This window comes from Halopseudomonas formosensis, assembly GCF_900115905.1.
Lineage (GTDB): Bacteria > Pseudomonadota > Gammaproteobacteria > Pseudomonadales > Pseudomonadaceae > Halopseudomonas > Halopseudomonas formosensis.
Genome location: NZ_FOYD01000002.1, coordinates 399,674 through 456,885 on the forward strand (window position 1 = coordinate 399,674; position 57,212 = coordinate 456,885).

Annotated in this window: 53 protein-coding genes (2 of these 53 running past the window's edge); 19 read left to right on the plus strand and 34 right to left on the minus strand. The window is 63.6% G+C overall.

Going from position 1 to position 57,212, the window contains the following annotated elements; translation table 11 throughout:
- The 4 genes in view from BM046_RS04985 to BM046_RS05000 are tightly spaced (at most 43 nt apart) and all read right to left on the minus strand, a layout consistent with a single transcriptional unit that may run on beyond the window.
- Positions 1-360: the start of a DUF4401 domain-containing protein gene (locus BM046_RS04985; protein ID WP_090537587.1), read on the minus strand. Its footprint begins 690 nt before the window's first position; 360 of the gene's 1,050 nt are visible here — the first part of the coding sequence; it begins with the start codon at positions 358-360; its stop codon lies beyond the left edge, outside the window.
- A complete protein-coding gene (locus BM046_RS04990; RefSeq protein ID WP_090537591.1) occupies positions 357-1,334 on the minus strand; it encodes a DUF2157 domain-containing protein in 978 nt (325 codons plus the stop codon). The genes BM046_RS04985 and BM046_RS04990 overlap by 4 nt, the downstream gene beginning before the upstream one ends.
- Before the next feature lie 16 nt (positions 1,335-1,350).
- Entirely contained in the window at positions 1,351-2,682 is a 1,332-nt protein-coding gene (locus tag BM046_RS04995; RefSeq protein WP_235818570.1) for an MFS transporter, read from the minus strand.
- A gap of 43 nt (positions 2,683-2,725) precedes the next feature.
- Positions 2,726-4,180: an MFS transporter gene (locus tag BM046_RS05000; RefSeq protein ID WP_177197790.1), complete on the minus strand. Its 1,455-nt coding sequence runs from the start codon at positions 4,178-4,180 to the stop codon at positions 2,726-2,728.
- 365 nt (positions 4,181-4,545) lie between these two features.
- Between BM046_RS05000 and BM046_RS16480 the strand changes: the two genes are divergently transcribed.
- Complete coding sequence (locus BM046_RS16480) at positions 4,546-4,752, plus strand: bacterioferritin-associated ferredoxin (RefSeq protein ID WP_090537597.1); 207 nt, start codon at positions 4,546-4,548, stop codon at positions 4,750-4,752.
- 125 nt (positions 4,753-4,877) lie between these two features.
- Entirely contained in the window at positions 4,878-5,348 is a 471-nt protein-coding gene (bfr, locus tag BM046_RS05010) for a bacterioferritin (RefSeq protein ID WP_090537599.1), read from the plus strand.
- A 61-nt stretch (positions 5,349-5,409) separates the two neighbouring features.
- Here bfr and BM046_RS05015 read toward each other — a convergent pair whose 3' ends face one another.
- Both BM046_RS05015 and BM046_RS05020 read right to left on the minus strand, forming a co-directional pair.
- Positions 5,410-7,125 carry a nitrite reductase gene (locus BM046_RS05015; protein ID WP_235818571.1) on the minus strand — a complete coding sequence of 572 codons (1,716 nt, stop codon included), beginning with the start codon at positions 7,123-7,125 and terminating at the stop codon, positions 5,410-5,412.
- A gap of 51 nt (positions 7,126-7,176) precedes the next feature.
- The gene (locus BM046_RS05020) at positions 7,177-9,222 is read right to left on the minus strand and encodes a TonB-dependent receptor (protein ID WP_090537603.1); all 2,046 of its coding nucleotides are present in this window, start codon (positions 9,220-9,222) and stop codon (positions 7,177-7,179) included.
- A gap of 277 nt (positions 9,223-9,499) precedes the next feature.
- Between BM046_RS05020 and BM046_RS05025 the strand changes: the two genes are divergently transcribed.
- The 6 genes from BM046_RS05025 to BM046_RS05050 all read left to right on the plus strand — a co-directional run bounded on the left by BM046_RS05025 (position 9,500) and on the right by BM046_RS05050 (position 15,094).
- Positions 9,500-10,345, plus strand: a complete 846-nt coding sequence (locus tag BM046_RS05025; RefSeq protein WP_090537606.1) for a CbbQ/NirQ/NorQ/GpvN family protein — start codon at positions 9,500-9,502, stop codon at positions 10,343-10,345.
- A gap of 40 nt (positions 10,346-10,385) precedes the next feature.
- Positions 10,386-10,832 carry a c-type cytochrome gene (locus BM046_RS05030; RefSeq protein WP_090537608.1) on the plus strand — a complete coding sequence of 149 codons (447 nt, stop codon included), beginning with the start codon at positions 10,386-10,388 and terminating at the stop codon, positions 10,830-10,832.
- Between the two features lie 40 nt (positions 10,833-10,872).
- On the plus strand, positions 10,873-12,276 hold the full coding sequence (locus BM046_RS05035; RefSeq protein ID WP_090537610.1) for a cbb3-type cytochrome c oxidase subunit I: 1,404 nt from the start codon (positions 10,873-10,875) through the stop codon (positions 12,274-12,276).
- Positions 12,277-12,392: 116 nt separating this feature from the next.
- Positions 12,393-14,234, plus strand: coding sequence for a nitric oxide reductase activation protein NorD (locus BM046_RS05040; protein WP_090537612.1), 1,842 nt, complete (start codon positions 12,393-12,395; stop codon positions 14,232-14,234).
- Positions 14,234-14,839, plus strand: coding sequence for a cytochrome c oxidase subunit 3 (locus BM046_RS05045; RefSeq protein ID WP_090537616.1), 606 nt, complete (start codon positions 14,234-14,236; stop codon positions 14,837-14,839). Before BM046_RS05040 ends, BM046_RS05045 begins: the two co-directional genes overlap by 1 nt.
- Before the next feature lie 9 nt (positions 14,840-14,848).
- A complete protein-coding gene (locus BM046_RS05050) occupies positions 14,849-15,094 on the plus strand; it encodes a cytochrome C oxidase subunit IV family protein (RefSeq protein ID WP_090537618.1) in 246 nt (81 codons plus the stop codon).
- 116 nt (positions 15,095-15,210) lie between these two features.
- Here the strand turns inward: BM046_RS05050 and ubiT are convergent, their stop codons facing one another.
- The 4 genes from ubiT to BM046_RS05070 form a co-directional block, all read right to left on the minus strand.
- Positions 15,211-15,714: a ubiquinone anaerobic biosynthesis accessory factor UbiT gene (ubiT, locus tag BM046_RS05055; protein ID WP_218150002.1), complete on the minus strand. Its 504-nt coding sequence runs from the start codon at positions 15,712-15,714 to the stop codon at positions 15,211-15,213.
- Entirely contained in the window at positions 15,708-16,598 is an 891-nt protein-coding gene (locus BM046_RS05060) for a U32 family peptidase (protein ID WP_090537621.1), read from the minus strand. Before BM046_RS05060 ends, ubiT begins: the two co-directional genes overlap by 7 nt.
- A 9-nt stretch (positions 16,599-16,607) precedes the next feature.
- Positions 16,608-17,603 carry a ubiquinone anaerobic biosynthesis protein UbiU gene (gene ubiU / locus BM046_RS05065; RefSeq protein WP_090537622.1) on the minus strand — a complete coding sequence of 332 codons (996 nt, stop codon included), beginning with the start codon at positions 17,601-17,603 and terminating at the stop codon, positions 16,608-16,610.
- Positions 17,604-17,987: 384 nt separating this feature from the next.
- Positions 17,988-19,247, minus strand: a complete 1,260-nt coding sequence (locus BM046_RS05070) for an acyl-CoA dehydrogenase family protein (protein WP_090537626.1) — start codon at positions 19,245-19,247, stop codon at positions 17,988-17,990.
- A gap of 311 nt (positions 19,248-19,558) precedes the next feature.
- Here BM046_RS05070 and ahpC point away from each other — a divergent pair, with 311 nt between their 5' ends.
- Positions 19,559-20,122 (plus strand): alkyl hydroperoxide reductase subunit C, encoded by a 564-nt coding sequence (ahpC, locus tag BM046_RS05075; RefSeq protein WP_090537628.1) that lies wholly within the window; start codon positions 19,559-19,561, stop codon positions 20,120-20,122.
- Between the two features lie 135 nt (positions 20,123-20,257).
- Positions 20,258-21,829 carry an alkyl hydroperoxide reductase subunit F gene (gene ahpF / locus BM046_RS05080; RefSeq protein WP_090537631.1) on the plus strand — a complete coding sequence of 524 codons (1,572 nt, stop codon included), beginning with the start codon at positions 20,258-20,260 and terminating at the stop codon, positions 21,827-21,829.
- Between the two features lie 105 nt (positions 21,830-21,934).
- Here the strand turns inward: ahpF and BM046_RS05085 are convergent, their stop codons facing one another.
- From BM046_RS05085 to purU, 3 genes are read right to left on the minus strand one after another with little or no spacing between them, the layout of a single operon-like run.
- A complete protein-coding gene (locus BM046_RS05085; RefSeq protein ID WP_090537633.1) occupies positions 21,935-23,422 on the minus strand; it encodes a helicase HerA-like domain-containing protein in 1,488 nt (495 codons plus the stop codon).
- A 35-nt stretch (positions 23,423-23,457) separates the two neighbouring features.
- A complete protein-coding gene (locus BM046_RS05090; RefSeq protein WP_090537635.1) occupies positions 23,458-23,874 on the minus strand; it encodes a CBS domain-containing protein in 417 nt (138 codons plus the stop codon).
- Positions 23,875-23,929: 55 nt separating this feature from the next.
- Positions 23,930-24,781, minus strand: coding sequence for a formyltetrahydrofolate deformylase (gene purU / locus BM046_RS05095; RefSeq protein ID WP_090537637.1), 852 nt, complete (start codon positions 24,779-24,781; stop codon positions 23,930-23,932).
- A 247-nt stretch (positions 24,782-25,028) separates the two neighbouring features.
- Between purU and mvaT the strand changes: the two genes are divergently transcribed.
- Positions 25,029-25,400 carry a histone-like nucleoid-structuring protein MvaT gene (gene mvaT, locus BM046_RS05100; protein ID WP_090537639.1) on the plus strand — a complete coding sequence of 124 codons (372 nt, stop codon included), beginning with the start codon at positions 25,029-25,031 and terminating at the stop codon, positions 25,398-25,400.
- A gap of 101 nt (positions 25,401-25,501) precedes the next feature.
- Here mvaT and sbcB read toward each other — a convergent pair whose 3' ends face one another.
- Both sbcB and BM046_RS05110 read right to left on the minus strand, forming a co-directional pair.
- Entirely contained in the window at positions 25,502-26,953 is a 1,452-nt protein-coding gene (gene sbcB / locus BM046_RS05105) for an exodeoxyribonuclease I (RefSeq protein WP_090537641.1), read from the minus strand.
- Positions 26,954-27,031: 78 nt separating this feature from the next.
- The gene (locus BM046_RS05110) at positions 27,032-27,433 is read right to left on the minus strand and encodes a PilZ domain-containing protein (protein WP_090537642.1); all 402 of its coding nucleotides are present in this window, start codon (positions 27,431-27,433) and stop codon (positions 27,032-27,034) included.
- Between the two features lie 247 nt (positions 27,434-27,680).
- Between BM046_RS05110 and BM046_RS05115 the strand changes: the two genes are divergently transcribed.
- A complete protein-coding gene (locus BM046_RS05115) occupies positions 27,681-28,616 on the plus strand; it encodes a universal stress protein (RefSeq protein WP_090537644.1) in 936 nt (311 codons plus the stop codon).
- An 8-nt stretch (positions 28,617-28,624) separates the two neighbouring features.
- Here the strand turns inward: BM046_RS05115 and BM046_RS05120 are convergent, their stop codons facing one another.
- From BM046_RS05120 to edd, 3 genes are read right to left on the minus strand one after another with little or no spacing between them, the layout of a single operon-like run.
- The gene (locus BM046_RS05120) at positions 28,625-29,269 is read right to left on the minus strand and encodes a bifunctional 4-hydroxy-2-oxoglutarate aldolase/2-dehydro-3-deoxy-phosphogluconate aldolase (protein ID WP_407046223.1); all 645 of its coding nucleotides are present in this window, start codon (positions 29,267-29,269) and stop codon (positions 28,625-28,627) included.
- Positions 29,266-29,988: a 6-phosphogluconolactonase gene (gene pgl, locus BM046_RS05125; protein ID WP_090537648.1), complete on the minus strand. Its 723-nt coding sequence runs from the start codon at positions 29,986-29,988 to the stop codon at positions 29,266-29,268. Before pgl ends, BM046_RS05120 begins: the two co-directional genes overlap by 4 nt.
- Positions 29,985-31,817: a phosphogluconate dehydratase gene (gene edd / locus BM046_RS05130; RefSeq protein ID WP_090537650.1), complete on the minus strand. Its 1,833-nt coding sequence runs from the start codon at positions 31,815-31,817 to the stop codon at positions 29,985-29,987. Before edd ends, pgl begins: the two co-directional genes overlap by 4 nt.
- Before the next feature lie 108 nt (positions 31,818-31,925).
- Here edd and pyk point away from each other — a divergent pair, with 108 nt between their 5' ends.
- Positions 31,926-33,377: a pyruvate kinase gene (gene pyk / locus BM046_RS05135; RefSeq protein WP_090537652.1), complete on the plus strand. Its 1,452-nt coding sequence runs from the start codon at positions 31,926-31,928 to the stop codon at positions 33,375-33,377.
- A gap of 111 nt (positions 33,378-33,488) precedes the next feature.
- Here pyk and BM046_RS05140 read toward each other — a convergent pair whose 3' ends face one another.
- Positions 33,489-35,012, minus strand: a complete 1,524-nt coding sequence (locus tag BM046_RS05140; protein WP_090537656.1) for a fumarate hydratase — start codon at positions 35,010-35,012, stop codon at positions 33,489-33,491.
- 257 nt (positions 35,013-35,269) lie between these two features.
- On the opposite strand from BM046_RS05140, the gene BM046_RS05145 reads away from it, so the two are divergent.
- The gene (locus BM046_RS05145; RefSeq protein WP_090537658.1) at positions 35,270-36,397 is read left to right on the plus strand and encodes a GGDEF domain-containing protein; all 1,128 of its coding nucleotides are present in this window, start codon (positions 35,270-35,272) and stop codon (positions 36,395-36,397) included.
- Positions 36,398-36,400: 3 nt separating this feature from the next.
- Here BM046_RS05145 and BM046_RS05150 read toward each other — a convergent pair whose 3' ends face one another.
- From BM046_RS05150 to BM046_RS05165, 4 genes are all read right to left on the minus strand, one after another.
- Positions 36,401-37,558 (minus strand): phospholipase D-like domain-containing protein, encoded by a 1,158-nt coding sequence (locus BM046_RS05150; protein WP_090537660.1) that lies wholly within the window; start codon positions 37,556-37,558, stop codon positions 36,401-36,403.
- A 171-nt stretch (positions 37,559-37,729) separates the two neighbouring features.
- Positions 37,730-38,329: an acyl carrier protein phosphodiesterase gene (locus BM046_RS05155; RefSeq protein WP_090537662.1), complete on the minus strand. Its 600-nt coding sequence runs from the start codon at positions 38,327-38,329 to the stop codon at positions 37,730-37,732.
- Positions 38,329-39,276 carry a coiled-coil domain-containing protein gene (locus BM046_RS05160; RefSeq protein WP_090537664.1) on the minus strand — a complete coding sequence of 316 codons (948 nt, stop codon included), beginning with the start codon at positions 39,274-39,276 and terminating at the stop codon, positions 38,329-38,331. Before BM046_RS05160 ends, BM046_RS05155 begins: the two co-directional genes overlap by 1 nt.
- Positions 39,277-39,337: 61 nt before the next feature.
- On the minus strand, positions 39,338-40,234 hold the full coding sequence (locus BM046_RS05165; protein ID WP_090537666.1) for a LysR family transcriptional regulator ArgP: 897 nt from the start codon (positions 40,232-40,234) through the stop codon (positions 39,338-39,340).
- Positions 40,235-40,378: 144 nt separating this feature from the next.
- Between BM046_RS05165 and BM046_RS05170 the strand changes: the two genes are divergently transcribed.
- The 3 genes from BM046_RS05170 (at position 40,379) to BM046_RS05180 (ending at position 43,874) form a co-directional block, all read left to right on the plus strand.
- A complete protein-coding gene (locus BM046_RS05170) occupies positions 40,379-40,942 on the plus strand; it encodes a LysE/ArgO family amino acid transporter (RefSeq protein WP_090537749.1) in 564 nt (187 codons plus the stop codon).
- 162 nt (positions 40,943-41,104) lie between these two features.
- Entirely contained in the window at positions 41,105-41,686 is a 582-nt protein-coding gene (gene sodB, locus BM046_RS05175) for a superoxide dismutase [Fe] (protein ID WP_090537668.1), read from the plus strand.
- 136 nt (positions 41,687-41,822) lie between these two features.
- Positions 41,823-43,874, plus strand: a complete 2,052-nt coding sequence (locus tag BM046_RS05180) for a putative bifunctional diguanylate cyclase/phosphodiesterase (RefSeq protein WP_090537670.1) — start codon at positions 41,823-41,825, stop codon at positions 43,872-43,874.
- On the opposite strand, the gene BM046_RS05185 is transcribed toward BM046_RS05180, so the two are convergent.
- Positions 43,860-44,789, minus strand: a complete 930-nt coding sequence (locus BM046_RS05185) for a GIDE domain-containing protein (protein WP_090537672.1) — start codon at positions 44,787-44,789, stop codon at positions 43,860-43,862. The two genes, BM046_RS05180 and BM046_RS05185, sit on opposite strands and share 15 nt — an antisense overlap.
- Positions 44,786-45,367: a LemA family protein gene (locus BM046_RS05190; protein ID WP_090537673.1), complete on the minus strand. Its 582-nt coding sequence runs from the start codon at positions 45,365-45,367 to the stop codon at positions 44,786-44,788. The genes BM046_RS05185 and BM046_RS05190 overlap by 4 nt, the downstream gene beginning before the upstream one ends.
- Before the next feature lie 170 nt (positions 45,368-45,537).
- Here BM046_RS05190 and BM046_RS05195 point away from each other — a divergent pair, with 170 nt between their 5' ends.
- Both BM046_RS05195 and BM046_RS05200 read left to right on the plus strand, forming a co-directional pair.
- Positions 45,538-46,647, plus strand: a complete 1,110-nt coding sequence (locus BM046_RS05195; protein ID WP_090537675.1) for an efflux RND transporter periplasmic adaptor subunit — start codon at positions 45,538-45,540, stop codon at positions 46,645-46,647.
- Positions 46,648-46,657: 10 nt separating this feature from the next.
- A complete protein-coding gene (locus BM046_RS05200; protein ID WP_090537677.1) occupies positions 46,658-49,687 on the plus strand; it encodes a multidrug efflux RND transporter permease subunit in 3,030 nt (1,009 codons plus the stop codon).
- Positions 49,688-49,737: 50 nt separating this feature from the next.
- On the opposite strand, the gene rpoS is transcribed toward BM046_RS05200, so the two are convergent.
- The 9 genes from rpoS to BM046_RS05245 all read right to left on the minus strand — a co-directional run.
- The gene (rpoS, locus tag BM046_RS05205; protein ID WP_328586343.1) at positions 49,738-50,676 is read right to left on the minus strand and encodes an RNA polymerase sigma factor RpoS; all 939 of its coding nucleotides are present in this window, start codon (positions 50,674-50,676) and stop codon (positions 49,738-49,740) included.
- Between the two features lie 282 nt (positions 50,677-50,958).
- On the minus strand, positions 50,959-51,807 hold the full coding sequence (locus BM046_RS05210) for a peptidoglycan DD-metalloendopeptidase family protein (protein WP_090537680.1): 849 nt from the start codon (positions 51,805-51,807) through the stop codon (positions 50,959-50,961).
- 86 nt (positions 51,808-51,893) lie between these two features.
- On the minus strand, positions 51,894-52,787 hold the full coding sequence (locus BM046_RS05215; protein ID WP_090537751.1) for a DUF368 domain-containing protein: 894 nt from the start codon (positions 52,785-52,787) through the stop codon (positions 51,894-51,896).
- 41 nt (positions 52,788-52,828) lie between these two features.
- The gene (locus tag BM046_RS05220; RefSeq protein WP_090537753.1) at positions 52,829-53,464 is read right to left on the minus strand and encodes a protein-L-isoaspartate(D-aspartate) O-methyltransferase; all 636 of its coding nucleotides are present in this window, start codon (positions 53,462-53,464) and stop codon (positions 52,829-52,831) included.
- Between the two features lie 25 nt (positions 53,465-53,489).
- The gene (gene surE, locus BM046_RS05225; RefSeq protein ID WP_090537682.1) at positions 53,490-54,254 is read right to left on the minus strand and encodes a 5'/3'-nucleotidase SurE; all 765 of its coding nucleotides are present in this window, start codon (positions 54,252-54,254) and stop codon (positions 53,490-53,492) included.
- Entirely contained in the window at positions 54,254-55,318 is a 1,065-nt protein-coding gene (gene truD / locus BM046_RS05230) for a tRNA pseudouridine(13) synthase TruD (protein WP_090537684.1), read from the minus strand. The genes surE and truD overlap by 1 nt, the downstream gene beginning before the upstream one ends.
- On the minus strand, positions 55,315-55,788 hold the full coding sequence (gene ispF / locus BM046_RS05235) for a 2-C-methyl-D-erythritol 2,4-cyclodiphosphate synthase (RefSeq protein ID WP_090537685.1): 474 nt from the start codon (positions 55,786-55,788) through the stop codon (positions 55,315-55,317). The genes truD and ispF overlap by 4 nt, the downstream gene beginning before the upstream one ends.
- A 192-nt stretch (positions 55,789-55,980) precedes the next feature.
- A complete protein-coding gene (gene fghA / locus BM046_RS05240; RefSeq protein ID WP_090537687.1) occupies positions 55,981-56,835 on the minus strand; it encodes an S-formylglutathione hydrolase in 855 nt (284 codons plus the stop codon).
- 88 nt (positions 56,836-56,923) lie between these two features.
- Positions 56,924-57,212: the 3' end of an S-(hydroxymethyl)glutathione dehydrogenase/class III alcohol dehydrogenase gene (locus BM046_RS05245; RefSeq protein WP_090537689.1), read on the minus strand. The gene runs 824 nt beyond the window's last position; only the last 289 of its 1,113 coding nucleotides appear in the window; its start codon lies off the right edge, out of view — the gene reads right to left on this strand; it ends in the stop codon at positions 56,924-56,926.

Genomic DNA, 57,212 nt, shown 5'->3' on the forward strand with positions numbered 1-57,212 from the left:
ACTGCGCAGCTCATCAGATCCGGACAGTTCGCCGACCGCGTAGACCAGCATGCCCTGCCCCGCCAGCGACAGGGCCAGCCCCATCTGCGCCAGAAAGATGCCGGGCTGACGTAGCAGCCAGACTGCCAGTCCCAGCAGCATGGCGCCAATCAGGATGGCCCCGAAGAGGCTGTCGTGCGCCAGCGCCAGGGCACTGCTGAGAATCAGCATCAGCGCTGCCAACCAAGCGGCCAGACCGGCAAACAGATGAACGAACCAGGGTGCCGGGCTCTGCTGCATCACCGCCGCAGCGGCAGCCTCATCCACTATGCCGCGCTGACGCAGATTCTCCAGCAGCGCCTGCTTCCAACTCTCCCTCATGCGTTTGCCTCCCGGTACAGGCGGTGCAGCCACACCGACACTGCGGCACTGCTGGCCAGTAACTGGATGCCCACCAGCTGCAGCACTCCGAAACCGTCCAGCGGATCCAGCAGGCGGATCAGACCCGCAGCCGTCAGCACGACCAGCGAGTAGGCCAGGATGGCCACCATGAACAGGTCCGGGCGCCTGCGCAGGTAGACAGGCAAGCCGATCAGCGCTGCCAGCAGCAGTCCGACCAGCAGTTCCCGGTACTCATGCTGCCACCAGCCGATACAACCGCCGACGGTAAGCGCCGCTACCAGCGCCAGACCGCACAGGCGGTGCAGCAACCTGCCCGGCCGGAGCAGCAGCCAGCCTCCAGCCATCTCGAACACGAGCAACAACAGCAGATTGGTCAGCACCGCAGCCAGCAGACCCGACGCCGAGGTCAGGATGCTGCCCAGCCACCCGGCATGCACGGCGAAGTAGCGCAACACCGCCAGATTGACGACCAGCCACAGCAGCATCCAGCTGGCCGCGGAGCGCGACAACAGCACCCAGAGCAGCATCAGCGCACTCCAGCCGGCGAACAGCTGCCAGATATCGGCACCGGTCTGATATATCTGGCCGATCAGTGCCAGCAGGGCTCCCGTGGTCAGGGCCGCTCCGAACAGACAGGCATGCTGGAATGCCGAACCGGATTGCAGGATGAAAGCAGCCACGGCAAAGCCGCTGAGAGCGAGCGCCGCCGCCGCCAGCTTGTGCCCGCGATGCAGCTCGTCCCAGTTGAAGGCAAAGAAGAAGATCACGCCCAGCGCCAGCAGCAGGCAGCCGTAGAAGCCCAGCAACCGGTCCAGCGCCCAGCGCCATTGCGCAGCGGAAGCCGCTGATGTGGCTGGCGCCAGGGCGCGCTTCAGCTGCGTCGGCGTCAGCAGCCCCTGCTCGCCCCAGCTGAGCAGTTGGTCGCGCCGACGCAACTCGTCCATATGATCCATATCGACCCTCCCTGTGTCATCCGCCGGCGCCGCGCCACAGCCGCAGCCGCTGCAGGAATTCGGGGACAGTGAAAAACAGATAGCACGAAAAGGCAATATTGAGCAGCGACACCAGCAGGAACAGCTGGGGAATGCTGATGCCCACCACCCCCAGCATGAGCATGGCCAGTACCGCCGAGAGCACCATCAGCAGCGAATTGAGAATGTTGTTGGCGGCGATGACCCGGGATCGCTCATGGTCGTCGGTACGGGACTGGATCAGGGCATACAGGGGCACGATATAGAAACCGCCGAACATGCCCAGCCCGAGAATGCAGCTCATCACCCACCAGGCCGCCGGCTGATGCAGCAACGCGCGCCAGCTCAACTGTTCCACACCCACCGCCAACTGTCCGGCCCCAACCCACAACAACAGGCCGAACAGGGTCAGCCCTGCCGCACCGATCGGAACCAGCCCGAGGTTGACCGTACGCCCCGCCAGCCGCTCGCACAGCAGCGACCCCGCAGCAATGCCGATGGAGAACACCGCCAGGATCAGACTGACCACCGACTCGTCGCCGTGCAGGTAGTCATGGGTAAAACCCGGAATCTGCGCCAGATAGGTTGCGCCCAGAAACCAGAACCAGGAGTTGGCCAGCAGCGAGCGGGACACGGTGCGCGACTGCTTCACCAGCCCCAGGTGCAGAATGCGAGCTGACTGCCGGAAGATATTCCAGTCCAATGCCAGGCCCGGCAGCGCAGCCGTGGTCGCGGGTATGCCCAGACTGGCGAGAAAGCCGGCCAAGGCGAATCCCAGCACGGCCAGCGATACCCACCAGGCCCACTGCTCACTGCTCATCAGCAGGCCGGCGAACAGGGTGCCACCGAGGATCGCCAGAAAGGTGCCCATCTCCACCAGAGCATTGCCACCGACCAGCTCCCGCTCCGCCAGGTGCAGGGGCAGTATCGAGTACTTCACCGGGCCGAACAGCGCTGACTGCGAGCCCATGACGAAGAGCACGGCCAGCATCATCGGCAGATTGGCGAGCAGCACGCTTGCCGCGCCGAACAGCATGATCAGGATTTCGGCGAACTTGATCAGCCGGATCAGCCGGTGCTTGGGGTATTTCTCCCCGAGCTGCCCACCCAGCGCGGAGAACAGGAAGAACGGCAGGATGAACAGCAGCGCGCTGAAATTGATCAATACATTGGGGTCGGCGCTGGTGCCGACGCGAAACAGGATCGCCAGCACCAGAGCCTGCTTGAACACGTTGTCATTGAACGCGCCGAGAAACTGGGTAATGAAATAGGGCAGGAAGCGCCTGCTGCCCAGCAACTCGAACTGCGACCGTTCTGCCATTGCTGTCATCCTTCACTGATCTTGAAGGATGACAGCATAGCGGAAGCGCAGGTCAGATTCGCGCCTGGCAGTTCTCGGGCGCTGCGGCCGCCTGCAGGCGCAGATCCCGCCGTTCGATCCAGGACTGGATGCGCTCCTGGCGCGAGGAGGTCAGCGGGTAGCGCCGCGCCAGCACGAAGGCGGCCATGTACATCAGTACGGGGCCGACGATATAGAGCACCCGCAGGGACATCAGCGACTGGTCCGAATGCACCGCCTGGGTGGCATCGAAGCCGACCAGCGCCAGCAGCCCCAGCGACAGGCCCAGACCCAGCGCCATCGCCGATTTCTGCGCCATCCCCGACATGGCAAAGAACAGGCCGGTGCGGTGCTCCTTGCTGCGCGCGGTGTCCAGATCAACGATGTCCGCCAGCATGGACAGCGGCAGGAACTGGAAGGCAGCAAAGCAGAACCCCTTGATCGCGAACATCAGCGCGAAGGGCACCAGCTGGCCCGCCTGCAGGAAGAACATGCCCAGAATACTGGCGCTGGATACCGCCACGGCGACACAGAAGGCATTGTGCTTGCCGATGCGACGACCGAGGATCAACCAGAACGGAATGCCCAGTATTCCCACGCCGAAATACAGCAGATACATCATGCCGATATGGGCCTGGATCTGGATCACGTGCTGCATGAAGAACACCGACATGGCGTTACGGAAAGACTCGCCGGTGATGACGATCAGCAGAATCAGCATCAGACGCTTGAAGGGACCGTTGTTCTTCATCACCCGCAGGCCCTTCTTCCAGTCGGTCTTCTGTACCGAGCGCGGAGGCGCCTCGCGCACCATGGTCACCACCATCAGCACGGTGACCGGCAACAGTATCAGCAGCAGCCAGCCCATGCCGGCCAGGATGGGGCCGTAGCCCAGGCCCAGCTGACCGTCCTTGCCGACCAGCCAGATCATCGCCTGCATGAAGGCGCCGTCGGTATCACCGGCGGCGTAACGTTTGCCCATGGCCTGCACCACTGCAGGGGCCAGCGCCGCAACGAACAACCCGACCAGCACGAACCCCTCCCGCGAGGCGGTAACCCGACTGCGCTGGTGGTACAGGGTCGACAACTCGGCTCCCCAGGCCCCGTAGGGCAGGGTCACCATGGTCCAGCCCAGATACATGAGCACTGTCCAGAGCAGCAAATGCCAGAGGCCGGCTCCATCGGGCGGCATGAAAATCATCACTGTACTGAGCAACATGATGGGTGTACCCAGCACCAGCCAGGGCTTGCGCCGGCCGAAGCGGGTCTGCCAGCGATCACTGATCATGCCCATGATCGGGTCGGTAACCACATCGGTGAGGCGGGCAAAAACCAGTACCAGCGCCATCAGCGCCATGTTGAGTCCCATTTCCTGGGCGTAGAAGGGAGGCAGGTACACTGCCAGGGGATAACCGATGATGGCCAGGGGCATGCCCACGGAGCCATGGATAAGGATGGTGGAACGCTTGAGGATTCCGGACTGACTCATTGATGCCACTCCCATTGCGACCGGCACAGCTGCCACCGGCCCTGTTGTAATTGTTATTGTCCGCCCGCAGGCACCGGGCGCTTATGCCAGTCTACGTCAGGTTGAGGTTCGTTAACCTCCTCCCTTCGCTCTGTGGGGGCCCATCCCTTCGCCACCAGGATCGTGCCGGACCAGAACCCAGAATTGACGGGGCCTGGCGCGACCATAACGCAGCAGGATGGGAGATATTCAGCTCGATGATGGGCGTTGCGGCCGTGCTGTTGATGCCCGGCAATTGATGGAATGCGAATAGCATGGATAATTGTTTGACAATTATTCTCATTCGCCTTACCTTATCGCCATCTTGACCTGCCGGGGGAATGCCCATGTATGTATGTCTTTGCAAGGGAATCACTGACACACAGATTCGCGATGCTGTAACCGAGGGCGCCTGCAGCATGCGCGACCTGCGCGAACGCCTGGACGTAGCCACCCAATGCGGCAAGTGTGGCCGCGAGTGCAAGTCGATCATCAACGAGTACCGTCAGACCAGCGTGAGCTTCGTCAATGCCGCGCAATACGCGATGGCATGAATGCGTCTCGCACACATCCGTAATACATTCCTATCTGTTTGATTTCCAAGGCGGATTTGACAGCATCCAGTACCGGTAGCACACTCAGTTGTTGAGGCTCACCCAGCATACTGAGGATTACCGTCATGAAAGGCGATGCACAGGCTATCCGCCATCTCAACAAGCTGCTCGGCAATGAGCTTGTCGCCATCAACCAGTATTTTCTGCACGCTCGCATGCTGCAGGACTGGGGGCTGGACAAGCTCGGCGAGCATGAATACAAGGAATCCATCGACGAGATGAAGCATGCCGATGCGCTGATCAAGCGCATCCTGTTCCTCGAGGGCATTCCCAACCTGCAGGATCTGGGCAAGTTGCTGATCGGCGAGAACACCCGGGAGATCCTCGAGTGCGACCTGCGCCTGGAGATCTCCGGCATCCAGGATCTCAAGGACGCCATCGCCTACTTCGAGAGCATCGGTGATTACGGCAGCCGTGATCTGGCCGAAGAGATCCTCGAGTCCGAGGAAGAGCATATCGACTGGCTGGAAACCCAGCTGGGTCTGATCGACAAGGTAGGGCTGGAAAACTACCAGCAGTCGCAGATCAGCAACTGAGCAGCTGCATCAATGAAAACGGGAGCCGATCGGCTCCCGTTTTCGTTACTGCCAGACCGCTTCAGTACACATCGTGCTGGGTGTTGTGCACGTTGAACTTGCCGGTCGGTGTGATCAGCCGCGGGTCGCGGATGACACGCTTGAGCTCCAGGGTCCTGTCGTCCACCACCACGATGGCCGATTCCTCCTCCTGACCACTCCACACCGAGAACCACACCTCGTCCCCGGCCCGGTTGTATTCGGGCTGGACTATCCGGCGCGGGCCCTCGGCGATGCCGGACCACTCGGCAATCGGCAGTACCTTGTAACCCGCCTCCAGGTTGTTGATGTCGAATACCGCCACCGACTGGGCGATCTCCGCGGTCGGGTTGAAGGTGGTATCCACGTAGAGATGGCTGGATTTCGGGTGGGTCTTGATGAACAGCGAGCCACCGCCTTGCCCCTTCAGGGTGGCCACCACCTTCCAGGCATGCTCGGGATGGTTCACCGGATCGGTCCCGATCAGCGAGATGGTGTCGTCACCCAGGTGGCTGGTTCCCCACACCGGTCCGAACTGCGGGTGCACGAAGTTGGCGCCACGGCCCGGGTGCGGGATCTTGCCGACATCCACAATGGCCGCCAGCTTGCGGTCGCGGGAGTCGATCACCACCACCTTGTTGGAGTTGTTGGCCGCCGTCATGAAGTAGCGGTGCGAGCTGTCCCAGCCGCCGTCATGCAGGAACTGGGCGGTGCCGATACTGGTCACGCTGAGGTTCTCCAGATCCTCGTAGTTGACCAGCATGACCTGACCGGTTTCCTTGACGTTGATGATGAACTCCGGATGCTCGTGGGAGGCGATGATGGCCGCCACCCGCGGTTCGGGGTGATACTCCTGCTCGTCCACGGTCATGCCCCGTGTCGAGACGATCTTCAGCGGCTCCAGGGTCTCGCCGTCCATGATCACGAATTGCGGCGGCCAGTAGTCGCCGGCAATCACATACCTGTCCTCGAAGCCCTCGAACTTGGAGGTTTCCACCGAGCGCGCCTCGATACCCACCTTGATTTCCGCGACCTTGACCGGCTCCTTGCCCCACAGGTCGATCATGTCGATCTTGGCATCGCGACCGATGACCAGCAGGTAGCGGCCGGAGGCGGACATCCGCGAGATGTGCACCGCATAGCCGGTATCTATGGTCTTGACGATCTTCTTGCTGTTGCCGTCGATCAGGGCGATCTTGCCATCGTCACGCAGGGTCACCGAGAACAGGTTGGGCAGGTCCAGGTTGTTCATCTGCCGGGTCGGCCGGTCCTCTGGCTTGACCAGCACGTTCCAGGTTTCGCGCATGGTGGCCATGCCCCACTCCGGAGGAGTCGGCGGCTCATGCTGGATGTAGTTGGCCATCAGGGTGATCTCCTCGGGGCTCAGCTCCCCCGACGTGCCCCAGTTCGGCATGCCGGCGGGTGAGCCGTAGGTGATCAGGGCTTCCAGATAGGCCTGGCCGCGCTGCTGGGTGATGTCCGGGGTAAGCGGCTTGCCGGTTGCCCCCTTGCGCAGCACGCCGTGGCAGCCGGCGCAGCGCTGGAAGTAGATTTCCTTGGCCCGATCGAAATCGGCCTCGGTAAGATCCGGCGCACCTGGGGTATGCACGACCCTGGCCAGCGTCGGGTCTATCGCCGACGCCTCCCCCTGGTAGGCAGCCGCGGCCTGTTCCGGGTTGGAGGTCTGGGCAAAGGCCGCCGCAGTGACTGTCAGGGCCAGCACACTCAATGCTGTGGTAAGCGATGTGGTCATTCTCATGGCTGTTTTCCTTTCCGTGATTCAGATAGTGGCAAAGCGTTGACGCGCAGCTCAGAAGGTCAGTCGTATCTCCGTATCGATATGCCGTTGCAGGCCTGGCAGCTCATCAAAGGGTTGATATGAGCGGTTGAGCAGGTTGCCCAGCAGAACTCTGGCGCTGAGCCTGTCCTGGAAGTCGAAGGTCATCGCCAGATTGAGGGTGGCGTAACCGGATTGCCGTTCCTCCAGCTGGCGGTCAGCCCCCCGGCGCTCGGCGCCACTGGCGGTGCGGATGAACAGGTCAAACTCCCCATCCAGCTGCCCCAGCACCTGGTAGGAACGCAGCCCCAGGGTGCCGGTCGCCAGGGGCAAACCGCTGTCCCGGGTGGCATAGCCGTTGCCATAGTCGAATTTGCGACGGCTCAGGCTGATGGCCGCGTGGGGCTGCAGCAGCCAGTCCGGACGCCACTCCACAGCCAGCTCCAGTCCCGTGGTGCGGGCCTGACTGACGTTGACGTACTGCCATTGCTCCAGGGCCGGGTTGCTCGGCGGGACATAGCCGTCCGGGGTAGCAGTGACGCGCTGGCGATCGATGTAGTCCCGGGCGCGGGTGTGGAACAAGGCGATATCCGCGGTCACCCCGGGCACCTCGTAGCGCCAGCCGAGCTCCAGCACCCGGGCGCGCTCGGGGTCCAGGTCCGGGGTGCCATAGAAGATGCGGTCCCGCGCGGCCGACACCGAGTACAGCTGGTTCAGGGTCGGATAGGAGTACCCCTCGGCCAGGTTGGCCCGCAGCGCCCAATGAGGCCGGGGGCTGTAGACCAGCCCGAGGGAGCCGAGCAGGCGGCTGTCGCTGCCGTCCACCCCGGCCCGTTCGGTGCTGCGCTCCAGTTCCGACTCCACCCGGTAGTAGCGCCCGCCCAGGTAGGCGGTCCAGTCATCGGCGAACTGCCATTGCTGCTGGGCGAAGGCCGACAGCGTCTGCTGATTGGCTGTCTGACTCGCACTGCTGGGGATGACCACAGTGCCCATGGGGGTGACCCGGGTCGTAGTGCCGAGCTTGTCACTGTCCAGCTCATCAAGCATGAACTCCACGCCCAGCAGGCTGGTCTGGCCGGCCAGCAGTTCGAGTTCGGCCTGACCGGCCAGACCGCGGGTGCGCTGTTCATCCAGCGACTGGTTGGCGACAGTGACAGTGACCGGCATGGCACGGGTCACCACGGTGTTGCGAAAATCCCTGTCCACCCTGCGGGTATAGGCATTGGCGGACAGCTTGCGCAGCACCGGGCCGAGGTCCGTGGCCTCGTAGAACAACGCATAGCGCTGCTGATCCCGGGTGGGAAACTCCAGATTGAATTCGGAACCTGGCTGGGGTTCGACCCAGGTGCCGGCACTCAGATCGAAACGCTCGGCCTTCAGTGCCAGGTAGTGATTGCCCTGGCGGTAGCCCAGATGCAGCGCCGCGGAGTGGTTGTCATAAGCCGAGTTGTCCAGGGCGCCGTACTCCCGGGTGCGCCGGTCGCTGTGCTCGCTGCGGGAAAGACTCAGCCGATAGTCGAAGTGGTCACTGCTGCCCGCCAGTCCCGCGTTGCTGCGATAGCCCTGGGTAGCCGAGTAGTAGCCACCGCCGGCATAGGCTTCCAGAGGCCGATCGCTGCCGCGCCGGGTGATGATATTGACCACCCCGCCGATGGCGTTGGAGCCGTTGATCACCGAAGCCGGCCCCCGGACCACCTCCACCCGCTCGATCAGTGCGGGATCGATCAACAGCGGTGTGCCGTAATCGGTGTGATCGGTAACCGTCTGCCCATCGATGCGGATGGTTACCCGCCGCGAGCTCTCGCCGCGGATGGAGATGCGTTTCATGCCGGGGGTATCGGCGTCAGTCAGCACTACCCCGGGGATATCCCGGAACAGTTCCGCCACATCCGCCAGCGTGCGCCCCTGGACCTGCTCCCGGCTGATCCGGGTAATGGAACCGGGGCTCATCAGACTGGCGACCTCGAACCCGGTGCCGCTCACCACGGTATCCTCCAGCCGCAGGGTCGGCTCGACGGAGGCCGCTGCCACCGACAGGCTGAGAAGGGACAGGGTTGCGACAAGTGCTGGCTTTTTCATGGCAATCACTCCACTGATGTGCCTTCATCATCGGTGAAGTGCCCGCAGGAAAATTTGATGGCCGTCAAGCCGACATGCGACATGCTGCCGCATTTTATGGTGCGACATACCATCGCACTGTGGATTGGGTAAATTAAACCATTTAAAGTATAAAAAACCCTGTTCAGCCAGGGTTCATATCACCATCACTGGCTTTATCCTTTACATTTCAATCACTTAGAAGTTGGCACATTCCTTGTTACAGGTTGAGCAAACGTCGCTCAGCAAGGAATTTCCAATGCATGCAACCCGATCCGAACTCCTGTCTCCGCAGCCTGCCCTGTTCTATCAGCGCAGCGGGAATGAGGTCGAGCTCTTCGAGCAGGCCGACCGCTTCGGCATGCCGGTGCTGATCAAGGGCCCGACCGGTTGTGGCAAGACCCGCTTCATCCAGTACATGGCCGAGCGCCTGGGCCGCAAGCTGTATACCGTGGCCTGCCACGACGACCTGACCACCGCGGATCTGGTCGGCCGCCACCTGATCGGTGCCAACGGCACCTTCTGGCAGGACGGCCCCCTGACCCGTGCGGTACGCGAGGGCGCCATCTGCTATCTGGACGAGGTAATAGAGGCGCGCAAGGACATCACCGTGGTCCTGCATCCGCTGGCGGACGATCGTCGCATTCTGCCGCTGGAAGCCACCGGTGAGGAATTGCAGGCCGCACCCGGCTTCATGCTGGTGGTCTCCTACAACCCCGGCTACCGCAACCTGCTCAAGGGCCTCAAACCCAGTACCCGCCAGCGTTTCGTCGCCATGGCCTTCGACTATCCGCAGGCCGCGGCGGAGAGCCACATAGTGCAGCGCGAGTCGGGACTGGATGCGACCCGTGCCGAACAGCTGGTGGCCCTGGGCAATGCCCTGCGACACCTCGGCGAACACGATCTCGAGGAGGCGCCCTCCACCCGTCTGCTGATCCATACCGCACGGCTGATCGCCGCCGGCATGGACCCGCGCCAGGCCTGTCAGGCCTGCATGGCGCAGCCCCTGACCGACGAGCCGGTGGCCCAGGCGGCCATCATGGACATCGTCCGCGTGCACTTTGCCGACCAGGCACAGGCACCGGCCAACAGAAGAATCGCCTGAGCGGCGACCCCGCTATCCGCATACACCCGAGGAGACAACTATGTCGGAGCGCTTTACCAAGGGCATGGCCCGCAACATCTACTACGGTGGCGGCATGTTTTTCATGCTGCTGTTCATTGGCCTGACGGTGGATACGGTGACGGCGATACCCGAACGGGAGAACCGCGACCAGCTCACCGCCGAAGTCGCCCACGGCAAGCACCTGTGGGAGAAGAACAACTGCGTCGGTTGCCACTCGCTGATGGGTGAAGGGGCCTATTTCGCACCGGAGCTGGGCAACGTGTTCAAGCGCCGGGGCATGGAGAACGAAGCGGCCTTCAAGGCCTACTTCAGCGCCTGGATGAAAGCCATGCCCACCGGTGTGGAGGGTCGTCGGCAGATGCCCCAGTTCAACCTGAGCGACCAGGAACTCAACGACATGGCCGAGTTCCTGATCTGGTCGGCGCGTATTGATACCAACGACTGGCCGCCGAACAAGGAAGGCTGAGTTCACCTGACCCGACTCTGACTGCATAAGGAATCACATCATGAAATACGCTTCACAGGCGGTGGCAAAACCCTACTTTGCCTTTGCCATGCTCTTGTTCGTCGGTCAGATCGTCTTCGGTCTGATCCTCGGCACCCAGTACATCATCGGCGACTTCCTGTTTCCGGAGATTCCCTTCAACGTGGCTCGCATGGTCCACACCAACCTGCTGATCGTCTGGTTGCTGTTCGCCTTCATGGGCGCCACCTACTATCTGGTGCCCGAGGAGAGCCAGACCGAACTCTGGAGCCCGAAACTGGGTTACGCGCTGTTCTGGATCTTCGCCGTGGCCGGCGTGCTGACCATTCTCGGCTACCTGCTGGTGCCCTACGCCCGGCTCGCCGAGCTGACCGGCAATGACCTGCTGCCGACCATGGGCCGGGAGTTCCTCGAACAGCCGACCGTCACCAAGATCGGTATCGCCCTGGTTGTCGCCGGCTTCATCCTCAATATCCTGATGACCGTACTCAAGGGCCGCAAGACCGTGGTCAACATGGTGCTGGTCACCGGCCTGATCGGCCTGGCGGTATTCTGGATGTTCTCCTTCTACAACCCCAAGTCCCTGGTGTTGGACAAGTACTTCTGGTGGTGGGTAGTGCATCTGTGGGTGGAAGGCGTATGGGAACTGATTCTGGGCGCTATCCTGGCCTTCATCCTGATCAAGACCACCGGCGTTGACCGCGAGGTGGTGGAGAAGTGGCTGTATCTGATCATCGCCATGGCGCTGATCTCCGGCATTCTGGGTACCGGGCACCATTACTTCTTCATCGGTGCACCGTCCTACTGGCTGTGGATCGGTTCGATCTTCTCCGCCATTGAACCCCTGCCGTTCTTCCTCATGGTGCTGTTCGCCCTGAGCATGCTCAGGCAGCGTCGCCGCGAACACCCGAACAAGGCAGCGGTTACCTGGGCGGTAGGTTGCACCATCATGGCCTTCCTCGGCGCCGGCGTGTGGGGCTTCCTGCATACCCTGGCTCCGGTGAACTACTACACCCACGGCACCCAGCTGACCGCCGCCCACGGACACCTGGCCTTCTTCGGCGCCTACGCCATGATCGGCATGGCCATCATCTCCTACGCCTGGCCGAAGCTGCATGGCCGCGAGTGCAACAGCCCACAGGCCCAGCGCATGGAGATCTGGTCGTGCTGGGTGATGAGCCTCAGCATGCTGGCCATCACCCTGCTGCTGACCTGGGCTGGCTGGATCCAGATCGAGCTGCAACGCCTGCCTGGTGACGCCGGCGCCATCGGCTACATGCAAACCCAGGACGCCATCATGCATGTGTACTGGATGCGCCTCGCCGCCGGCGTAGCCTTCGCCGTCGGTCTGGGCATGTATCTGTACAGCTTCCTGGTAGCCCGCAACACCCGTGAAGAAGCACCGGCGCTGATGACCGCCGCCTGAGCCCGGCGGCGTGGCCTGTGGGCCCGCCACCCAGCTCACCACCGCGCTGCCGCCGTCCGGCAGCGCCCCTTTCCCGCCTGCAGCCGCTGGCTGCAGGCATCTTCGGGAGACCTGCAATGGAAGAAGCCGTTGGCATCCGCTGGCACCGACTGATCACCCGTCTGGCCGGTGACGACTTTCCCCGGGCCCGAGTGCGCCTGGCGGATGAAGCTCCCCGCCTGGCCATGGTCTTTCGTGCCCTCAGTGGCGACCCCGGGCTGACCATCAAGGCCAGCACCGAGCGCAATATCAACGCCTGGCGCCCGCTGGCCCACCGTCTGGCCGGCAGTGGCCGGCGGCATGCCGTGGCCTGGCGCGAGGTCGACGCCCTGCGCGTGCCCGAAGCGCTGGCGGTATTTCCGCAGCCCGAACTCAATCGCGATCTCTACCTGTGGCTGACCGCCATGGCCAGCCAATCGGCAGCCTGCCCGGAGGGCGACTGGCTGCACAGCAACCAGCAGCTGGTATTGCGCACCCTGGCGGCCTACCCCGGCCTCAACGACACCTACTACCGACTGGCGCAGCAGCTGGTGGAACTGCGCCGGACCCGCCGCCTGCCCCCCGCCCAGAGCGCGAGGGAAAGCGCCCTGCAGTGCGCCCTGCTGTCGCCCGGCAGTCAGCCCGCATTGCCCGCCGCACCGGGCGAGCCCTGGCCGGTGCCCCTGTGGCTGTATCCCCTGCCGGAGTCCGCTCCGCGCCTGGCGGGAGCAGCCAATGATGAGGACGACCAGCCCGCTCCTTCCGCCCCAGGGAGGGTGCGCCAGAGCCGCCAGCGCAAGCAGGCGCAATACGTGGACGACAACCAGAACCGTCACGGCATGATGATCTTCCGACTGGAGAGTCTGTTCTCCTGGTCCGAATTCGTGCCGGTCGACCGCTGCGAGGATGACAGCGACGACGAGGACAGCGACAGCATCGCCGAGGACCTGGATTATCTGAGTCTGTCGCGCAGTCCCAGCACCAGCGCCTCACGCATCAAACTGGATCTGGACCTGCCGTCGGCCGCCGAGGATGACATTCCCCTGACCGACGGCTGCCTGTTCCCCGAGTGGGACTGGAAGCAGCAGCGCCTGCGTGACAACCACTGCAGGGTCATCCCCATGCTGCCCCGGGACGCCGAACCGGCTCCCCTGCCCGAACGCCTGCAACCACTGGCCCGCAGCCTGCGCCAGCGGTTCGAGGGTCTGCGCCCCCAGCGCGTCTGGGAGAAGCGCCAGCCCGCCGGCCCGCTCCTTGACCTGCAGGCCTGCCTGCATTTTGCCGCCGACCGCCGTCGCGGCGCCGCCAGCGCCCAGCCGGCGTTGTGGAAAAGGGAGGCCGCCCGGCACCGGGACCTGGCCTGTCTGGTGCTGGCGGACCTGTCCCTGTCGACCGAGGCCTGGGCCGACAACGAGCATCAGGTGATCGACGTGATCCGCGACAGCCTGCACCTGCTCGGCGAGGCCCTGGACGCCGGCCATGACGACTTTGCCATGTACGGCTTTTCCTCCAGACGCCGGGAGCACGTGCGCTTCAATCTGATCAAGAACTTCGCCGAGCCCTGGGGCCAGGCCATCCATGGGCGCATCCGCGAACTCAAGCCCGGCTACTACACCCGCATGGGCGGCGCCATCCGCCAGGCCACCGAGATCCTCCGCGAGAAACCCGCCGAGCAGCGCCTGTTGCTGCTGCTGACCGACGGCAAGCCCAACGATCTGGATGTCTACGAGGGGCGCTACGGCATGGAGGATACCCGCCAGGCGCTGCTGGAGGCCCGCCGGGCCGGCATCCAGCCATTCTGCGTGACCATCGACCAGCAGGCGGCGGACTACCTGCCCTACCTCTTCGGCCAGCAGCGCTACCAGCTGATCCGCCAGGCCTCGGAGCTGCCGGGCCTGCTGCCGAAACTCTACCTGCTGCTGACCGGGAGAAGCATCTGATGAACAGCCCTGAGTACAGTCTCACCGACCTGAGCCCACCGCAGACCGCGCGCATTCCCGGTGACCTGGCCATGTGGTGCTTCATCCTCGCCGAACTGCTGGCCTTTCTTCTGCTGCTCGGCAGCATGGCCTTTGCCCGGGGCCACTGGGAGCAGATGTTCAGCGCCGGCATCGCCACCCTGCACCCGGAGGCAGGCTTGATCAACACCCTGATCCTGCTCAGCGGCAGCTACTTCGCCGCCCGCGGTGTCCGCCTCAGCGCCCAGGGCCAGCCCCGGGCACTGGGGCGCGGCTTCAGCCTGGCTGCGCTGTGCGGGCTGGGCTATGTCGCAATCAAGCTCAGTGAATACGCCCTGCTGTTCGGCGCCGGCTACAACCTGCGCACCGACACCTTCTATTTCTTCTACTTCTTCACCACCTTCTTCCATATGGCCCACGTGCTGATCGGCATGGTCATCCTCCTGGTGGTTGCAAGGCGCTACCGCACCGGCCAGTACCCGAACGCCGACAAGGCGCGCATGGCAGGCGAATCCGCCGCCAGCTACTGGCACATGGTGGACCTGGTCTGGCTGGTGCTCTTTCCCCTGCTCTATGTCCTGCCCTGAGGAGTCAAGATGAAAACCCACGCCCTTGAAATCGGCCTGGCCGGTCTGGTCCTGCTCACCCTCGCCGCCTGGCTGACCGGACAGAATGTGAACGCCAGCTGGGTAATCGGCTGCGTGCTGGCTGCGACCTTCATCAAGGGGCAATGGCTGATCGACGAGTTCATGGAGCTGCGCCACGCTCCGGCCTGGCTGCGCTGGGTGGTCAGTGGCTGGCTGGTACTGATCGTGGGAATGACTGCGCTGTTCAATATGTAGCTGCGTGGGCAATCGCTCGCCCGCAGAAGAGATACCCCCGGGAAGGACGCGCACCAGCTCGTCCAGCGAGCCAGCGCCCGACCACCTGATCGAGCTGCTGACTTTCCCTGGGCGGCCTAGCCCCGGGCCGGCTGTGCCGGCGCCACCTGTTCCTGCTCCCTGGCCGCCGCTCCCAGCCAGCTGATCAGCTGCCACAGGCGCGGCGGCATCAGTTCCGGGTCCAGGCTGTCCACCAGATTCTTGACCGCCAGACCCAGATCGGTATCCCCCTCGATCACCAGCCGACGGCGGAAGAACAGGGTATCCGGATCCTCCTGCCGGCTGGCCAGCAACAGAAATTCCTTCCAGTTGCCGCGGATGCACACATCCACCGGGGCACTGCGGGCAAGTCGCAGACCGACCGCATCCCGGGTCAGGCACCAGGCCATGCCCAGATCACTGACCTCGATACGCAACCAGCGCCCCTCCAGCACATCGAACTCGCCGTCATTCAGCGGCTCGGCAAACAGCCGCTTCATCGCCTGCTCGATCGCCAGCTTCTGTACGGCAAAGGGGATGTGCCTGCCCAGCGGCAGCACTGGCCCTCCGGCCTTCAACAGCAGATCAGCGAGGTTCAACACAGTCCCACCTCCTCCACGGTCAGCATGCCCGGCTGGCCATGCCAGTAACCATTGCATCCATCCAGCGCCAGCGGCGGTGTACCACCGCGGCGCACCTGGTCAAACTGCTGCACTATGTCCGCCATATCGGTCGAGCGTGGACTCAGGCGTAGCGCATCAATACCCATCGCCTGCATCCGCGGGTACTCGGCCAGCAGATTGCTCACACCACCGGACATGGTCTGGATGCCGTTCAGGGTGAACAGCACCTGCCCTTCCTGGGTGGTCATGGGAATACCATCGGGGTAGTTCTGACAGATAAAGCCGCAGTCGTCCTTGGCCAGGTTCTCCGCCCGGGCGGTAAAACACCGCGCCGAGTAGGCCAGCGGCAGGTGCCCCCAGGCAAACACTTCGATCTCCGGCAACCTGATGTCATGCTCCCGGGCCTGCTGCATCAGTGCGCTGAGCAGGTCGGCAGAACACTCCACCGGCGGCACCCAGCGGCTCATGCCGCGGCGGACCAGCTCCTCAAGGGTGAAGGCGTTGTAGATGTTCAGTGCCGGTCCGCCGACAAACTCCACCCCCTGCGCCGTGAGGAACTGCACGGCCGCCATGTCGTTGGCCTCGACCTTGATCTCACCGTTCTCGCACAGTCGCCGCAGAACGCCCAGCTCGGAGGCCGCCTCGATCAGGGTCAGACCGGACAGCACCACCTCGGCGCCGCTGGCCTCACGCACCTCGCGGGCCAGCCCTGTCCAGTCATCCAGCGACAGCGCCCGGCGCTTGGAGCACACCGTCTCGCCCATGTAGATCACGTCCAGCGGCTGCTGGGCCATGTCGGCATAGAAGTCCATGATGCTCTGACGCTGCCAGTAGAACAGGACAGGTCCCAGGGTCAGTTTCATATGGCTCTCCTATTGCCAGGCACGATGATAGGCGCCCAGGGTGGTCTGGCTGCCTTCCGACACATTGCCCAGCACCTGATTCCAGGCAGGCTCCACGGCAAAGTTGTGTGGATCCCTGCGGTAGCTGTCCAGCGCCTTGCGCCAGACACCGACCACCTGCTCGACATAGGCCGGGCTGCGCTGCCGCCCTTCGATCTTCACCGCCACCACACCGATCTCGCTCAGCTGCGGGATCAGCTCCATGGTGTTCAGACTGGTAGGCTCCTCCAGCGCATGGAAGCGCTTGCCGTGCACCATGAAACGGCCCTTGCACAGGGTCGGATAGCCGGCAGCCTCCCCCGCCTGGTAGCGATCGATCAGCACGTCATTCAGGCGCGAAGTCAGACCGTCCTCCTCGTCGCTCCAGCGCACGGCGCTGGCCGGGGAGCAGACACCGCAGAGGTTCGGCGACTGCCCGGTGACATAGGAGGACAGATGGCAACGGCCCTCGGCCATGATGCACAGACTGCCGAAGGCGAAGACTTCCACCGGTACCGGGCTGGAAGCGGCGACCTGACGCACCTGCGCCAGCGACAGCACCCGGGGCAGTACCGTACGGGCGATGCCGTACTGCTCGTGGTAGAAGCGCAGGGCCGCCGCGTTGGTGGCCGACCCCTGTACCGACAGGTGCAGCGGTAACCGCGGGTGACGGCGGCTGGCATAGGCGAGGATGCCGGGGTCGGCGGCGATCAGCGCATCCGCACCCAGATCCGCAGCGCGGTCCACCGCCCTCTGCCAGCGCGCCCAACCATCCGGCAAGGCGTAGGTGTTGACCGCGATGAACAGCTTGCGCCCCTGCTGGCGGATAAGCTCAAGTCCGGCTTCCAGTTGTTTGTCGGTAAAGTTCAGACCGGCGAAGTGACGGGCGTTGGTATCGTCACGAAAACCCGTGTAGACAGCATCGGCACCCTGCCGCACCGCTGCCTTGAGGGCAGGCAGACTGCCTGCGGGACAGACCAGTTGCATGGTAACTCCCTGTGCTCAATATCAGCCGGAGACTCTGCCCCCTGCGGCCGCAAAGGGCATTGATCAAGGTCAAGACGGAGCTTCAATGGGCCGGGAGGAAGCGCACCAGCTCGTCCAGGCGGACTGCCGGAGAGCATGGTGTCTGCTGCAAGGCCGCCCATCGAGCTGGTGCTCGACGTTCCCGGGGTCCAGACGTACCCGAGAGACTCGGTGCTTGCCCTGGGGGGGAGGAGCACCAGCTCGTCCACGCGGCAGCCGGAGAGCTCAGTGTCTGCTGCAAGGCCGCCCATCGAGCTGGTGCTCGCCGTTTCCGGGGTCCAGACGTACCCGAGAGACTCGGTGCTCGCCCTGGGAGGGATGAGCACCAGCTCGTCCACCCGTTCGCTATCTGGCGCGCAACACCTCCGGCGGGGTCAGGTAGTCGCTGCCGCTACCGCGCCGTTCCTGGCCTTCGGCGATCTCCAGCCGGGCGATGCTGCGCAGATGCACTTCGTCCGGGCCGTCAGCGATGCGCAGGCAGCGGGAGCTGATCCACAAATCGGCCAGCGGGGTATCCGGGGTCAGTCCCATGGCGCCGAACACCTGCATGGCCCGGTCCACCACCCCGTTGAGCATGCTCGGCACTACGGCCTTGATCATGGCAATTTCCTTGCGCGCACCCTTGGCACCGACGTTATCGATCATCCAGGCGGTCTTGAGCACCAGCAGGCGGGCCTGTTCTATCTCCATGCGCGAGCGGGCGATCCATTCGGAAACGCTGCCATGCTGATGCAGATAGCGCCCGAAGGTCTTGCGCTCCAGGGCGCGTTCCACCATCAACTCCAGCGCCAGCTCGGCCATGCCGATGGCGCGCATGCAGTGATGCACCCGGCCCGGCCCGAGCCGCGCCTGGGCCATCATGAAGCCGTCACCTTCCGCGCCGAGCAGGTTACCCACCGGCACCCGGACATCGCGGAATATCAGCTCACTGTGCCCTTCGGGTGCCAGGTGATGCATGACAGGAATGTTGCGCACCAATTCCACGCCGGGGGTGTCGAAGGGAACTATGACCATGCTCTGCTGCCGACGCGGCTCGCCATCCGGGTCGGTCTTGCCCATCACGATGAGGAAGGCGCACTCCGGGTGCGAGGCATTGGTGATGAACCACTTGCGGCCATTGATGACATACTCACCCCCTTCCCGGCGGATCAACGTCTGGATGTTGCTGGCGTCCGAGGAGGCCACATCCGGCTCGGTCATGGCGAAGGCCGAGCGGATCTCTCCATTGAGCAGAGGATTGAGCCAGCGCTCGCGTTGCTCGTCGCTGGCGAACATGTGCAGCAGCTCCATGTTGCCGGTATCCGGGGCATTGCAGTTGAACACCTCCGAAGCCCAGCTCACCCGCCCCATGATCTCGGCAAGGGGGGCATACTCGAGATTGCTCAGGCCCTGTCCGGGCTCGTCGGCCCCGAGGGAAGGGAGAAACAGGTTCCACAGCCCTTCGGATCTGGCCAGCGCCTTGAGATCCTCCATGAAGGAGACCGGGAAGGCGCCGGCAGCCACCTCGCGCTGCCATTGTCCGAGCCGGGGGACTATGTGTTGATCGAGAAAACCGCGTACCTGGCCGCGCAGGTTTTCGGTCCGGGCACTGTAGGCAAAATCCATGGTCAGCTCCTGAAAAATGAGGACACCCGATCCGGGAAAACAGCGGAATTCGGGCCTACTATGGAGCCTAGGACTGCGGTAGGATTCTCGCTATCTTGTATCAGGGGCTGAATTTAACCTATTCACGAACTGAATAAAAAAATTGATCAGGATCAATTTTAATGATTCAGCTTGAATTGCCTGCCTCCAGCCCCATATAGGCAAAAGCTATTCAGCGCTTAGGCTAAATTTATTTTTAATATCCCAGGCAGGGGCCTATCATGGCCACTGTTTCCAACCCGCAAGACAAAAGCTCAACTAAGGAGTCTTCAATGTCCGTTATCAATACTGAAATCAAGCCGTTTACCGCTCAGGCGTTCAAGAACGGCGAGTTCATCACCGTTACCGACGCTGACGTGAAGGGCAAGTGGGCCGTATTCTTCTTCTACCCCGCCGACTTCACCTTCGTCTGCCCCACCGAGCTGGGCGACGTTGCTGACCACTACGAAGAGCTGCAGAAGCTGGGCGTGGAAGTCTACTCCGTGTCCACCGACACCCACTTCACCCACAAGGCGTGGCACGACAGCTCCGAAACCATCGGCAAGATCAAGTACACCATGATCGGCGACCCGACCATGCAGATCAGCCGCAACTTCGAGATCCTGCGTGAAGACCAGGGTCTGGCCAACCGCGGTACCTTCATCGTTGACCCGCAGGGCATCATCCAGGCTGTGGAAATCACTGCCGAAGGTATCGGCCGTAACGCTGCCGACCTGCTGCGCAAGATCAAGGCTGCCCAGTACGTAGCTGCCCACCCCGGCGAAGTCTGCCCGGCCAAGTGGGAAGAAGGCGAAGCCACTCTGGCTCCCTCGCTGGACCTGGTTGGCAAGATCTAAGTCAGCCTGAAACCCGGCCCGCCGTGGCGCGCTGCGCCCGGTTGGCGGGCCGGGTTTCTTTTCTTTGCCTGTCCGAGCTGGCAGGCCAAAGAAAAGAAACCCTCCCTATCCACCCTATTCCAGGACACGCATACCATGTTAGATGCCAATCTGAAGAAGCAACTGGACACCTACCTGCAGAATATCGCCAAGCCGATTGAAGTCAGCGTGTCCGTAGACGACAGCCCCAAGAGCAAGGAGCTCTACGAACTGGCGGCTGAAATCGCCGAGATGTCGAGCAAGATCACCCTGAAGGATGCCGCCGACAAGCGCACCCCGAGCATGGGTGTTGCCGCCGCCGGGGAAACCCCGCGGGTCCGCTTTGCCGGTATCCCCATGGGCCACGAGTTCACCTCGCTGGTACTGGCGCTGCTGCAGGCCGGTGGTCACCCGTCCAAGGCTGATCCGGCACTGCTGGAGCAGATCCGCAACCTGCAGGGCGAGTTCCACTTCGAGACCTATATCTCGCTGTCCTGCCAGAACTGCCCGGACGTGGTACAGGCGTTGAACCTGATGTCGACCCTGAACCCGAACATCACCCATGTGATGATCGATGGCGCCCTGTTCAAGGACGAGGTCGAGAGCCGCCAGATCATGGCTGTGCCCACCGTGTTCCTGAACGGCGAACACTTCGGCCAGGGCCGCATGACGCTGGCCGAGATCGTCAACAAGATCGACAGTGGCGCGGCCGAGCGCAAGGCGGCCGAGCTGAACGAGAAGGGTCCCTACGAAGTGCTGATCGTCGGCGGTGGCCCGGCCGGCGCCTCGGCAGCCATCTATGCTGCGCGCAAGGGCATTCGCACCGGTCTGGTGGCCGAGCGTTTCGGCGGCCAGGTAATGGATACCGTGGGTATCGAGAACTTCATTTCCGTGCCCTACACCGAGGGTCCGAAACTGGTTGCCAGCCTGGAGCAGCACGTCAAGGAGTACGACATTGACGTGATCACCGAGCAGAGCGCGGCCAAACTGACCAGCAATGGCCTGATCGAGATCGAGCTGGCCAGCGGCGCTACCCTGCGCAGCAAGTCGGTGATCCTGGCCACCGGTGCCCGCTGGCGCGAAATGAACGTGCCCGGCGAGCAGGAATACCGCGGCAAGGGCGTGGCCTACTGCCCGCACTGTGACGGCCCGCTGTTCAAGGGCAAGCGTGTGGCGGTGATCGGTGGTGGCAACTCCGGTATCGAGGCGGCCATCGACCTGGCCGGTATCGTCGAGCATGTGACCGTGCTGGAATTCAGCGACACCCTGCGTGCCGATGAGGTCCTGCAGCGCAAGGCCCGTTCGCTGCCGAACGTCGAGATCATCATGAACGCCGCTACCACTGAAGTGCGTGGTGATGGCAGCAAGGTGGTGGGTCTGACCTACACCGATCGCAAGACCGGCGAAAGCCACCAGGTGGACGTGGCGGGTATCTTCGTCCAGATCGGTCTGATTCCCAACACCGACTGGCTGAAGGACAGCGAGGTCAAGCTGACCCGCTTCGGCGAGATCGAGATCGATGCCCGTGGTGCCACGTCGGTACCGGGTGTATTTGCCGCCGGGGACGTGACTACCGTTCCCTTCAAGCAGATCATCATCTCCATGGGCGCGGGCGCCACTGCTTCGCTGGCGGCCTTCGACCACCTGATCCGCACCTCTGCAGGTGCCGAGGAAAAGGCTACCGCCTGATCCCCGCCCGCTGGAACCGACAACCGCACCCTTGGGTGCGGTTGTTGCATTTCAGGCCGGTGAAAACCGCGAGCTTACATCGAGCCACTGTCCATAACGCAGCGGCTACTTCCGCCCCGTCAGCGATCCCAGCAATCCACGGGCCAGCTCCCGACCTATCTGCCTGGCCAGGGTCTGTACCGCCGAGCGCACCGTGGTATTGATCACCCCATCGGTCACGCTCCGACTGGATGTACCCTTGCGGCCGTTGCGGGCCTCTGCCTTTTCCCTGGCTCGACTTTCAGCTTCGGCCTGTGCCTGCTTCGCCGAATGCTCGGCGCGCTGGGCGAGAATCTCGTAGGCGGATTCGCGGTCAATGCCACGCTCGTAGCGCCCTGCCAGCGGCGAGGCCTGGAACAGGGCTGCACGTTCCGTCTCGTTCAGGACACCAATGCGTGAGCGCGGAGGAGCCATGAGGGTACGCTCAACGACCGAGGGGCGGCCCTTTTCATCCAGTACGCTGACCAGCGCCTCGCCCACCGCCAGCTCCGTCAGTACCGCCCGGGTATCGAAGGCGGGATTGCTGCGAAAGCCGTCGGCCACGGCCTTGAGCGCCTTCTGCTCCCTGGGGGTATAGGCGCGCAGGGCGTGCTGGATACGCAGGCCCAGCTGGGCCAGTACCGCGTCGGGAAGATCGCTGGGTGACTGGGTGACGAAGAACACCCCTACCCCCTTGGAGCGAATGAGCCGGACCACCTGCTCGATGCGCTCATGCAGAACCTTCGGCGTGCGGTCGAACAGCAGGTGCGCCTCATCGAAGAACAACACCAGGCGCGGCCGGTCGGCATCGCCCTGTTCCGGCAGCTGTTCATGCAGCTCCGAAAGCAGCCACAGCAGGAAGCTGGCGTAGACCCGGGGCGATTCCTGGATCAGCTTGCCGGCTTCGAGAAGATGGATATGGGCGCGGCCGGAGAGATCGCGCTGCATCAGATCCGCCAGCTGCAGGGCCGGCTCGCCGAACAGCCGCTCGGCGCCCTGCTGTTGCAGTATTACCAGCCGGCGCTGGATGGCCTGGATGCTGGCCGGGGAAATACCGCCACTGACGGTGGCCAGCTCCTCGGGGGCGCGCAGCAGCCAGTCCAGCAGCGCCTGCAGGTCCTTGAGATCCAGCAGCAGGAGGCCTTGCTGATCGGCCCAGGCGAATACGCCGTAGAGCGCGGCCAGCTGATTGTCATTGAGGTCCAGCAGGCTGGCCAGCAACAGCGGTCCCATCTCGCTGATGGTCGTGCGCAATGGATGGCCGCGGTCACCGAGGATGTCCCAGAACACCACGGGCACCGATTCGGGCTGCCACTCCAGACCCGGCATCAGCGCCCGTCGCTTGTCGATACCGGCAGAAGGCGCAGCGGCGGCAGCCACACCGGACAGATCGCCCTTGATATCGGCGGCGAATACCGGCACGCCGGCTCTGGCAAAGCCCTCGGCCAGTACCTGCAGGGTAACTGTCTTGCCGGTGCCGGTGGCCCCGGCGATCAGACCGTGGCGGTTGCACATGTTCAGGGGCTGGCTGATCACGCGGCCATCGGCGCCGCCCAGCTGCAGAGATGGAATCATGAAAGGTACGCCTCCCTGTGTGGCCGCGGCGGTCGTTATCGTCGGGGGGCGCCGTGGTCGTTGTAATTCTTCAGTACCCGCAGCAGATCCCGCCGACTGATCTGCCCGACCAACCGGCCCTGCTCGGTAACCGGCAGGCGCCGACGGCGGTGGGTGACAAAGTGTTCTGCAACCTTGAGGATATCCGCATCGGCATCGATGGTTTCCACCACCTCGCTCATCAACGAGCGGACAGTACCGCAACTTTCCTCGAAATAGGCTCCGCTGAGAATACCCCGCAGGCAGTCGCTCTCCGACAGCACCCCCACCAGACTGCCGGAGGCATCCACCACCGGGGCGCTGCACAGCCGGTTCGTCAGCAGAATGTCGATGGCCTGGAAAAGATGGGTTTCCGGGGACAGGGTGACTGCCTCCCGGTTCATGTAGTCACGGACCTTTATGGATCTGAACATGGTGCGTCTCCCCTGCCGTCATTGGCACCGGGCAGGGGTTCAGCAACAGACGGTCTCAGGCAAATACAACCGTCTTGTTGTCATGAACCACCACCCGGTCTTCCAAGTGATAGCGCAAACCACGGGAAAGCACCATTTTTTCCACATCCTTTCCGAGGCGGACCATATCTTCCACATTATCTCTGTGGCTTATACGCACCACGTCCTGTTCGATAATAGGACCGGCATCCAGCTCCTTGGTAACATAGTGACAAGTTGCCCCTATGAGTTTCACTCCGCGGGTCGCGGCCTGATGATAAGGCCGGGCACCAACAAAGGACGGCAGGAAGCTGTGGTGAATATTGATTACCCGACCGGCATATTCTTCACAGAGACTTGCGGGCAATATCTGCATATAGCGCGCCAGTACAATACAATCGGCCTGTTGTTCATTTACCAGTCGAGTAACTTCGTCGAAGGCCGGTGTCTTGTCCTTGGGATCAACTGGCACATGGTGGAAAGGAATACCGTGCCACTCCACCATACTGCGCAGATCATCATGGTTGGAAATGACGCTGGTAATTTCACAGTCCAGCTCGCCGCTGTGGAAACGGTGCAGCAGATCAGCCAGGCAATGGGACTCGCGACTGGCCATCAATACGACTTTCTTACGTTCGGCTGAATCACTGACGCGCCACTGCATGCCGAACTCCCTGGCGATGGGCGCAAACACGGTGCGCAGCCCATCGGCATCAAACGGCAGGGAATCGGCCCGGATCTCATGGCGCATGAAGAACCAGCCGGAGAGGTTGTCGGAATGATGGCTGGCCTCGGTAATCCAGCCGTTATAGGTTGCCAGCAGGTTACTGACCTTGGCCACTATCCCCACACGGTCGGGGCAGGCAATTACCAGACGAAAGGTTCGCATCAGGTCTCACTCCAGAGTCCGGTTCTGCGCCGCTGCCCGGATCAGGGCGCGGCGGAACCGATGGCGGATCGAAAGCGGCGTATTCTACTCGCCCCCGAGGAAAATTTCAGCAACCGGCGGGCCCGTCCGGCGCCCACCAGACACAAATGGAATTGCAGTCCGCGAAGCCGTTTTCTTGTACAACTAACGGAATATAAACTAGTATTAGTCCACTATTTCATGCACCCCATTAATGAGGCTGTGTACCATGTCCATGCTGCAACAGTATCGTCAGATTGAAGATACCATTCGCGAGCTGAGCGAAAAGCTCAAGTCGCTGTCCAACGATGAGAAACTGAAGAAAGAAATCGAGTTTGAAAAGAAACTCGCCGCATTGATGGAGCAGTACGGAAAAAGCGTTAAAGATGTCATCGCCATCATTGACCCTGACAACAAGATCAGCGCACCGGTCCGCACCACCAGCGCCCCTGCCAAACGGGCACGCCGGGTAAAGCAGTACAAGAACCCGCACACCGGTGAAGTAATCAAAACCAAAGGCGGAAACCACAAGGAACTCAAGGCGTGGAAAGAGAAATACGGCGCCGATACAGTGGAAAGCTGGGCGACCATTCTAGACTGACCCATAGTTCCGCGTGAAAATTAAAAAGCCCCCGCAAGTTAGTTGACGGGGCTTTTTTCATGCTGCTTTCATGCTCTCTTCATGAGTTCGTCACCAGGCCGTCATCGGCCACCAGGCAGCTGCAGTCGCGTTGCCAGCTCACGGGCATAGTGCTCCCATTGTTCAAGCAGTTGCCGCTGCCCCTCCGAGGCTTCCGGTAACAACCGTCGAATTTCTCCCATGAAGCTGTCGAGGGTGATGCCGGCGCCCGGCAACTCCCCACTCAATTTGCGACGACAGAACGCCAGCCACTGATGGGTTTCCTCGGCATTCAGCGACTCGGGGAAGTTTCTGGCACGGTAGCGCGGCAGCATGTCGACCAGACGCTGATCCTCAAGCGGCCAGCGGGTTCGGGCCAGTCCGACTCCATCGGTTTCGCGGATGGCCTCCAGCAGGCGGCGGTCCCGATCCGACATGAAGCCGTCATACAGCAGGGTTTCCGCCTCCACTTCCGGCTCGGCCGGGCCGGGTTGCTCACTGTAGATGGTATCCAGCCGGCCCTTGAGCCCCTCGCGCCACTGCCCCAGCTGCTCGGCACGCGACAGCAGCAGCGGCATGTCCAGCTGCAGGCGCTCGATGTCCACCGGTCGCAGTACACGGGCCTCGGCCAGCACCGGACACTTGTTGATATGCACCAGTTTGAGACCGGGACGCTGCTCACCCGGCGCCAGCTCCTCGGTGCGCGTGTACAGCCGCTGACGCAGCTGCTCCGGAGGCAGTTCCTGGAGCATGTCCGGTGCAACAGCCAGATCCCAGACGATCAGCGCATTGCGATTGCGCGGGTGCCAGGCCAGGGGCAGGACCAGCGCCAGGCCGCTGCGCTCACGACCGAAGCGACCGGAAACATGGACCAGCGGGCGCACCTGCTGAAGATCCACCAGGGCCGATACCCGATGCTTGTCGCGCAGCTGATAGAGGTAGTCGTAGAGGCGCGGCTGGGCCTGCCGGAGCAACCGTGCCATGGCGATGGTGGCCCGTACGTCGGCCAGCGCATCGTGGGCCTGACCGTGGTCTATGCCGTTGGCGGCTGTCAGCAGCTCCAGCCGGAAGCTGGTGAAGCCGTCCTGCTGGGGCCACTCGATGCCCTCCGGGCGCAGGGCATGGGCAGTACGCAGTGCATCGAGCAGATCCCAGCGGCTGTTGCCCCCCTGCCATTCACGGGCATAGGGATCGAAATAGTTGCGATAGAGTGAGAAGCGGGTCATCTCGTCGTCGTAGCGCAGGCTGTTGTACCCGGCGGTGCAGGTGCCGGGCCTGGCCATCTGTTCATGCAGCAGGTGCATGAACCGGGCTTCCGGCAAACCGCGCTGGACCCGCGCCGGATCAATGCCGGTCACCAGGCAGGCCATGGGATGGGGCAGAACATCTTCAGCAAGACGGCAATCGATACACAGCGGCTCGTCTATCTCTTCCAGCTGCTCGTTGGTTCGCACCCCTGCTACCTGCAGCGGTCGATCCCGGCGCGGATCGATGCCCGTTGCCTCGAAGTCATACCAGAAAATACTGTTACCCATGGTGTTTCCCCGTTCCGGTGGCAGAAGCGGGATTGCCGAGCTGCCGTGAAGCAAGGCAGGGTACCTCAGCGAAGCCGTTCAGGCATCCGGTTGGTGGGTAAATGTGAAATAGCGCTGCAGTGCAATGGACAGACCGGCGAACACCTGCGGGTCGCTGATCAGGGCGAACCCGGCATCATAATGCCCCGGCGTGAGATCCGGTCGGCACCAGCGGCTGTTGGCGCGAAACGGCAGCACGAACTCACCCTCGCCGCCCAGCGCCGGCAGATGCAGCTGCATGTCGTAGTCTTCGTCCAGCATCACCGGATAGGGGCTGATCAGCATGAACCCCTTGCAGGAGACGTTGGCCATGGTCCCCATGAAGTGACCGTCGAAACTGTTGAAGACGTTCAGATAGGCATGCAACTGATGCCGCGGTATACCGCGCTCCAGCCGCTTGACGGCGTCCTGCGCCGTTCCCTGGAAGGTCATCCCGGACATAGCCCTTGCTCCGCAGAATATGGACACACAGAATTGGCAGGGGCGCGGCGTCGGGCGTGACTGCATGCTGGCGGCTCGTTCCCTGAACATCTGCATCAGGATAGCCCACCGCCCGTGCCAGTCCAATAAACGGTGGTCGGAAGATGGACGGCAGCTTGCCGGTTATTGATCTGGGTCAGCGCCGGTACCGAGGCAATTGACCTAGGCTGTCCTAATATCACTAGTGGACCAACAAGAGGCAGCGGGCATGAACATCCAGCACATCATGGTGGTTATCGATCCAACCAGTGAAAACGAGCAACCCTGCATGCGTCGGGCCGAGCAGCTGGCCGGCCACTATCCGCAGGCACGCTTCACTTTGTTTGTCTGCGACTATATTCCAGAACTCGAGGGAGGGCTGCTGTTCAGCAATGACCTGCTGGCCGAGGCGCGCAACAAGCTGCTCGGACACCGGGAGGAATATCTGGACCGGCTCGCCGCCCCCCTGCGCGCCCGCGGCCATATCGTCAATACCACCGCGGTGTGGGGCAAGCGCTTCGAACGGCATATCCTGCGCGCCGTGCATGAACAGCAACCGGATGCGGTGCTCAAGACCGGACAGCGTCACAGTCTGCTCAAGCGTCTGGTTCTGAGCAACAGCGACTGGTTCCTGATCCGCTATTGCCCTGTCCCCCTTTGGCTGGTCAAGCAGCCCGATGCACCGCTGCAGCACATCTGCGCCAGTGTCGACCCCCTGCATGAGTCGGACAAGCCGGCGGCGCTGGATCACAAGATTCTCGACACCGCCCGCAAGCTCGCCGCTGAAGTCGCTGCCCGGCTGAGCGCAGTGCACTGCTACAACCCGCTGCCGCACACCCTGGCCTTCGATACCGGTCTGGTCGCCGACTACGACGGTTATGCTGCCGATGTGCGCCGCCAGCATGCCGACGCCTTCAGCGCCTTCGCCGCCGCCAGCGCCCTGTCCGAGGAGCAACAGCACCTGCTGACAGGCTACCCGGAGCAGGCGATTCCGCAATTTGCCGCCGATAAGGGAGTGAACCTGCTTGTCATGGGCGCCATATCCCGCTCACGTATCGAAAGTGCGCTGATCGGACACACCGCCGAGCGTCTGCTGGAGGACGTGCCCTGCGACATGCTGATCATCAAGCCGGACGGCTTCGAGGATCCCTCACGCCCGGCCTGAGGCCGGGATCACCTGCGCCGGGGAACCTGCCGACACAGTCGGGTGATGGCCTGCCAGTCACCAGACTCGATCAGGTCCCGGGGCGCCATCCAGCTGCCACCGACGGCAACCACATTGTCCAGGGCCAGATAGTCCGGCAGGCGCTCCGGGCCTATGCCGCCGGTGGGACAGAAGCGAACATCATGGAAGGGGCCGGCCAGGGCCTTCAGCAGTTTTACGCCGCCACAGATCTCCGCCGGGAACAGCTTGAAGCAGCGATAGCCCAGACGGTAACCGCGCATGATCTCCGAAGCGGTGGCGACCCCCGGCAACAGCGGTACCGGACTGTCCAGCCCCAGCGCCAGCAGCTCATCCGTGGTGCCGGGGGTGACGATGAACCTCGCCCCGGCATCCAGCACCGACTGGAACTGCCTGGCATCCAGTACGGTGCCGGCCCCCACGCACAGCTGAGGACGTTCGCTGGCCAGCAGACGGATGGCGCCCAGCCCGAGGGGGGTACGCAGGGTGACTTCCAGATTGGTGATGCCAGCGGCCGCCAGGGCGTCGGCCATGGGCAGGATGTCGCTTTCCCTGGTAATGCTCAGCACCGGCAGTATCGGCTGGCCGGCAAGGATGTCGTCCAGGACCCTGCTGTTTTCCAACAGTCTCATCAGTTTTCCAGAGCCCCGTCGGGGCTGTAGTAGATATCCATGGGCGGTTTGAGAAAGGCTTTGATCGGCATCCGCAGGGGGGCCTGCTCCTGCCAGGCGCTGACCAGGGTCCGCCGCTTTTCCTCTCCCGCGAGCACCAGCAACCGGGTTCCGGCGCTGTCGATGGCCCGTGCGGTCATGCTCAGCCGCGGCAGACGCCCAGCCTCCGGCGGCACCGCCACACAGAGACGTTCCTCCGCCGGGTCAAGATACCCTGCCAGCTCGGGCAGGAAGGGGAACAGCGACGCGGTATGGCCGTCCTTGCCCATACCCAGCACCAGTACATCCAGCGGCAGCAGCGCGCGCAACATGCGGTCCATGGTGTCGGCATCCGCCTGCAGGCCTTCACCACGGTACATGGGGATCCAGCGAGCCTGCTGCAGGGCTCCCGGCATGCAGCGCAGCAACAGGCCGGCGTTGCTCTGTTCATCCTCGGCCGGTACCCAGCGTTCATCCACCAGCATGATGGTTACCTTCGACCAGTCCAGACCCGACTGTTCCAGCTGGCGCAGAAACAACTCGGGGCCCCGGCCGCCGGATAATGCCAGACTGGCCTCGCCCCGCTCCTCGATGGCCTGCTGCAACTCCCCGGCGATGCGCTCGGCCACCATCACTGCCTGAGTCCGCGCGCTATCCGCCTGGTACCAACCCAGCCCATGTTCCTGCAACAGCTGTTCGATCACAGCTCACCTCCGTCAGCCAGAATCAGACTGTCAGTAAAGCAGCTCGCCCCCTGCTCTGCCGGGCTGACCTGGCGCCTGGCGAAGCCGAACAGCTCGCGCCCCCAGCCGCGACGCACGCCATCCCCCACCGGGACCGGCGAGCGGGCCGCCCATTCGGCGCTGTCCATCTGCACATCCAGCACGCCGGCACCGGCATCCAGCGCCAGTACGTCACCGTCGCGCAACCGCGCCAGGGGGCCGCCGGCTTCGGCTTCCGGCGTCAGGTGAATGACCGCCGGCACCTTGCCCGAAGCCCCGGACATGCGCCCGTCGGTAACCAGCGCCACCCGCAATCCGCGATCCTGCAGCACACCGAGATAGGGCGTCAGCTTGTGCAGCTCAGGCATGCCATTGGCCGCCGGTCCCTGAAAACGCACCACGGCGATCATATCCTGGCGGAACTCGTTGTTCTCGAAGGCGGCAACAAAGGCCTGCTGGCTGTCGAAGATCCGGCACGGCGCCGTCACCTGCCAGTGTTCCGGCTGCACCGCCGAGAGCTTGATCACCCCACGCCCCAGGCTGCCCCGGATCACCCGGAGCCCGCCATCGGCCCGGAACGGATCACGCCAGCCGCGCAGCACAGTCCGGTCCAGACTCGCCGCCGGGCCATCGCGCCAGTGCAGCTGCCCCTGCTGCAACGCGGGTTCTCGTGCATAGCGCTCCAGTCCCGGACCGGCTACGGTCTCGACCTCGCTGTGCAGCAGACCGGCCTCCAGCAGCTGGGCGAACAGCCAGGCGCTGCCGCCGGCGGCCTGAAAATGATTCACGTCCGCCTGGCCATTGGGATAGATACGCGCCAGGGTAGGCACCACTTCCGACAGCAGGCCCATGTCATCCCAGTTCAGCTGCAGACCGGCACATTGCCCGATGGCGATCAGATGCAGGGTCAGGTTGGTGGAGCCGCCGGTGGCCAGCAGCATGACCAGCGCATTGACCAGCGCACGCTCATCGACGATACGGGCCAGGCTGCCCTGCCCGGTGCGCGCCAGCCGCGCAGCCTGTTCGGTTACCGCCACCGTCAGCGCCTCGCGCAGGGGAGTGCCGGGATTGACGAAGGAAGCCCCCGGCAACTGCAGCCCCATGGCCTCCAGCAGCAGCTGGTTGGTGTTGGCAGTGCCGTAGAAGGTACAGGTGCCCGGCGCGTGGTAGGCCTGGCTTTCGGCCTCCAGCAGCTCTTCCCGGCTGGCCAGTCCCTCGGCATAACGCTGGCGGACCTGCGCCTTGCGGTCATTGGGCAACCCGGAGGGCATGGGGCCGGCGGGGACAAACAGCACCGGCAGATGGCCGAAGCGCAGCGCGCCCATCAGCAGCCCCGGCACAATCTTGTCGCAGATCCCCAGGCACAGCGCAGCGTCATACATGTTGTGCGACAGGGCCACGGCGGTGGCCATCGCGATGACATCCCGACTGACCAGCGACAGCTCCATCCCCGGCTCGCCCTGGGTGATCCCGTCGCACATCGCCGGCACCCCGCCGGCCACCTGGCCGGTCGCCCCCATACGTCGCAATATGCCGCGGATCTGCTCGGGGTAGCTTTCATAGGGCTGATGGGCCGAGAGCATGTCGTTATAGGCAGTGACGATGCCGATGTTGACCTCATCCGGCAGGCGCAGGCGCTGCTTGTCCTCCGCCGAACAGGCGGCCATGCCGTGGGCGAAATTGCTGCAGGACAGCGCCCGGCGCCCCCGCGGCAGCGCGGCAGCCTCGTCCATCTGCTGCAGATAGGCCGCACGGGACCTGCTGCTGCGCTGGCGCAGCCGCTCGGTTACCTCTATCACCCGGGGGTGCATAAGCCTCCTCCTGAAAACCAGATACTGACCCGGCGGTCTCCCGCCTGTCATCAACAACGGATATCATCTATTGTAAGCCATTGATATATCACTGAAGGGAAAACCAAGATGACCCTGCGTCGTACCAAGATCGTCGCCACCCTCGGCCCCGCCAGCAGCTCAGCGGAACGCATCGAGGCCCTGATTCGGGCAGGCATGAACGTAGCCCGGCTCAATTTCTCCCACGGCACCCATGACGAGCATCGGGAGCGAGCGCGCCTGGTAAGGGAGATTGCCGCCAATCTGGGCGTGCACGTGGCACTGCTGGGCGACCTGCAGGGACCCAAGATCCGCATCGCCCGCTTCAAGGAAGGCAAGATCCATCTCGAGGTCGGCGACCGCTTCCGCCTCTCCACCACCCACCCGCTGGATGAAGGCACCCAGGAAGTGGTCGGCATCGACTACCCTGCCCTGGTGACCGACTGCCGCCCGGGGGACGAGCTGCTGCTCGATGACGGCCGCATCGTGCTGGTGATCGACGCCATCGCCCGGGGCGAGGCCATCTGCACCGTTACCGCCGGCGGCTACCTGTCCAACCACAAGGGTATCAACCGCCGTGGCGGCGGTCTCTCCGCCTCAGCGCTGACCGACAAGGATCGTGCCGACATAGTGCTGGCCGCCGAGCTGGAGATGGAATACGTGGCAGTGTCCTTCCCCCGAGATGCCCGGGATATGGACCTGGCGCGCAAGCTGCTGCGCGACGCCGAGTCCCAGGCCTGGCTGGTGGCCAAGATCGAACGCGCCGAGGCCGTGGCCGATGAAGCGGCTCTCGATGGCCTGATCGATGCCAGCGATGCCGTCATGGTCGCCCGCGGCGATCTGGGTGTGGAGATTGGTGATGCGGAGCTGGTCGGCATCCAGAAAACCATCATTGCCCACGCCCGGCGCAAGAACAAGACAGTGATCACCGCCACCCAGATGATGGAGTCGATGATCAACAGTCCGCTGCCGACCCGTGCCGAGGTCTCCGACGTCGCCAACGCGGCGCTGGATAATACCGACGCAGTGATGCTGTCCGGTGAAACGGCCGCCGGGGACTTCCCGGTGGAAGCGGTGGCCGCCATGCACCGAGTGTGTCTGGGCGCGGAAAAGCACCCGACCAGCCAGCGCTCCGGTCACCGTCTGCACATGTCCTTCGAGCGCTGCGACGAGACCATAGCGCTGTCGGCGATGTACGCGGCGAACCACTTCCCCGGGGTAACGGCGGTGATCTCCCTGACCGAAAGCGGTTACACCCCGCTGATCATGTCCCGCATCCGCTCGCATCTGCCGATCTTCGCCCTGTCGCCCAACCGGCAGACACTCGGCCGGGTATCACTGATGCGCGGCGTGCACAGCATCGAGTTCAACCCTGCCCACCTGCCCTCGAGCGACGTCAACCAGCGTGCCGTAGAAGCACTTCTGCAGCGGGGCCACGTCAAGCCGGGAGACTGGGTGATCATCACCAAGGGCGACGTGTACAACTCCCGTGGGGGCACCAACTCGATGAAGCTGCTGCAGGTGAGTGAACAGATAGTCTGATAACTCGAGATTGCTGGATGCGTGCTTGCGTGTTATGTGCACTCACATACCGAATTGCAGCAACAGAAAACCCGGCACAAGGCCGGGTTTTCTGTTGCTGGCTACAGCGGTTTACTGCACTTCCACCGCCAGACTTTCGGCAATCTTCTTCTGCCAGATCTGCGGACCGGTGATGTGTACCGACTCACCACTGCTGTCCACCGCAACGGTGACCGGCATGTCCTGAACCTCGAACTCGTAGATCGCTTCCATACCCAGATCCGCAAAGGCAACCACCTCGGCCTTCTTCACCGCCTGGGCGACGAGGTAGGCAGCGCCACCCACGGCCATCAGGTAGACCGCCTTGTGATCACGGATGGCATCGATGGCAATCGGGCCACGCTCGGACTTGCCGATCATGCCCAGCAGACCGGTCTGCTCCAGGATCTGGCGGGTGAACTTGTCCATGCGGGTCGCGGTGGTCGGACCGGCCGGACCTACCGCCTCGTCACGCACCGGATCAACCGGGCCCACGTAGTAGATGACCCGGCCCTTCAGATCCACCGGCAGCTGCTCGCCCTTGTTCAGCATGTCGACCATGCGCTTGTGCGCCGCGTCACGGCCGGTCAGCATCTTGCCCGACAGCAGCACGGTCTCGCCGGTCTTCCAGGTCTGCACTTCCTCGGGGGTCAGGGTGTCCAGGTTGACACGGCGAACGCCACTACCCACTTCCCAGGTAATATCCGGGTAGGCATCCATGGGCGGCGGAGTCAGTGCGGCCGGGCCACTGCCATCCAGCACGAAGTGGGCGTGACGGGTAGCGGCGCAGTTGGGGATCATGCACACCGGCAGACTGGCAGCGTGGGTCGGGTAATCCTTGATCTTGATGTCCAGCACCGTGGTCAGACCACCCAGGCCCTGGGCGCCGATACCCAGTGCGTTGACCTTGTCCATGATCTCCAGACGCAGTTCCTCGACCCGATTCTGCGGGCCGCGCTGGCGCAGCTCGTGGATATCGATCGGATCCATCAGGGATTCCTTGGCCAGCACAGCCGCCTTCTCGGCGGTACCGCCGATACCTATCCCCAGCATGCCCGGCGGGCACCAGCCGGCACCCATGGTCGGAACGGTCTGTACCACCCAGTCGACGATGGAGTCGGAGGGGTTGAGCATGACCATCTTCGACTTGTTCTCCGAACCGCCGCCCTTGGCCGCAACGTGGAACTCGATGGTGTTGCCCGGTACCACCTGGTAGTGGATCACCGCCGGGGTATTGTCCTTGGTGTTGGTCCGCTTGCCCGCCGGATCGGCCAGGATGGAGGCACGCAGCACGTTTTCCGGAAGCTGGTAGGCACGGCGCACGCCTTCGTTGATCATGTCGTCCAGGCTCATGGTGGCGCCATCCCAGCGCACATCCATACCCACCTTGGCGAAGACGGTGACGATACCGGTGTCCTGACAGATGGGGCGGTGGCCGGTGGCGCACATGCGCGAGTTGATCAGAATCTGGGCCATGGCATCCCGTGCCGCCGGGGACTCTTCCCGCAAATAGGCCTGGTGCACCGCCTGAATGAAATCAACCGGATGGTAGTAGGAGATATATTGCAGCGCATCGGCGACGCTCTGGATCACATCATCTTGCTTGATAACCGCCATTCTCGGACAGGCTCCTCTATAGACTGACTGACCGCAGGACTACCGGTACCACAGGCGGGGGCGGCCAGATTCACGGAATGCTCGGGTCGAGGCACGGGTGCCGACCCATGAAAGCAGGCGACAGAGTATACCTGAGCGGACGGGCCAGCGAGAGCAATACGACCAATTGAGTGGCACTATCGTGCTATAAGGGACTGGGCAAGCGGCAACATAAAGATTAGAGTGATATCAAAGAGCCATCATACAAGGACAACAAGGTGAATGATTCGGAGCGCAAACAGCAGGACCGCTTCCAGGCCCTTCGCCTGCAACGCTTCTATCTAGCCCAATCGACCTACATGATCGCCTACGTGGTGATCGCCGTGACCTGGGCCACCGGGCATTACCTGGGCAGCAATGCCATGGCGCTGAGTCACTATGCGCTGGGCTTCATCACCCAGTTCACCTTCTTTCTGATATTCAAGACCGGCCTCAACCTGCGCTTTCGCGACCCCAGCCTGACCAGCCCGCAGATCATAGTGGCACTGCTGCTGCAGACCTATCTGCTGGCCCTGGTCGGCGAGATCCGCGGCACCATCATGGTCGCCTACTGCCTGATCCTGCTGTTCGGCGTGTTCCAGATGAGCCGCACCGCCTACCTGATCCACGCTGCGCTGGCGCTGGTCTGCTATGCCAGCCTGATCGTCATCAACCAGTATCTGGGCATCTACCCCCAGAGCCTTACCGTGGCCCTGCTGGAATGGTTCATCCTGGCCTGCTTCCTGCTCTGGCTGATCATCCTCGGCAGCTATATCCGCGCCCTGCGCGAGCGGCTGCAGCAGCGCCACAGCACGCTCCAGCAGCACCAGCAGACGCTGCGCAGCATGATGGATCAGCTGCAGAACCTGGCCACCACCGATGCCCTCACCGACCTGCCCAACCGCCGTTACTTCATCGAGGAAGCCCAGCGGCGCAACACCCTGCTCAGCCGCGGCCAGACCCTGGGGCTGGCTCTGATCGACCTGGATCACTTCAAGCGCATCAACGATCTCTACGGCCATGCCGCCGGAGATCAGGTGCTGCAGGAGTTCGCCCGCATAGCCCGCTCCAATCTGCGGGGCAACGACATAGTCGCCCGCTTCGGTGGGGAGGAATTCGTGCTGTTGCTGGACAATTGCGACCTGGCGACCCTGCATCACTGCGTTGAGCGCATACGCCAGGGGCTGGCTACCCATCCCTTCAGCGCCCTGCCCGAGGGCGTGCGCTGCACCATGTCCGCCGGCATCTGCCTGATCCATCCCGAGGACGATCTGGAGTGGCGCATCAGCCAGGCGGACGAGGCGCTTTATCAGGCCAAGGCCGAAGGACGCAACCGTACCTGCGCCCATGAGCAAGCCTACGCCTGAGGATCAGCGTATCCCCAGCCAGACCATGGCGCTGCGGCTGATGCCGCCCCACAGGCGGATCTTGAGCCTGTGGGCCCAGCTCAGCTCGCGCCAGTCCTGCAGCGTCCATTCCCGGGACTCGGCGAAATCCGTTGCAAAGCTCTCCTCGACGGTGCGGGTCATGCCACTGTCGATGATGTTCTGATTGGCTTCCAGGTTCCAGTGCAGGGTCCAGCGGTCGAAGTTGGCAGAGCCCAGACTGACCCAGTCATCCACCAGCACCGTCTTGAGGTGCAGAAAGCGCGGCTGATACTCGAAGATCCGCACGCCCGCCATCAGCAGTCGTCGATAATAGCGTTGGCCGGCATAGCGTACCGGGGGATGGTCGGTGATCTCCCCGCACAGCAGCAGCCGGACATCCACCCCACGCCGGGCGGCCCGCATCAGTGATCGGCGTATGCGCCAGCCGGGCACGAAATAGGGTGTGGCCAGCCAGACCTTGTGCTCGGCCCGGGCGATGCTGCTCAGCAGTGCCTGCACCAGTTCCCGGTGGGTGCGGCCATCGGTCAGGGAGACCCGCGCGAGCCCCTCGGAGCCTTCGGGACGGGGCGGTATGCGCACCCTGTGCAGCTGCGCCGGAGGTCGTCCCCGTCGCCGGTGGGTGGCATCCCACTGGTGCTGGAACACCGTAACCCAGTCAGCCACCACAGGCCCCTCCACGCGGAGCATCTGCTCATGCCAGAGACAGTGGCCGGCCTCATCCGGAATGCAGAAATCATCGGTGAAGCCGGTACCACCGATGAACGCCACCTGATCGTCAACGAGGATGAGCTTGCGGTGATCGCGGTGCAGATTGGCCCGCCCGCCCCAGAGGTTGAGCGGGTTGTAGAAACGCAGCTCGACCCCGCTCTCGCGCAAGCGCTGGCGGTCCTCCTCACCCAGGTCCCGGCTGCCCGCCCCATCGAACAGACAGCGTACCCGCACGCCCCTGGCCGCCGCTGCGGCGAGGATCGCGAAGACCCGGTTGAAGCTCTGCCCCGACTCCACCAGATAGAGTTCGATATCGATGGTCTGCTGCGCCTGCTCCATGGCCTGGATCAACTGCGGAAAGAAACAGTGGCCATCCACCATGAGTTCGAAGCGGTTGTTTTCCCGCCAGGGGTAATAGGGGGCTGCCGCCATGCATACTTCGGGAAGCCGGTCATCATCTTGGGTGTACAGCGGACCGGTCGCCGAACGGTTCACTGCGTCTTGAGCATAGCAGGCGCTGCGCCGGGCCTTCGGGGCCGGTGCCCGCCTGCGGGCGACAAGCGCCGCTCTTCAGAAGACCGGCCCCGGGGGTCTCGGTTCCTTCTACGCAGGCGTTATCAGGCCGCGAGACTCGGCCGTGGCGAAGGTGATCACCTCCGGCATGAACTGCAGGAAGTCCTGCTCAAAGCTCCGGTAATCGCCCTCAAGCTCCTCCACCGCCCCCACCAGCGGGTTGCCGGGACGCAGACGCCGGGCCATGTTGTTCAGCGCCAGGTGCAGGTTATCCAGCCGGGCATAGCTGCCCAGCCAGTCCTCTGTCGCCATGCGCACCAGGACCTGCCGGGCCCGATCGGGCATCAAAGCCTGCTGGTCCAGCACCGCCTGATACATCCGTGCGGTGAAACTGGCCAGGGACTGATCGGAGAAGCGCTCCCAGTGCAGCACCAGCAGGTGGTCGTAGAACATGTCAACCATGATGCCGGCGTAGCGCCGGCGCTGGTCGCTGACCCGGGCCTTGCTGCGCAGCACCAACGGATGGCGATCGGTGAAGGCGTCGATGCGACGGTGCAGCCAGATGCCCTGACGCACCGGCTCGGGCAGGGTCATGGACGCCACCGGCCCCTTGACGAAATCACCGAGCAGCCCGCCCAGCGCCAGCTGGGGATGATCCGGCCCCAGCCGCAGGTGCGCGAGATAGTTCATCAGCGCTGGTTGATCTGCTGCTGCAGACCGGCAAGCTGGTCACGCACCGTGGAAATGGTGCGATTGGTCTGCAGGCGGAAACTGTCGATGGACTGCAGCGCCTCCTCCATGGCCATCAGCCGGTTATCCAGCTCGCTGCGCAGCACCAGCAGCTCCTGCTCCATGCCCGGAGCGGACGCGGCCTGGCGCAACGCCTGCAGCTCCCCCTGCTGGCGGGCAAGCTGGGTTTGAGCTTCAGCCAGCTGCTGCTCGAGGCGGGCCAAACCCTGGACCGGCTCGCTGAGCGCAGTCAACTCGGCGCGCAGCTTCTGTTGATCCCGGGCGGCGCTCTCGAGCTGGCCGGAGGCGTCGTTCAGCGCCTGTTGCTGCTGGGCAAGCTGCTGCTCCAGCTGCCCCAGCTGCTCGGCAAGGTCGGCAAGCTGACGTGCCTGGCTTTCACCGGACTGCTGCAGGGGCGCCAGCCGGCTGCGCAGCCCCTCGAGTCCCTGCCCATGCTGCTGAAGGGTCTGCTGCTGCTCCTGCTGGCGGGTGGCCAGCTGCTCCATCCGCTGCTCCAGCTGGTTGATCTGCCGCAGACGCTCCTGCTCGGTCTGACTCAGGGTGGATTCGGTGGCGATGACCTTGCCGCTGATATCCTGCAGCCGGCCTGCCGCGTCCTCGCTGATCCGGGCAAAACTTTCCTGGGTGGCTACCAGCTGTCGCTGCAGCCGGCTCTGCTGCTCATGGCTCCAGTAGCCAAGTCCGACAAAGGCCAGCAGCAGACTGATGCACACCGCCCACAGCAGCCCGTTACCGGAGTGCCGCGGCGCCGGCTCCCGCACAGCCCTGACCAGTGGCGGCTCAACCGCCTCGGTCGGACGCCCCGTACCCGGAGCAGCTACCCGGTCGTCATCCGTGGCACGGATGTCCGGCAGCTTGCCATCGAAATCATCACGCATGAGTACCATCTACCTCCGTTTCCGCAGCCCGTATTCTGCGCGCTGAACCTGACCCTGGCCAGTCCCGGCCTCAACCGTCAATCGGGCCCAGCCAGCGCGGCGCCTGTTCAAGCAGTTGCCGGGTCAGCAGCTCCAGCAGCTGCCCGCCGTTGCGCCAGTAGTGCCAATGCAGGGGCACATCCACATGGCAACCGGGGATCAGTTCGCGCAACTGCCCCGCCGCCAGGGCCTCCCGCGCCTGCAATGCCGGCACCATGCCCCAGCCCAGACCCCCGCCTATCATTCTCACGAAACCCTCGGACGAGGGGCACAGGTGGTGGGGAAAATCGACCGCGAACCCGGCAAGGGCCAGGAAGCGATGCTGCAGCTGATCATCGGGTCCGAATACTATCGCCGGGGCCTTCGCCAATGTCCGGGCGGACACGCCCTCGGCAAAGTACCGACGAATGAAGCCGTCACTGGCGACCGCCAGGTAGCGCATGGCCCCGAGTGGCACCGAGCGGGCACCGGCTACCGGGCGCTCGGCGGCGCAGACACAACCGACCACCTCCCCGGCGCGCATGCGGCGCAGCCCCACATCCTGATCCTCCACCAGAAGCTCCAGCAGCAGTGCCTGCTGGCGGCACAGATCGGCCACCGCCGGCGCCCACCAGGTGGCCAGACTGTCAGCATTGAGCGCAAGGCGCAGTCGGGGCAGCTGGGCCTCCCCTTCCTGCATGGGCACCTCGCGCTGCAGGTCACGCTCGAGCATCCTGACCTGCTGCACATGGTTGAGCAACCGCTGCCCGGTATCGGTCGGCGTGGGCGGGGTCGCGCGCAGCAGTACCGGAGCGCCGACCCGCGCCTCGAGCAATTTGACACGCTGGGATACCGCCGATTGGGACAGGCCAAGCGCTCGGGCCGCTCGCTCGAATCCGCCCTGCTCCACCACGGCCGCCAGGGCCTGCAGCAATTTGTAGTCCAGCATCAGATTACCTTATACCCCATTAGCAATATCGACTTTCCTTATACCGGTGCCAGGGCCAGACTACCAGCCCACCCCTTCGGAGTTCTCGCCTTGTCGTACTACACCAGTTTTTTCAATGGACTGCTGGTCGCTGCCGGATTGATCATGGCCATAGGCGCGCAAAACGCCTTCGTGCTGGGCCAGAGTCTGAAACGCGAACACCATCTGAGCGTGGCCCTGATCTGCATGCTGTGTGATGCCATTCTGATCACCGCCGGGGTCTTCGGGCTGGCCACGCTGATCGAGCAGCATCCGCTGGTCATGGAAATTGCCCGCTGGGGTGGCATCCTGTTTCTGCTCGGCTACGCCCTGCTGGCGATCCGCCGGGCCCTCGGCGAGCAGACGCTCGAGAGCGAGGCCGCGGTTCAGCCCCGGCGCACCCGGCAAGCCGTCATTCTGGCGACCCTTGCCATCACCCTGCTCAATCCCCATGTCTATCTGGATACCGTGATACTGATCGGCTCGGTGGGCGCCCAGCAGTCCTGGCCGATCTGGTTCGCCGCCGGCGCCGCCAGTGCCTCGATGCTGTGGTTCTTCAGTCTGGCGATCGGCGGCGCCCGGCTCGCACCACTGCTGAGCCGACCTGTCACCTGGCGGGTAATAGATCTGCTGGTCGCCGCCATGATGCTGAGAGTGGCCTGGACGCTGGCCGCCCCTGTCTGGAGCTGATGCGCACTCGCCAGAATAGAGCGCCCGGCTTGGTCAGTTGCGGTACGGAATGCTATGATCTTCCAGCTAATAAACAGGGGCTGGCCAGCACCACGGCCGCACCAGCAGGCGCACGATCCGGCCTGTCTCGATCGCCCCATAACCCTGAAATGGAGAGAGACCATGCCTTTCGAACTTCCCCCGCTTCCCTACGCTCAGGACGCCCTGCAGCCGCACATCTCCGCTGAGACCCTGGAGTACCACTACGGCAAGCACCACAACACCTACGTGGTCAACCTGAACAACCTGATCGCAGGCACCGAGTACGAAGGCAAGAGCCTGGAAGAGATCATCAAGACCTCCAGCGGCGGCCTGTTCAACAACGCTGCCCAGGTGTGGAACCACACCTTCTACTGGAACTGCCTGAGCCCCAACGGCGGCGGTGAGCCCACCGGCGAGCTGGCCGAAGCCATCAACAAGGCCTTCGGTTCCTTCGAAGCCTTCAAGGAAGAGTTCAGCAAGGTTTCCATCGGCACCTTCGGTTCCGGCTGGGGCTGGCTGGTGAAAAAGGCTGACGGCTCCCTGGCCTTGGCCAGCACCATCGGTGCCGGCAACCCGATCACCTCCGGTGACACCCCGCTGCTGACCTGCGACGTCTGGGAACACGCCTACTACATCGACTACCGCAACGCCCGTCCGAAGTACGTCGAGGCGTTCTGGAATCTGGTCAACTGGGACTTCGTGGCGAAGAACTTCGCCGCCTGATCCCCGCGTCGCAAGACAGACACCCCGCCTCGGCGGGGTGTCTTCATATTGGGGTAGAACTTTTCACCGGCAGGCAGTTGCGCACGATCCGACGCGAATGCATGATGGCAAGAAAAAGAGCAAAGGACGGCCTTCATTGAAAGTCGAGACGCGGCATAGTCTTTCAGTCAAACTGCTCCGACTGGTGCTGTTGTGGGCACTGTTGGCGGGAATGCTGTTGAGCCTGGCGCAGATCTTCGTCGACCTGCGGGCAGTCCGCGCCAATCTGGTGCGGGACGCCAACCAGATTCTTGCCATGTTCCACGATCCGGCCAGCCAGGCCATATTCAGTCTCGACCGCGAAACCGCCAGCCAGGTCATCGAGGGTCTCTTCGCCCATCCAGCGGTTCAGCAGGCCACCATCGGCCATCCCGACGAAGCACCACTCGCCAGCCGCACCCGTCCGCGTCAACCCGTTTTCTACCAGTATCTGACCGACCCGCTGTTCGGTGTGCAGCAGAGTTTCAGCATCCCGCTCCATGGCCGTGCGCCCTATGACAATTACTACGGCGAGCTGCAGCTCTCCCTGGACACCACCCATTACGGCGAACGCTTCCTGCGCAACGCCCTGATCATTCTGGTTACCGGTCTGCTGCGGGCACTGGTCATGGCCGCGGTGGTCTATCTGCTGTACCACATACTGCTGACCCGCCCGCTGGGGCGGATCATCGAACACATCGGCTTCATCAACCCGGACCAGCCTGGCAAGATGATGGTGCCCATGCTCCCCGGTCAGGAGAAGAACGAGCTGGGACTGCTGACCCGCAAGATCAACCAGCTGCTGGACTCCATCGAGCGCAACCGCAGCGGCCGGCGGGAAGCCGAGGCCAGCCTGCTGCATCTGTCACGTCACGATCAGCTGACCGGCCTGCCGAACCGCAGCCTGATGCTCGAACAACTGTCCCGGGTGCTCAGTGACGCCCACCGGCGCCAGCGCAATGCCGCCGTGCTGTGCTGCGGCCTGGATGACTTCAAGACCATCAACGAGAAGTTCAGCTATCAGGTCGGTGACCAGGCGCTGATTGCGGTCGCCGAGCGTCTCCAGGCACACAGCGGTCGGCTGTCCAGCGTGGCGCGCCTGGGCGGCGACCAGTTTGCCCTGATCGTGGCCGATGTCGAACCCTGGGAAGTTGCCGAGCTGGCCCAGCAGATTCTCAACGAGCTGAGCCTGCCGCTGATGCTGGATGGTCACAGCATCACCCTGCAGGCCACTATCGGTATCACCCTGTTCCCCGACGATGGCATGGACCCGGGCAAGCTGCTGCAGAAGGCCGAGCAGACCATGATGCTGGCCAAAGCCCGTTCACGTAACCGCTTCCAGTTCTACATCGCCAGCGTGGATACCGAGATGCGCATGCGCCGCGAACTGGCCGCCGGTCTGCGCGAAGCCCTGGCAAACAATCAGTTCCACCTGGTGTACCAGCCGCAGATCAGTCTGCGCGACAAGCGGGTAACCGGCGTCGAGGCGCTGCTGCGCTGGCACCACCCCGAGCGCGGCATGGTGCCGCCGGACCTGTTCATTCCCCTGGCCGAGCAGAGCGGCGCCATCATCGCGATAGGTGAATGGGTGTTGGATCAGGCCTGCCTGCAGCTGCGCGAATGGCAGCACAAGGGCCTGCCGGACCTGCGCATGTCGGTCAACCTGTCGACCGTCCAGCTGCACCACCCGGATCTCTGCGACATGGTTACCCGCACCCTGGACCGCTACGCCCTGGCACGCCATTCCCTGGATCTGGAAGTGACCGAGACCGGCCTGATGGAGGACATCGACGCGGCGGCCCGGCATCTGCACCAGCTCAAGGCCACCGGCGTACGCATCGCTCTGGACGACTTCGGCACCGGCTACTCATCGCTCAGTTATCTGCGCCGGCTGCCGCTGGACAAGATCAAGATCGACAAGAGCTTCACCAGCGACCTGCTGGTGGACGAGGATGACCGCAATATCGTGCGCGTGATCATCCAGCTGGGCCGCAACCTGAACATGGACGTGATCGCCGAAGGGGTCGAGTCCCCCGAGCAGGAGGCCTATCTGCAGAACGAGGGATGCGATGAGGTGCAGGGCTACTTCTACAGCCGCCCCCTCGCCGCGCCGGCGCTATGGGTATGGATGCGCAACTACCAGCAGGCACTGGCCTCAGAGACGCAGTAGACCCAGCCACAACCAGCCGGCCGCCATCCCTGCCAGCAGCATGCCCAGCAGGCTCCCTGCCGATTGACGGCGCAGCTTGCGGCTGAGCTGCTCCTCGTGGTGATCCGACAATACGAAGGGCAGCCCCCGATACGGGGGTTTGCCCAGGCTGTGAACCACCGGCTGCAGCGCGGCCTGGTTGCTGCGGCGCTGCGCCTCGCTGGCCGCGGCCGCCTGTACCTGCTGCCACTCCTGCTGGTCCAGCTGACCATCCCGATTGCGGTCGAAGCGTGCCAGCAGATTCGGATAATCCGCCTTCCAGTCGCTGATGATCTGCCGGGCCACCCGCTGGGTGTCGAAGGCCTCGCGCCCGCCACCGCGACTCTCGAACCAGCCCAGCGCGTACAGCGGATCCCCCTCACGCAGCCATTCCTCGGTGTAGCGGTAGCGCTGGCCGATCAGAGCACCCAGCAGCCGGGTCTGACTGGTCGGCGACAGCGGCCAGCGGCGGTTGCCCTCCCAGCGCCGGCGCAACCGCGGATGCACCTCGGCGCCCCGGGGCACTATCCAGCATTCCCCGGTAGCGTCGCGCAGCAGAAACGGCCGGTCCGACTGCCCTTTTTCCACCGTGCGCCACTCCCGGTGCTTGCCACTGCGCCGGTACTCCTCCACCGTGAAGCGGTACCAGAGACAGGGCTCGCTAGCCAGCGGGGAAATCAGCGGTTCATGGCCGCCGGCCTCTACCCACCCCTGCAGTTCCACCAGGCCCTGGGCCGCGGAACGGACCAGCGAGGTGGGCGTATCCTCGACCCAGCGGGCGCGGCGCAGCCGGCTGAAGGTGCGGTACAGCAGCCATAGCGTCAGCAGCGAGCTGAACGCCAGGGCGAAGTAGAAGAACGGGACCGACAGGACCGGCCCGCCGGGCAGCTGGATCATGAAAACAGCTGGCGCAGGTTCACGTCCGCTTTCTCGGCTTCGGAGAAGCGCAGCAGCTCGGCCTCACGGAAGTTGAACAGGCGCGCGATGAGCACATCGGGAAACTGTTCGATACGCACGTTGTTGATATTGACGGCGGCGTTGTACAGCTCACGGCGATCGGCGATGCCGGTCTCCAGACCGGAGATTCGCTGCTGCAGATGCTGGAATGAACTGTTGGCCTGCAGCTGCGGATAGTTCTCCGCCAGGGCGAAGAGCTGCCCCAGACCGCTGCGCAATGCGGTCTCGGCTTCACCGAGGGAGCGGATATCCGAGCGATCCCGGGCCTGGCCGACGGCGTTGCGGGCACTGATCACCCGCTCCAGGGTTGCCTGTTCGTACTGCATGTACTGGCGGCAGGCCTCCACCAGCTTGGGCAGTTCCTCATGCCGCTGGCGCAGCAGAACGTCGATATTGGACCAGGCCTGAGTTACCCCATGCTTGACGCTGACCAGCTGATTATACAGCGTGATGGCATATACCAGCAGCACCACCAGCCCTGCCCCGATGACCAGCCACCACAGATTGCCCCATTCCATCCCTGTGCTCCTTATACCGACCCATTCACGATAGCCGCGGCGCTGGCCAGTGCGCGCAAAAGATGCCCATAACACTTTGTTTAGCCGCCGTGACCCGTTAATCTTCGCACATAATTTCCAATAATTGTCGGCAAGCGGATACTGCCGACGTCGAGCCGGGATCGCCCACCATGCTGCGAAGACTCATCGTCCTGCTTATCCTCTTCATTGCCGTAGTGGCGGCACTCGGCGCCTGGAAGTATTACTCCATCCGCCAGCAGATCGCCTTCTTCACCGCCCCCAAGCCACCGATCCAGGTCAGCGCTACCGAGGCGCAGAGCATCGACTGGCAGAGTCGGCTGCCCGCCATCGGCACCCTCACCGCACGTCAGGGGGTGGAGCTGACGGCGGAGATCGCCGGCACCGTGGAGCGCGTCCTCGCCGAATCCGGCCAGCTCGTGGAAGCCGGCCAGACCCTGCTGGTGATGAACAATCAGGTCGAGCAGGCCAGCCTGGAGACTGCCGAAGCCCAGGTGGAACTGGCCCAACTGGACTTCGATCGTCAGCAGAATCTGCTGCGGCGCCAGAGCATTTCCCAGGCCCAGTTCGACCAGGCCAGCTCAACCCTGCGCCAGGCCCGAGCCAAAGCTGCCGAGCTGCGCGCCATTCTGCAGAAGAAGACCATTACGGCACCCTTCCCGGGCCGACTGGGTATCGTTCAGGTCGACCCGGGTGACTACCTGTCCCCCGGGACCCTGATTGCGACCCTGCAGGATCTGTCCAGCCTCAATGTCGACTTCAGTCTGGCAGAGCAGTACTTTCCCCTGCTCAGTGTGGGCCAGCACGTTGAGCTCAGCGTCGCGGCCTTCCCTGATCAGCGGCTCTCCGGAGAGATAACCGCGATCAACCCGCGGGTGGACGCCAGTTCCCGTACCCTGCTGGTGCGCGCCAGGGTCAGCAATCCGGAGGAGCAGTTGCTGCCCGGCATGTTCGCCGAGCTGAACGTCCTGCTGCCTGACACTCAACCCCGGGTGGTGGTACCGGAGACGGCCGTCACCTTCAGCCTCTACGGCCAGTCGGTGTATGTCGTCGAGCCTGCCGACCGCGAAGCGGCGCAGGATGGGGAGAACGACGAGGCCGGCCTGGTGGTTCGCCGCCGCTTCGTCACCACCGGCGAGCGCCGTGAAGGACAGGTCGTGGTGCTGAAGGGTCTGGAGGCCGGCGAGCAGGTGGTTACCGGCGGACAGCTGAAGCTCGACGACGGCGCAGCCGTGGTCATCAACAACAGCAATCCGCTGTAGGATCCCGCGCATGGCTTTTACCGATATCTTCATCCGTCGCCCGGTGCTGGCGACCGTGGTCAGTCTGCTGATCATTCTGCTCGGCATGCAGGCCCTCAACAGCCTGACCATCCGCCAGTACCCCGAGATGGAAAACGTGCTGATCACGGTGACCACGGCCTACCCCGGGGCCAACGCGGAAGTGATCCAGGGCTATATCACCCAGCCGCTGCAGCAGAGTCTGGCCAGCGCCGAAGGGGTGGACTACATCAGCTCGGTGAGCCGGCAGAACTTCTCGGTGATCCAGGTCCGTGCACGACTCGGGGTGAATACGGACCGGCTGTTCACCGACGTGATGTCCAAGGCCGCCGAAGTGCGCAGCCAGCTACCGGCCGAGGCGGAGGATCCGGTGATCAGCCGTGAGGCGGCGGATGCCACGGCACTGATGTACATCAGCTTCAGCAGCGAGACCCTGAGCAACCCGCAGATCACCGACTATCTGTCCCGGGTGGTGCAGCCGCGTCTGGCGACCCTGCCCGGGGTTGCCGATGCCGCCATCCTCGGTCGGCAGAACTTCGCCATGCGTCTGTGGCTGGACCCGGTGCGCATGGCCGCCATGGGGGTCACCGCCAGCGACGTCAATCAGGCAGTGCGCCGCTACAACTTCCTGGCTGCCGCCGGCGAGACCAAGGGCGAATATGTGGTCACCAGCGTCAACGCCGCCACCGACCTGCAGGAACCCGAGCAGTTTGCCGCCATCCCGGTGCGTACCGACGGCGACACCCGGGTACTGATCGGGGACATCGCCCGGGTCGAGCTGGGCGCCGAATCCCTGAATGCGATGAGCTTCTTCAATGGCATTCCGGCGGTCTACATCGGCGTCGAGGCCACCACCACCGCCAACCCGCTGGATGTGATTGCCGAGGTGCGCAAGGCGCTGCCGCAGATCGATGCGCAGCTGCCGCCGGAACTGGAGATGACGGTGGCCTACGATGCCACCCTGTTCATCCAGGAGTCGATCGACGAGGTGATCAAGACGCTGGCCGAAGCGGTCGTGATCGTCATCGTGGTGGTATTCCTGTTCCTCGGCTCGGTACGCTCGGTGATCATTCCGGTGGTGACCATCCCCCTGTCAATGATCGGCGTGCTGTTCTTCATGCAGCTGATGGGTTATTCGATCAACCTGCTGACCCTGCTGGCCCTGGTACTGGCCATCGGCCTGGTGGTCGACGACGCCATCGTCGTGGTGGAGAACATCCATCGGCATATCGAGGAAGGCCGGTCACCGGTGGACGCTGCCCTGCTCGGCGCCCGGGAGATCGCCATGCCGGTGGTGGCCATGACCATCACCCTGGCGGCGGTCTACGCACCCATCGGATTTCTGGAAGGCATCACCGGGGCCCTGTTCAAGGAGTTCGCCTTCACCCTGGCCGGCTCGGTCGTCATTTCCGGGGTAGTGGCACTGACCCTGTCACCGATGATGTGCTCGCGCCTTCTGCGCCCTGCCGACACTACCCGCGGCCTGGCTGCGCGACTCGATCGCCTGTTCCACGGCATGCAGGTGCGCTACCAGCGCCTGCTGCACAGCAGCATGGAGACCCGGGGAGTGACCCTCACCTTCGGCGTGCTGGTCCTGCTGCTGATTCCGGTACTGCTGATGTTCACCCGCAGTGAGCTGGCGCCATCCGAGGACCAGAGCTTCGTATTCATGCTCACCAATGCACCACAGACCGCCAACCTCGAGTACCTCACCCATTACACCAACGAGGTCAACCAACGGCTGAGGGAGTTCGACGAGTACGAGGCGCACTTCCACATCAACGGCATGGATGGCGTGAACAGTGGTCTGGGCGGCTTCATCCTCAAGCCCTGGGATCAGCGCGAGCGCAGCGAAGCGGAAATGGTGCCGCTGATCCAGAACAGCCTGAACGAAGTCGCCGGGCTGCAGATCTTCGCCATGAGCGTACCGGCCCTGCCCGGCGCCAGCGACGGTCTGCCCCTGCAGTTCGTGATCACCAGTCTCGGCGATTATCAGACCCTGTTGCAGGTCACTGAACGGGTCGCCGCGCGCGCCCGGGAAAGTGGCAAGTTCGCCGTAATCAACGTGGATCTGGCCTTCGACAAGCCCGAGCTGGAGGTGGAGATCTCCCGGGAAAAGGCGGCCCAGATGAATGTGTCCATGGAGGATATCGGCCTCACCCTGGCGTCCCTGCTCGGCGAGGGCGAAATCAACCGCTTCACGGTGGAAGGGCGCAGCTACAAGGTTATCGCCCAGGTGGAGCGCGAATACCGCGACAACCCCAACTGGCTGGCCCAGTACCATGTACGCAACCGGGACGGCCAGATGATCCCCCTCGGCTCGCTGATCAGTTATCGCGAACAGGCCCGGCCGCGTCAGCTCAACCAGTTCCAGCAGCTCAATGCGGCGCGCATCCAGGGCGTTCCGCTGGTCAGTATGGGTGACGCCCTCGCACTGCTGGAGGAGATCGCCGAGGAAGAGCTGCCACAGGGCTTTTCCGTGGACTATGGTGGCTCATCCCGCCAGTTCAAGCAGGAGGGCTCGGCGCTCTATGTCACCTTCGCCCTGGCGCTGGCGATGATCTATCTGGTGCTGGCCGCCCAATTCGAGAGTTTCCGCGACCCGCTGGTCATTCTGGTGACAGTCCCGCTGTCGATCTGCGGCGCGCTGATTCCCCTGTTCGTGGGCGTTTCCAGCATGAATATCTATACCCAGGTAGGATTGGTGACCCTGATCGGGGTGATCAGCAAGCACGGGATTCTCATCGTCGAGTTCGCCAATCAGCTGCGACGGCAGGAAGGTCTGGGAATGCGCGAGGCGGTGGAACAGGCGGCTGCCATCCGCCTGCGACCGGTGCTGATGACTACCGCCGCCATGGTGTTCGCGATGATTCCGCTGCTGATCGCCCAGGGTGCCGGCGCGGTAAGCCGATTCGATATCGGTGTGGTGATTGCCAGCGGACTGACCGTGGGCACGCTCTTCACCCTGTTCGTGCTGCCGGCGGTGTACGTCACCTTCAGCGAGCGCGAGCGGACTGCCTGAGCGGAATCCGGAGCCGGTCGGCCCGCCATCAAGGCGGGACCCGGCCCGTATCAGCGGAACAGGGAGTCGGCACTCAGCCCGTGCTGCTCGAAGATGTCCCGAAGGCGCTTGAGAGCTTCGACCTGAATCTGCCGAACCCGCTCGCGGGTCAGGCCGATCTCGCGACCGACCTCCTCCAGGGTACTGCTCTCGTGCCCGCGCAGGCCGAAGCGGCGGGTCACCACTTCGCGCTGCTTCTCGCTCAATTCCGACAGCCAGTTGTCGATGCTGGCGTTGAGGTCCTCTTCCTGAAGCAGGTCGCCGGGGTCGCCGGCCATATCGTCAGGCAGGGTATCCAGCAGGGTCTTGTCGGAATCGGCGCCCAAGGGTACGTCGACCGAGGCTACACGCTCATTGAGTCCCAGCATGCGCTTGACGTCCTCCACCGGGCGGTCGAGCAGCTGGGCGATCTCCTCGGGTGAGGGCTCGTGATCCAGCTTCTGGGTCAGCTCGCGGGCAGCGCGAAGGTAGATGTTGAGTTCCTTGACCACATGAATGGGCAGGCGGATGGTGCGGGTCTGGTTCATGATCGCCCGCTCGATGGTCTGGCGGATCCACCAGGTGGCGTAGGTCGAGAAGCGGAAACCGCGCTCGGGATCGAATTTCTCCACTGCCCGGATCAGTCCGAGGTTACCCTCCTCGATCAGATCCAGCAGCGCCAGCCCGCGGTTGACATAGCGGCGGGCTATCTTGACTACCAGGCGCAGGTTGCTCTCGATCATGCGCTTGCGTCCGGCAGGATCCCCCTTCTGCGCCAGGCGGGCGAAATGCACTTCCTCCTCCGGCGTCAGCAGGGGAGAAAAACCGATTTCGTTGAGATACATCTGGGTTGGGTCGAGCTGGCGGGAAAATTCGAAGGAGTCCTCGCGCTGGTGGTTGCGCGGTGTTGTGACCCTGGGTTTGCCAGAGCCTCCGGGACTGTCATCCACTTCGAATCTGACCTGGTCCATGAGCTCTTCATCGCCGCTGTACCGATCAGGTGCATTATTATTATTTACCATGTGCATGCCCCACCTTCAGTCGAAACACTGGACAAACTGCCCATTCAGTTCCCGCAGAGACGAACCTTGCGTTCGCCCGGCCTGACGGAAAACCCCCTGATGCAATTCGGTGCGCGTCAGTCTCCGCTGACTACTTCGGGACCATCGTGTGGCAATGGACTCTGCCCCGGCGCCTCCTGCAGTGTGCACCAGAACTATGACAGTGCAGATACAGGTTTGTTTTGCACTACTTCACAGTTTTGGTAAATAACCGAGCGGGTCAACGGGCTGCCCCCGACGTCGGATCTCGAAATGCAGCTTCACCCGGTCGGTGCCGGTATTGCCCATCTCCGCGATCGTCTGTCCTGTACGTACCTGTTCCCCCTCTTTCACCAGCAGGCGGCTGTTATGGGCATAGGCACTGAGATAGGTCTCATCGTGCTTGATGATGATCATGTCCCCATAACCGAGCAATCCACGACCCGCGTAAACTACTGTTCCGTTAGCCGCAGCTTTTACAGGCTGACCCAATTGACCGGCGATATCAATCCCTTTATTCAAACTGCCGTTCGACTGGAATCGGGCGATGATCTGGCCCTGCGCAGGCCATTGCCAGCCGGACACTGACGTTGCCGCCGGTGCCGGTGTCGAGGCCGGCTGCTGCCGGCTGGCTGCGGGGGCATTAGCCGCAGCCGTGGGGGTGCGCGCAGGGGAGGTTGCCGCGGTTGCCGTGGGCGCGGTGGCCGCACCGGTTCGCGGCGGTGTCGTGGCAGCGGCTGCAGGGCGGGTACCGGAGGCCGGCGCGCTGCGCGCCGGCGCCGGGGAGGGACGACTGGCCGTTGCGGTACTGCGGCTGCCGGTGTCCAGGCTCAGCCGCTGACCGGGATAGATGGTATAGGGTTCACGCAGACCGTTGTGCGCGGCCAGAGCCTTCCAGTCCCAGCCATAGCGGAAGGCGATGGAATACAGGGTGTCACCTCGCTGTACCACATGGTGACCACTGGTTACCTGCTGGGCGCGATAACCGCCCCGGCTGCGATCGTCCACAGGTACAGTGCCGGCGGGACCGGCGCAGGCAGATATCAGCAGGGCCATGAGCATGAGCCCGGGTACGCCGGCAGTGCTGATACTCCATCGCCTCACAATGATCCCCCGCTTGAAAAGGTTTCCGCCCGACCGCTCCGATATCAGCCGCGGCTGATCCGCTGGCCGATCCACTCCAGTGTCAACACCAGTGCCACGGCAACCAGCATGAGCAGGAGACCGGCAATCCACCAGGAAGGTTCGCCGGTCAGCGTTTCATAGGTCGTCGGCAGCACATTGTCCTGCAACAGCGGCTCCGGCACGCCCTTGCTGTTCTCGCGCCAGCTGATGGTCTGCTTCCAGGGCCAGACCTTGTTCAGCGACCCTATCAGCAGCCCGGTGGCTGCCGCCATAGTGGCATTGCGCGCATGCTCCAGCAACCATGACACCAGCCGGGCAAAGCTCAGCATACCCACAGCGCAACCAGCCGCGAAGGTCACCAGCATGACCAGATCGAAACTGCGTACAGCCCCCAGAATGGTGGCATACAGACCGAGCAGCACCAGCACGAAGCTGCCGGAGATGCCCGGCAGTATCATCGCGCAGATGGCGATGGCGCCGGCCAGGAAAATGAACAGCGGCGCCGAGGACCACTGTACCGGTGCGGCCACAGTGATCATGTAGGCAAAGCCGGCACCCAGGGCCACCAGCAGCAGGGTCCACAGATTCCAGCGATGGACCTCCCGACCGACGATATACACCGAGACCAGGATCAGACCGAAGAAGAAGGACCAGGTCAGCTCGCCATGGGTTTCGAGCAGATAGCCCAGCAGATTGGCGAACGCTGCAATACTGGTGAGGATGCCGCCCAGCAGCGCCACCAGGAAGGTGCCGTCGATCGCTCGCCAGGTCTCGCGGATGCGGCCGCGGGCGAGCCACAGCAGCTTGTCCGGAGTGCAGGAACCCAGCGCCTTGAGCAACCGCTCGTAGACCCCGACAATCAGCGCAATGGTGCCACCGGAAACGCCAGGCACCACATCCGCGGCCCCCATGGCCATGCCCTTGAGGTAGATCAGCAGATAATCCAGAAAACGGCGATTCAAGAGTTCATTACTCCGGACAAGAGCGGCACGAAACGTACCGGTTCGACCTGATGGCGGATGAATTGATCCCCTTCACGGATCACCAGGGTCAGATATTGTTCATGCTCGCCCACCGGGATGACCATGCGCCCACCGTCTGCCAGCTGGGTCAGCAGCTCGGCCGGCACCTCCGGCGGCGCGGCGGTGACCAGAATGGCGTCATAGGGCCCGTACTGGGGCCAGCCCCAGTTGCCGTCGGCGTGGCGAAAGACCACGTTGCGGATGTCGATGTCCCTGAGCACGGTCTTGGCTCGCTCCTGCAGCGGCAGGATGCGCTCGACACTGAACACCCGCTCCACCACCTGAGCCAGAATGGCGGTCTGGTAGCCCGAACCGGTGCCGACCTCGAGCACCTTGTCCAGCTCCCGCCCGCCGAGCAGCAGCTCGGTCATGCGCGCCACTATATAGGGCTGTGACAGGGTCTGGTTGTGCCCGATCGGCAGGGCCGTGTCCTCATAGGCACGATGCGCCAGCGCCTCGTCGACGAACAGGTGCCGCGGCGTGCGACGAATGGCTTCAAGTACCTTGAGGTCGCGGATGCCCTCCTCGAACAGACGCTCCAGCAGCCGCTCGCGGGTCCGCTGGGAGGTCATGCCGATACCGCTCTTCAACAGATCATCACGCACCTTGCTGTATCCTCAGATCGCCCAGCCAGCCATTGAGCCGATCGAACACCTCGTAGTAGGTCTTGTCGATGCGCAGCGGGGTGATGGAGACGTAACCGTGCATCACCGCATTGAAATCCGTGCCCTCACCACCGTCCTCCGCATCCCCAGCCACCGAGATCCAGTAACCCTCCTTGCCCCGGGGATCGGTCCACTTCACCGGCCTGGCGGCACGCTGGCGGTGGCCGAGACGGGTCAGCACCATACCCTGGATACGGTCCAGCGGCAGGTTGGGAATGTTCACGTTGAGTATGGTGCGCGGTGGCAGATCCAGCTGCTCATGGGCCTCGACCAGCGTCCGGGCGATCGCCGCGGCCGCCGGCAGGTTGTCGGTCTGGCGACTGACCAGGGAGAAGGCCATGGCCGGTCGGGACAGGAAGCGGCCCTCAAGCGCGGCAGCTACCGTGCCCGAGTAGAGTACGTCATCGCCCAGGTTGGCGCCGAGGTTGATGCCGGACACCACCATGTCCACGCTGTCGGGGAACAGCGAATTCACCCCCAGGTGGACACAATCGGTGGGCGTGCCATTGAGGCCGACAAAGCCGTTCTCCAGATAGAACGGCCGCAGCGGCTTGTCCAGGGTGAGGGCGCTGCTGGCACCGCTGCGGTCCTCGTGGGGTGCCACCACCACACAGTCGGCATAATCGTCCAGCGCGCCGTGCAGGGCCTTGAGGCCCGGCGCCAGCACACCATCGTCGTTGGCAATGAGAATACGCATCAGGTTTCGCTTTCCAGTCCGCCGCCCGGCTCGTCATCCAGCAGTACCAGCTCATGCAGTACTGCCGTCGCAAAGCAACCGGTGGGCAGGGTGAATTCAATTTCCAGGATATCCGCTGCAGGATAATGCCACGTCAGGCCGATCAAGGGGAGACGCAGAATACGGCGCTGCTGCTCCAGCCCGGCATTTTCCAGCCACTGGCACAGCTGCGGCTCGGCCGCCGCCAGCTGCTGCTCCATTTCCTGCACGGTACCGGCAACCGGAGCCTGCCCCGCACCCCACAGGGGGCCGGTCACATGGACGTCCAGTTGTGCAAAGCGCTGATCTTCGGCGGCCAGACGTTCGGCGGCAAAATGGCTGCGACTGTCGGTGAAGGCCAGGCAGTCGCCGGGCAATATGCGGTCCCAGCTGCCATCGGCCACCCGCTGCCCCAGCAGTCGGTTGAACAGCAGGCTGCGGGCGGTGGACAGCAGACGTGAACGCGTGCCCCGGGCCGGCGGCAGTGCGCCCCGCTCGGCCCACTGCCGGGCCTGCTGCAGGTTACCGCCGTCACGGCCGAAGCGCTGGGGCCCGAAGTAGTTCGGCACGCCCTGCTCGGCGATGCGCTGCAGACGCTCGTCCAGCTGTGCGGGATCAGCCTGAAGTTCGGTAAGACGAATGACGAAGTGGTTGGCGCGGTGCGCTCCGCGCTGCAATTTGCGGCTGTGCCGGCGGCTGGTCAGACAGCGCAGCTGGTCATTCCACAGGGGCGAGAAGTCCGGATCGTCCCTGCCCGGCAACTGCAGGCTGAACCACTGGCTGGTGATGGCACGCCGATCCTTGATCCCGGCGTAGCTGACATCCCTGAGCTTGAGACCGGCGACCCGCGCCAGCTGCCGGGCCACATCCTCGGTATTCAGATCGCGCTTTTCGATCAGCAGCCACAGGTGCTCACCCTGCCCGCTCAGCTCGATATCGAGGATCTCGGTGACCCGGAAGTGCTCCGACTGCGCCTTGAGCACCGCCCGGCCACAGGGCTCGCCGTGGGCCCGCGGCCCCAGCCACTGGCTGTGTGCGCCGCTCACAGGGGCAGCAACAGGGCTACCGCGTCGACGGCGATCCCCTCCCTGCGCCCGACAAAACCGAGCTTCTCGGTGGTGGTGGCCTTGATATTGACCTGATCCAGTTCGACCTGCAGATCCTCGGCCACCAGTACCCGCATGCTGTCGATGTGCGGGGCCAGTTTCGGTGCCTGGGCGGCAATGGTCACATCCACATTGCCCACCTTCCAGCCCTTGGCGTGCACCAGCGTCAGCGCATGGCGCAGCAGCACGCGGCTGTCAGCGCCCTTGAACTGCGGATCGGTATCGGGAAAGTGCCGGCCGATATCCCCCAGCGCGGCCGCGCCGAGAATCGCATCGGTCAGGGCATGCAGCACCACGTCCCCATCGGAGTGGGCAACCAGGCCGTGGTCATGGGGGATACGCACCCCGCCCAGAATAATGAAGTCGCCCTCACCGAAGCGGTGAACGTCATAGCCGTGACCAATGCGCATGGAATACCTGCTCTGCGGAAAAAATCAAAGGAGGGATCTTACCGTGTCCCGGGGATGGGCAGAAGGCCTGGGAGGGACGAGCACCAGCTCGTCCAGCCGTGCCTGCCGACAGCATCCATGTTATCGGCAGGTACGCCTCATCGAGCTGGTGCTCGACGTTCCCCGAGCAGCTCGACGTTGCGAGAGACCACCTTACAACCGCCCCAGCGCCCTGGCATGGTGCCGCAGGTGGTCGTCGATAAAGCTGGCGATGAAGAAGTAGCTGTGGTCATAGCCGGCCTGCCGCCGCAGGGTCAGCGGATGACCCGCTGCCGCCGCGGCCGCTTCCAGCGCCTCGGGTTTGAGCTGCTCGGCGAGGAAGTTGTCCGCCTCGCCCTGATCCACCAGCAGCGGCAGGCGCTCCTGGGCGGTGGCGATCAGCTCGCAGGCATCCCACTGCTTCCACTGTTCCCGATCATCGCCCAGATAATTGCCGAAGGCCTTGTGACCCCAGGGGCAGTTGACCGGGTTGGTGATGGGCGCGAAGGCCGAGACCGACTGGTAGCGACCGGGATTCTTCAGCGCGCAGATCAGCGCCCCATGGCCGCCCATGGAGTGACCGCTGATGGAACGCCGGTCGGACACCGGGAAGTTGCCCTCGATCAGCGCCGGCAGTTCCGTCACCACGTAGTCGTACATCTGGTAGTGCCGCGCCCAGGGCTGCTGGGTGGCGTTGATGTAGAAGCCCGCGCCCAGCCCGAAGTCCCAGGCGCCCTGCGGATCGTCCGCCACGCCCTCGCCGCGTGGACTGGTATCCGGCGCGACTACGACCATGCCGAGTTCTGCGGCCAGGCGCTGGGCGCCGGCCTTCTGCACGAAGTTCTCATCGGTGCAGGTCAGACCCGACAACCAGTAGAGTACCGGCAGCGGCTCGCCCTGATCCGCCTGGGGCGGCAGGAAGATGGCAAAGATCATGTCGCAGCCGAGCACACTGGAGCGGTGCCGATAACGTTTCTGCCAACCACCGAAGCACTTGTTGGCGGAAACCAGTTCAATCGCAGAGTCCATGAGTCAACTCCCTTTCAAACCTTGAGTAAACGGGGGGGTGCTCCCGCAGGAGCGCAGGCAGCCGGCCGGGGCCGGCTGCGATGACGGGTCAGAAGTGGATGACCGAGCGGATGCTCTTGCCTTCTTCCATCAGTTCGAAGGCCTTGTTGATGTCTTCCAGACCCATGGTGTGGGTGATGAAGGTGCTGAGCGGAATGTCGCCCTTCTGCGCCTTCTCCACATAGCCGGGCAGCTGGCTGCGACCCTTCACGCCACCAAAGGCACTGCCGCGCCAGACCCGGCCGGTGACCAGCTGGAACGGACGGGTGCTGATTTCCTGACCGGCGCCGGCCACACCAATGATGGTCGACTCGCCCCAGCCCCGGTGGCAGCATTCC

Coding starts and splice junctions, on each gene's coding strand:
- BM046_RS04990 (WP_090537591.1), bottom strand. CDS start 1,334: ATGGATCATATGGACGAGTTGCGTCGGCGCGACCAACTGCTCAGCTGG.
- BM046_RS04995 (WP_235818570.1), bottom strand. CDS start 2,682: ATGACAGCAATGGCAGAACGGTCGCAGTTCGAGTTGCTGGGCAGCAGG.
- BM046_RS05000 (WP_177197790.1), bottom strand. CDS start 4,180: ATGAGTCAGTCCGGAATCCTCAAGCGTTCCACCATCCTTATCCATGGC.
- BM046_RS16480 (WP_090537597.1), top strand. CDS start 4,546: ATGTATGTATGTCTTTGCAAGGGAATCACTGACACACAGATTCGCGAT.
- bfr (WP_090537599.1), top strand. CDS start 4,878: ATGAAAGGCGATGCACAGGCTATCCGCCATCTCAACAAGCTGCTCGGC.
- BM046_RS05015 (WP_235818571.1), bottom strand. CDS start 7,125: ATGAGAATGACCACATCGCTTACCACAGCATTGAGTGTGCTGGCCCTG.
- BM046_RS05020 (WP_090537603.1), bottom strand. CDS start 9,222: ATGAAAAAGCCAGCACTTGTCGCAACCCTGTCCCTTCTCAGCCTGTCG.
- BM046_RS05025 (WP_090537606.1), top strand. CDS start 9,500: ATGCATGCAACCCGATCCGAACTCCTGTCTCCGCAGCCTGCCCTGTTC.
- BM046_RS05030 (WP_090537608.1), top strand. CDS start 10,386: ATGTCGGAGCGCTTTACCAAGGGCATGGCCCGCAACATCTACTACGGT.
- BM046_RS05035 (WP_090537610.1), top strand. CDS start 10,873: ATGAAATACGCTTCACAGGCGGTGGCAAAACCCTACTTTGCCTTTGCC.
- BM046_RS05040 (WP_090537612.1), top strand. CDS start 12,393: ATGGAAGAAGCCGTTGGCATCCGCTGGCACCGACTGATCACCCGTCTG.
- BM046_RS05045 (WP_090537616.1), top strand. CDS start 14,234: ATGAACAGCCCTGAGTACAGTCTCACCGACCTGAGCCCACCGCAGACC.
- BM046_RS05050 (WP_090537618.1), top strand. CDS start 14,849: ATGAAAACCCACGCCCTTGAAATCGGCCTGGCCGGTCTGGTCCTGCTC.
- BM046_RS05060 (WP_090537621.1), bottom strand. CDS start 16,598: ATGAAACTGACCCTGGGACCTGTCCTGTTCTACTGGCAGCGTCAGAGC.
- ubiU (WP_090537622.1), bottom strand. CDS start 17,603: ATGCAACTGGTCTGTCCCGCAGGCAGTCTGCCTGCCCTCAAGGCAGCG.
- BM046_RS05070 (WP_090537626.1), bottom strand. CDS start 19,247: ATGGATTTTGCCTACAGTGCCCGGACCGAAAACCTGCGCGGCCAGGTA.
- ahpC (WP_090537628.1), top strand. CDS start 19,559: ATGTCCGTTATCAATACTGAAATCAAGCCGTTTACCGCTCAGGCGTTC.
- ahpF (WP_090537631.1), top strand. CDS start 20,258: ATGTTAGATGCCAATCTGAAGAAGCAACTGGACACCTACCTGCAGAAT.
- BM046_RS05085 (WP_090537633.1), bottom strand. CDS start 23,422: ATGATTCCATCTCTGCAGCTGGGCGGCGCCGATGGCCGCGTGATCAGC.
- BM046_RS05090 (WP_090537635.1), bottom strand. CDS start 23,874: ATGTTCAGATCCATAAAGGTCCGTGACTACATGAACCGGGAGGCAGTC.
- purU (WP_090537637.1), bottom strand. CDS start 24,781: ATGCGAACCTTTCGTCTGGTAATTGCCTGCCCCGACCGTGTGGGGATA.
- mvaT (WP_090537639.1), top strand. CDS start 25,029: ATGTCCATGCTGCAACAGTATCGTCAGATTGAAGATACCATTCGCGAG.
- sbcB (WP_090537641.1), bottom strand. CDS start 26,953: ATGGGTAACAGTATTTTCTGGTATGACTTCGAGGCAACGGGCATCGAT.
- BM046_RS05110 (WP_090537642.1), bottom strand. CDS start 27,433: ATGTCCGGGATGACCTTCCAGGGAACGGCGCAGGACGCCGTCAAGCGG.
- BM046_RS05115 (WP_090537644.1), top strand. CDS start 27,681: ATGAACATCCAGCACATCATGGTGGTTATCGATCCAACCAGTGAAAAC.
- edd (WP_090537650.1), bottom strand. CDS start 31,817: ATGCACCCCCGGGTGATAGAGGTAACCGAGCGGCTGCGCCAGCGCAGC.
- pyk (WP_090537652.1), top strand. CDS start 31,926: ATGACCCTGCGTCGTACCAAGATCGTCGCCACCCTCGGCCCCGCCAGC.
- BM046_RS05140 (WP_090537656.1), bottom strand. CDS start 35,012: ATGGCGGTTATCAAGCAAGATGATGTGATCCAGAGCGTCGCCGATGCG.
- BM046_RS05150 (WP_090537660.1), bottom strand. CDS start 37,558: ATGGCGGCAGCCCCCTATTACCCCTGGCGGGAAAACAACCGCTTCGAA.
- BM046_RS05155 (WP_090537662.1), bottom strand. CDS start 38,329: ATGAACTATCTCGCGCACCTGCGGCTGGGGCCGGATCATCCCCAGCTG.
- BM046_RS05160 (WP_090537664.1), bottom strand. CDS start 39,276: ATGGTACTCATGCGTGATGATTTCGATGGCAAGCTGCCGGACATCCGT.
- BM046_RS05165 (WP_090537666.1), bottom strand. CDS start 40,234: ATGCTGGACTACAAATTGCTGCAGGCCCTGGCGGCCGTGGTGGAGCAG.
- BM046_RS05170 (WP_090537749.1), top strand. CDS start 40,379: ATGGCCATAGGCGCGCAAAACGCCTTCGTGCTGGGCCAGAGTCTGAAA.
- sodB (WP_090537668.1), top strand. CDS start 41,105: ATGCCTTTCGAACTTCCCCCGCTTCCCTACGCTCAGGACGCCCTGCAG.
- BM046_RS05185 (WP_090537672.1), bottom strand. CDS start 44,789: ATGATCCAGCTGCCCGGCGGGCCGGTCCTGTCGGTCCCGTTCTTCTAC.
- BM046_RS05190 (WP_090537673.1), bottom strand. CDS start 45,367: ATGGAATGGGGCAATCTGTGGTGGCTGGTCATCGGGGCAGGGCTGGTG.
- BM046_RS05195 (WP_090537675.1), top strand. CDS start 45,538: ATGCTGCGAAGACTCATCGTCCTGCTTATCCTCTTCATTGCCGTAGTG.
- BM046_RS05200 (WP_090537677.1), top strand. CDS start 46,658: ATGGCTTTTACCGATATCTTCATCCGTCGCCCGGTGCTGGCGACCGTG.
- rpoS (WP_328586343.1), bottom strand. CDS start 50,676: ATGGACCAGGTCAGATTCGAAGTGGATGACAGTCCCGGAGGCTCTGGC.
- BM046_RS05210 (WP_090537680.1), bottom strand. CDS start 51,807: ATGCTCATGGCCCTGCTGATATCTGCCTGCGCCGGTCCCGCCGGCACT.
- BM046_RS05215 (WP_090537751.1), bottom strand. CDS start 52,787: ATGGCCATGGGGGCCGCGGATGTGGTGCCTGGCGTTTCCGGTGGCACC.
- BM046_RS05220 (WP_090537753.1), bottom strand. CDS start 53,464: ATGACCTCCCAGCGGACCCGCGAGCGGCTGCTGGAGCGTCTGTTCGAG.
- surE (WP_090537682.1), bottom strand. CDS start 54,254: ATGCGTATTCTCATTGCCAACGACGATGGTGTGCTGGCGCCGGGCCTC.
- ispF (WP_090537685.1), bottom strand. CDS start 55,788: ATGCGCATTGGTCACGGCTATGACGTTCACCGCTTCGGTGAGGGCGAC.
- fghA (WP_090537687.1), bottom strand. CDS start 56,835: ATGGACTCTGCGATTGAACTGGTTTCCGCCAACAAGTGCTTCGGTGGT.